This window comes from Lentzea kentuckyensis (assembly GCF_002150765.1).
In the GTDB taxonomy this organism is placed as follows: domain Bacteria; phylum Actinomycetota; class Actinomycetes; order Mycobacteriales; family Pseudonocardiaceae; genus Lentzea; species Lentzea kentuckyensis.
This window is the reverse complement of record NZ_MUYM01000043.1, coordinates 1-57,671: the sequence shown is the minus strand read 5'-3', so window position 1 is coordinate 57,671 and position 57,671 is coordinate 1. Positions and strand designations below refer to the sequence as shown.

At 68.4% G+C, this 57,671-nt stretch carries 41 protein-coding genes (1 of these 41 running past the window's edge); 28 read left to right on the top strand and 13 right to left on the bottom strand.

The features are described from left to right. The 3 genes in view from B0F77_RS21280 to B0F77_RS21270 are tightly spaced (at most 12 nt apart) and all read left to right on the top strand, a layout consistent with a single transcriptional unit that may run on beyond the window. Positions 1 to 729, top strand: partial view of a carbohydrate ABC transporter permease gene (locus B0F77_RS21280; RefSeq protein ID WP_086664702.1) — the 3' portion only. 84 nt of this gene lie to the left of the window's left edge; 729 of the gene's 813 nt are visible here — the last part of the coding sequence; its start codon lies beyond the left edge, outside the window; the stop codon is at positions 727 to 729. A gap of 3 nt (positions 730 to 732) precedes the next feature. After that, positions 733 to 1,725, top strand: a complete 993-nt coding sequence (locus B0F77_RS21275; protein ID WP_086664701.1) for an endo-1,4-beta-xylanase — start codon at positions 733 to 735, stop codon at positions 1,723 to 1,725. Between the two features lie 12 nt (positions 1,726 to 1,737). Next, a complete protein-coding gene (locus tag B0F77_RS21270) occupies positions 1,738 to 3,270 on the top strand; it encodes a glycoside hydrolase family 43 protein (protein WP_086664700.1) in 1,533 nt (510 codons plus the stop codon). Here the strand turns inward: B0F77_RS21270 and B0F77_RS21265 are convergent. Genes B0F77_RS21265 through B0F77_RS21250 form a run of 4 tightly spaced genes read right to left on the bottom strand, consistent with a single transcriptional unit; the run spans position 3,237 to position 10,393 of the window. After that, positions 3,237 to 7,334: a glycoside hydrolase family 38 N-terminal domain-containing protein gene (locus tag B0F77_RS21265; protein WP_086664699.1), complete on the bottom strand. Its 4,098-nt coding sequence runs from the start codon at positions 7,332 to 7,334 to the stop codon at positions 3,237 to 3,239. The two genes, B0F77_RS21270 and B0F77_RS21265, sit on opposite strands and share 34 nt — an antisense overlap. A gap of 4 nt (positions 7,335 to 7,338) precedes the next feature. Beyond that, positions 7,339 to 8,640: an ABC transporter substrate-binding protein gene (locus tag B0F77_RS21260; protein WP_086664698.1), complete on the bottom strand. Its 1,302-nt coding sequence runs from the start codon at positions 8,638 to 8,640 to the stop codon at positions 7,339 to 7,341. A 30-nt stretch (positions 8,641 to 8,670) separates the two neighbouring features. Beyond that, positions 8,671 to 9,501, bottom strand: a complete 831-nt coding sequence (locus B0F77_RS21255; protein ID WP_086664697.1) for a carbohydrate ABC transporter permease — start codon at positions 9,499 to 9,501, stop codon at positions 8,671 to 8,673. Continuing rightward, entirely contained in the window at positions 9,491 to 10,393 is a 903-nt protein-coding gene (locus B0F77_RS21250; RefSeq protein ID WP_086664696.1) for a carbohydrate ABC transporter permease, read from the bottom strand. Before B0F77_RS21250 ends, B0F77_RS21255 begins: the two co-directional genes overlap by 11 nt. Before the next feature lie 332 nt (positions 10,394 to 10,725). Between B0F77_RS21250 and B0F77_RS21245 the strand changes: the two genes are divergently transcribed. The 8 genes from B0F77_RS21245 (at position 10,726) to B0F77_RS21210 (ending at position 20,679) form a co-directional block, all read left to right on the top strand. Beyond that, positions 10,726 to 12,693, top strand: a complete 1,968-nt coding sequence (locus B0F77_RS21245) for a hypothetical protein (protein ID WP_086664695.1) — start codon at positions 10,726 to 10,728, stop codon at positions 12,691 to 12,693. A 115-nt stretch (positions 12,694 to 12,808) separates the two neighbouring features. Continuing rightward, complete coding sequence (locus tag B0F77_RS50580) at positions 12,809 to 14,695, top strand: phosphatase PAP2 family protein (RefSeq protein ID WP_086664694.1); 1,887 nt, start codon at positions 12,809 to 12,811, stop codon at positions 14,693 to 14,695. A gap of 232 nt (positions 14,696 to 14,927) precedes the next feature. Then, positions 14,928 to 15,851, top strand: a complete 924-nt coding sequence (locus B0F77_RS21235) for a carbohydrate ABC transporter permease (RefSeq protein ID WP_086664693.1) — start codon at positions 14,928 to 14,930, stop codon at positions 15,849 to 15,851. 19 nt (positions 15,852 to 15,870) lie between these two features. Further along, positions 15,871 to 16,698 carry a carbohydrate ABC transporter permease gene (locus B0F77_RS21230; RefSeq protein ID WP_245848498.1) on the top strand — a complete coding sequence of 276 codons (828 nt, stop codon included), beginning with the start codon at positions 15,871 to 15,873 and terminating at the stop codon, positions 16,696 to 16,698. A gap of 15 nt (positions 16,699 to 16,713) precedes the next feature. Then, positions 16,714 to 18,024, top strand: coding sequence for an ABC transporter substrate-binding protein (locus tag B0F77_RS21225; RefSeq protein WP_086664691.1), 1,311 nt, complete (start codon positions 16,714 to 16,716; stop codon positions 18,022 to 18,024). Next, positions 18,021 to 19,103 (top strand): Gfo/Idh/MocA family protein, encoded by a 1,083-nt coding sequence (locus tag B0F77_RS21220; protein WP_086664690.1) that lies wholly within the window; start codon positions 18,021 to 18,023, stop codon positions 19,101 to 19,103. Before B0F77_RS21225 ends, B0F77_RS21220 begins: the two co-directional genes overlap by 4 nt. Beyond that, complete coding sequence (locus tag B0F77_RS21215; RefSeq protein WP_086664689.1) at positions 19,085 to 19,972, top strand: DUF6807 domain-containing protein; 888 nt, start codon at positions 19,085 to 19,087, stop codon at positions 19,970 to 19,972. Before B0F77_RS21220 ends, B0F77_RS21215 begins: the two co-directional genes overlap by 19 nt. After that, the gene (locus B0F77_RS21210) at positions 19,966 to 20,679 is read left to right on the top strand and encodes a cupin domain-containing protein (protein WP_245848496.1); all 714 of its coding nucleotides are present in this window, start codon (positions 19,966 to 19,968) and stop codon (positions 20,677 to 20,679) included. The genes B0F77_RS21215 and B0F77_RS21210 overlap by 7 nt, the downstream gene beginning before the upstream one ends. Before the next feature lie 36 nt (positions 20,680 to 20,715). On the opposite strand, the gene B0F77_RS21205 is transcribed toward B0F77_RS21210, so the two are convergent. The 5 genes from B0F77_RS21205 to B0F77_RS21185 are packed head-to-tail and all read right to left on the bottom strand — an operon-like array spanning position 20,716 to position 25,065. Continuing rightward, the gene (locus B0F77_RS21205; RefSeq protein ID WP_086664688.1) at positions 20,716 to 21,015 is read right to left on the bottom strand and encodes an anti-sigma factor family protein; all 300 of its coding nucleotides are present in this window, start codon (positions 21,013 to 21,015) and stop codon (positions 20,716 to 20,718) included. Further along, entirely contained in the window at positions 21,015 to 21,503 is a 489-nt protein-coding gene (locus B0F77_RS21200) for a sigma-70 family RNA polymerase sigma factor (RefSeq protein ID WP_281252533.1), read from the bottom strand. The genes B0F77_RS21205 and B0F77_RS21200 overlap by 1 nt, the downstream gene beginning before the upstream one ends. 31 nt (positions 21,504 to 21,534) lie before the next feature. Next, on the bottom strand, positions 21,535 to 22,308 hold the full coding sequence (locus B0F77_RS21195) for an enoyl-CoA hydratase/isomerase family protein (RefSeq protein WP_086664687.1): 774 nt from the start codon (positions 22,306 to 22,308) through the stop codon (positions 21,535 to 21,537). Between the two features lie 10 nt (positions 22,309 to 22,318). Beyond that, positions 22,319 to 23,545, bottom strand: a complete 1,227-nt coding sequence (locus B0F77_RS21190; RefSeq protein WP_086664686.1) for a ferredoxin reductase domain-containing protein — start codon at positions 23,543 to 23,545, stop codon at positions 22,319 to 22,321. Next, positions 23,542 to 25,065, bottom strand: a complete 1,524-nt coding sequence (locus B0F77_RS21185) for an amino acid adenylation domain-containing protein (RefSeq protein ID WP_245848494.1) — start codon at positions 25,063 to 25,065, stop codon at positions 23,542 to 23,544. Before B0F77_RS21185 ends, B0F77_RS21190 begins: the two co-directional genes overlap by 4 nt. A 149-nt stretch (positions 25,066 to 25,214) precedes the next feature. Here B0F77_RS21185 and B0F77_RS21180 point away from each other — a divergent pair, with 149 nt between their 5' ends. After that, complete coding sequence (locus B0F77_RS21180; protein ID WP_086664778.1) at positions 25,215 to 25,991, top strand: glycoside hydrolase family 16 protein; 777 nt, start codon at positions 25,215 to 25,217, stop codon at positions 25,989 to 25,991. Here the strand turns inward: B0F77_RS21180 and B0F77_RS21175 are convergent. Then, the gene (locus B0F77_RS21175; RefSeq protein WP_086664684.1) at positions 25,967 to 26,497 is read right to left on the bottom strand and encodes a GNAT family N-acetyltransferase; all 531 of its coding nucleotides are present in this window, start codon (positions 26,495 to 26,497) and stop codon (positions 25,967 to 25,969) included. The two genes, B0F77_RS21180 and B0F77_RS21175, sit on opposite strands and share 25 nt — an antisense overlap. A 117-nt stretch (positions 26,498 to 26,614) precedes the next feature. Next, positions 26,615 to 30,280, bottom strand: a complete 3,666-nt coding sequence (locus tag B0F77_RS21170; RefSeq protein WP_245848492.1) for a glycoside hydrolase family 2 TIM barrel-domain containing protein — start codon at positions 30,278 to 30,280, stop codon at positions 26,615 to 26,617. Positions 30,281 to 30,489: 209 nt separating this feature from the next. Between B0F77_RS21170 and B0F77_RS21165 the strand changes: the two genes are divergently transcribed. From B0F77_RS21165 to B0F77_RS21155, 3 genes are all read left to right on the top strand, one after another. Continuing rightward, complete coding sequence (locus tag B0F77_RS21165) at positions 30,490 to 31,890, top strand: BNR repeat-containing protein (protein ID WP_086664683.1); 1,401 nt, start codon at positions 30,490 to 30,492, stop codon at positions 31,888 to 31,890. Positions 31,891 to 32,177: 287 nt separating this feature from the next. Beyond that, positions 32,178 to 32,771: a hypothetical protein gene (locus tag B0F77_RS21160; protein ID WP_086664682.1), complete on the top strand. Its 594-nt coding sequence runs from the start codon at positions 32,178 to 32,180 to the stop codon at positions 32,769 to 32,771. 77 nt (positions 32,772 to 32,848) lie between these two features. Beyond that, positions 32,849 to 33,547, top strand: coding sequence for a metallopeptidase domain-containing protein (locus B0F77_RS21155; RefSeq protein WP_245848490.1), 699 nt, complete (start codon positions 32,849 to 32,851; stop codon positions 33,545 to 33,547). Between the two features lie 3 nt (positions 33,548 to 33,550). On the opposite strand, the gene B0F77_RS21150 is transcribed toward B0F77_RS21155, so the two are convergent. Beyond that, complete coding sequence (locus B0F77_RS21150; protein ID WP_245848488.1) at positions 33,551 to 34,522, bottom strand: LacI family DNA-binding transcriptional regulator; 972 nt, start codon at positions 34,520 to 34,522, stop codon at positions 33,551 to 33,553. Between the two features lie 135 nt (positions 34,523 to 34,657). Here B0F77_RS21150 and B0F77_RS21145 point away from each other — a divergent pair, with 135 nt between their 5' ends. The 10 genes from B0F77_RS21145 (at position 34,658) to B0F77_RS21100 (ending at position 52,631) form a co-directional block, all read left to right on the top strand. Then, a complete protein-coding gene (locus tag B0F77_RS21145; protein ID WP_086664681.1) occupies positions 34,658 to 36,541 on the top strand; it encodes a glycoside hydrolase family 127 protein in 1,884 nt (627 codons plus the stop codon). Between the two features lie 31 nt (positions 36,542 to 36,572). Then, on the top strand, positions 36,573 to 37,808 hold the full coding sequence (locus B0F77_RS21140) for an ABC transporter substrate-binding protein (RefSeq protein ID WP_086664775.1): 1,236 nt from the start codon (positions 36,573 to 36,575) through the stop codon (positions 37,806 to 37,808). Positions 37,809 to 37,811: 3 nt separating this feature from the next. Further along, positions 37,812 to 38,633, top strand: coding sequence for a carbohydrate ABC transporter permease (locus tag B0F77_RS21135; RefSeq protein WP_211293909.1), 822 nt, complete (start codon positions 37,812 to 37,814; stop codon positions 38,631 to 38,633). Then, positions 38,630 to 39,415 (top strand): carbohydrate ABC transporter permease, encoded by a 786-nt coding sequence (locus B0F77_RS21130; protein ID WP_086664680.1) that lies wholly within the window; start codon positions 38,630 to 38,632, stop codon positions 39,413 to 39,415. The genes B0F77_RS21135 and B0F77_RS21130 overlap by 4 nt, the downstream gene beginning before the upstream one ends. Before the next feature lie 10 nt (positions 39,416 to 39,425). Beyond that, a complete protein-coding gene (locus B0F77_RS21125; RefSeq protein WP_086664679.1) occupies positions 39,426 to 40,247 on the top strand; it encodes a hypothetical protein in 822 nt (273 codons plus the stop codon). Further along, the gene (locus B0F77_RS21120) at positions 40,247 to 42,679 is read left to right on the top strand and encodes a glycoside hydrolase family 127 protein (protein WP_086664678.1); all 2,433 of its coding nucleotides are present in this window, start codon (positions 40,247 to 40,249) and stop codon (positions 42,677 to 42,679) included. The genes B0F77_RS21125 and B0F77_RS21120 overlap by 1 nt, the downstream gene beginning before the upstream one ends. 9 nt (positions 42,680 to 42,688) lie before the next feature. Continuing rightward, positions 42,689 to 44,110, top strand: a complete 1,422-nt coding sequence (locus B0F77_RS21115; protein WP_086664677.1) for a glycoside hydrolase family 43 protein — start codon at positions 42,689 to 42,691, stop codon at positions 44,108 to 44,110. Continuing rightward, a complete protein-coding gene (locus B0F77_RS21110; RefSeq protein WP_086664676.1) occupies positions 44,089 to 46,899 on the top strand; it encodes a discoidin domain-containing protein in 2,811 nt (936 codons plus the stop codon). The genes B0F77_RS21115 and B0F77_RS21110 overlap by 22 nt, the downstream gene beginning before the upstream one ends. Before the next feature lie 19 nt (positions 46,900 to 46,918). Further along, complete coding sequence (locus B0F77_RS21105) at positions 46,919 to 49,780, top strand: RICIN domain-containing protein (protein WP_086664675.1); 2,862 nt, start codon at positions 46,919 to 46,921, stop codon at positions 49,778 to 49,780. Positions 49,781 to 49,943: 163 nt separating this feature from the next. Further along, positions 49,944 to 52,631, top strand: a complete 2,688-nt coding sequence (locus B0F77_RS21100) for a cellulose binding domain-containing protein (RefSeq protein ID WP_086664674.1) — start codon at positions 49,944 to 49,946, stop codon at positions 52,629 to 52,631. Here B0F77_RS21100 and B0F77_RS21095 read toward each other — a convergent pair. Continuing rightward, on the bottom strand, positions 52,603 to 53,622 hold the full coding sequence (locus B0F77_RS21095) for a LacI family DNA-binding transcriptional regulator (RefSeq protein WP_086664673.1): 1,020 nt from the start codon (positions 53,620 to 53,622) through the stop codon (positions 52,603 to 52,605). The two genes, B0F77_RS21100 and B0F77_RS21095, sit on opposite strands and share 29 nt — an antisense overlap. Positions 53,623 to 53,790: 168 nt before the next feature. Between B0F77_RS21095 and B0F77_RS21090 the strand changes: the two genes are divergently transcribed. The 3 genes from B0F77_RS21090 (at position 53,791) to B0F77_RS21080 (ending at position 57,624) form a co-directional block, all read left to right on the top strand. Beyond that, on the top strand, positions 53,791 to 54,483 hold the full coding sequence (locus tag B0F77_RS21090) for a GH12 family glycosyl hydrolase domain-containing protein (protein ID WP_086664672.1): 693 nt from the start codon (positions 53,791 to 53,793) through the stop codon (positions 54,481 to 54,483). A 6-nt stretch (positions 54,484 to 54,489) separates the two neighbouring features. Then, a complete protein-coding gene (locus B0F77_RS21085) occupies positions 54,490 to 56,253 on the top strand; it encodes a rhamnogalacturonan lyase (RefSeq protein WP_086664671.1) in 1,764 nt (587 codons plus the stop codon). Between the two features lie 216 nt (positions 56,254 to 56,469). After that, entirely contained in the window at positions 56,470 to 57,624 is a 1,155-nt protein-coding gene (locus B0F77_RS21080) for a right-handed parallel beta-helix repeat-containing protein (RefSeq protein WP_086664670.1), read from the top strand. Positions 57,625 to 57,671 lie beyond the last annotated feature (47 nt).

Here is a 57,671-nt window from a genome sequence, read left to right as displayed (position 1 = left end):
GGCTTCCGGACGACGGCGCAGATCAACTCGTCGCCGGCCGGACTTCCCGGCCCGTTCGTGTGGGACAACTACGCCGGGGTGCTGGGCTCGCCGGTGTTCTGGCGGCTGCTCGGCAACAGCGCGTTCATCGCGGTGATCGCGACGGTGCTGGCGGTCGGACTCGGGTCGATGGCCGCGTTCGCGTTGTCCCGCTACGCCTTCAAGGGCCGCGAAGCGGTCTACACCTTGTTCACGCTGGGCCTGTTGTTCCCCATCGGCGTCGCCACGCTGCCGCTGTACCTGTGGCTGCGCCAGCTGGGGTTGCTGGAAAACCCGCTCGGGGTGGCGATTCCGGAAGCGGCGTTCTCGCTGCCGGTCACGATCGTGATCCTGCGCCCGTTCATGCGGGCGATCCCCGGCGAGCTCGAGGACGCGGCGCTGCTCGACGGCGCCGCCAAGCTCGGGTTCTTCTGGCGGATCCTGCTGCCGCTGTCCCGTCCCGCGCTGATCACGGTGTCCGTGCTCGCGTTCGTCACCAGTTGGAACTTCTTCCTGTTGCCGTTGCTCGTCTTCAACGACTCCACCAACTTCACGCTGCCGCTGGGCGTGGCGATGTTCCAGTCGGAGCACACCCAGGACACCGCGAAAGTGCTCGCCTTCACCGCGCTGTCCATGCTGCCGGCTCTCGCGTTCTTCGTACTCGCCGAACGACGAATGGTCGGCGGGCTCACCGGATCGGTGAAGGGTTGAGAGATGTTCGCACGATTAGCAGTGGCAACGGCGGCACTGTTGCTGGTGCCGGTGGTCCCGGCGTCAGCGGCGGGACCGTTGAAGGACATCACGAACAGGTACGTGGGCAGCGCGGTGGCTGCCCAAACCCTGAACAGTGAGGCGGACTACCGGTCCGTGCTGACGCGCGAGTTCGACAGCGTCACGCCGGAGAACGAGATGAAGTGGGCCGTCGTCGAACCGAACCGCGGCCAGTTCAACTGGTCCGGCGCGGACGCGATCGTCAACTACGCGCGGCAGAACGGCAAGACCGTGCGCGGGCACACGCTGGTGTGGCACAGCCAGTACCCGAACTGGTTGAACAACCTCGGGTCGAGCGAGCTGCGCAGCGTGGTCCAGCAGCACATCAACACCGAGATGGGGCGGTATCGCGGCCGGATCCGCGCATGGGACGTCGTCAACGAGATGTTCAACGACGACGGCTCGCGCCGGCAGTCGATCTTCCAGCAGCGCATGGGCGACAGCTACGTCGCCGACGCGTTCCGCTGGGCCCGCGCCGCCGACCCGTCGGCCAAGCTGTACATCAACGACTACAACACCGAGGGCGTCAACGCCAAGAGCAACGCGCTCTACAACCTCGTGCGCACGCTCAAGCAGCAGGGCGTGCCGATCGACGGCGTCGGCATCCAGACACACCTGTCGACGCAGTACGGGTTCCCGACGAGCATGCGGCAGAACATCGAACGGCTCGCCGCTCTCGGGCTCGACGTCGCGATCACCGAGGCCGACGTGCGCATCCCGCTGCCGGCCGACTCCACCAAGCTCAACACGCAGGCGAACTACTTCAAGCAGATCTGGGACGCCTGCCACGCGGTCTCGCGGTGCGTCGAGTTCACCACCTGGGGCTTCACCGACCGGCACTCGTGGGTGCCGGGCACGTTCCCCGGTGAGGGCGCGGCCTGCCTGTACGACACCAACCTGAGGCCGAAACCCGCGTACACCAGGATCAACCCGTAGCGGAGAGTCCACTTGGCACGGTTCTCGAACCCGATCCTGTCCGGCTCACACCCCGATCCGTCGGTGTGCCGGGCAGGATCGGACTACTACCTGATCACCTCCACCTTCGAGTACTTCCCGGGGCTGCCGGTCTTCCACAGCCGCGATCTGGTGCACTGGCGGCAGGTCGGGCACGTGCTGGACCGGCCGTCGCAGCTGCCGTTGCAGGGCGTGCGGGCCTCCGGCGGGTTGTACGCGCCGACGATCCGGCACCACGACGGCGTGTTCTACGTCGTGTGCACGTTGGTGCACGGCACGCGGGAGACCGGCAACTTCGTCGTGACGGCGAGCGATCCGGCCGGTCCCTGGTCGGAGCCGCACTGGCTGCCCGACGCCGACGGGTTCGACCCGTCGCTGTTCTTCGACTCCGACGGCCGCGCGTGGTGGACCGCGACCCGGGAGATCCGGGACGGCCGCACCGAGGTCTACCTGCGCGAGTTCGACCAGGAGACGCTGTCGCTGGCGGGCGAGGAGCACGTGCTGTTCCGCGGTGCGATGGCGGACTCGCGCTGGCTCGAAGCGCCTCATCTGTACAAAGTGGATGGACGATATGTGCTGGTGTGCGCGGAAGGGGGCACGGACTTCGAACATTCCGTGGTCGTGGCGTTCGCGGACGGCGTCACCGGTCCCTATGGCGGTTCGCAGCTGAACCCGGTGCTGACCCATCGCCACCTCGGCCGGTCGTACCCGATCGCGGCGACCGGTCACGCGGACCTGGTGTGCACGCAGCACGACGAGTGGTACGCGGTGCTGCTCGCGACACGTCCTTACGGTGGCTATCACTACAACCTCGGCCGGGAGACGTTCCTGGTCCCGGTGTCGTGGGAGAACGGCGGTCCGGTGTTCAGCCCTGGCACCGGTCGGGTCGAGGACTCGTATCCCGTCCCGGACCTGCCACCGCATCCGTGGCCGGAGGTGGCTGGCGACTTCTCGTCACCGGTGCTCGATCCGGCCTGGATGTTCCTGCGCACACCGGAATCGGACTTCTGGTCGTTGACCGAACGACCCGGCCACCTGCGCCTGCGCGTCCGGCCGGAGTCGCTCACCGATCTCGTCAACCCGAGCCTGGTGGTGCGGCGCCAGCAGCACCAGTCGTTCCACGCCTCCTGCGAACTGGACTTCGCGCCCGCCGGTCGTGGCGAGGCCGCCGGACTGGTGCTCCTGCAGAACGACGACCACCACGTCCGGCTGCTGCTCGGTACCGGCCGCGAGGTCACCCTCGTCCGCCGGTCCGCTGGCCAGGACGAGGTGCTCGCCAGGGCCCAGGCCGGCGAGGGTGTCGTGCGGCTCGGGGTGGAGGCCCGCGGGCAGGAACACCAGGCGCTGGTCGACGGGCAGCCGCTCGGTGCGCCGTTCGACGGCCGGTTCCTGAGCACGCCGGTGGCCGGTGGGTTCACCGGCGTGCACATCGGGCTCTACGCCACCAGCAACGGCGAGCCGAGTGACTCGTGGGCCGACTTCGCGAGCTTCACCTACCGCACGGACACGGCGACCGAGGGGGAGTAGTACAGCTTGCCGTGCGTGGCCACCCGCACGACCGCCCACCAGTGCGCGCCCCGGCGAGCCGTGGATGTCGCGGTGGCGGTCACCGGCACGGTGATCTTGCCTCCGGGCGGGATCGCGAACGGCTGGGTGCGCGGGCCGATGGTGATGTCGTGGTCCCAGGTGCCGAACGGGCTGATCACCGTGACCTCGCCGTGCACCTCGCTCTGCGTCCGGTTCTGCAGCGTCACCGGCAGCAGCGAGTGCTCACCGGGGCCGAGCAACAGCGCGCCCGCCCTGAGCAGGACCTCGACCAGGTCCCGGTCCGTGGTGGCGCCGGACACGACCTCGACGGTGTCCTCGAGCACCTGGCCGAGGTGGTCGCGGATGCGTGCGGAGTGCAGGTGCCGGCCCGGCCGGCCCTGCACGGTCGCGGTGAACTCGGCGAACTCGCCGGCGGCCAGGTCGTAGTCCCAGGACTGACCGCCGGTGAACTCCAGGCGCCCCTTGGCCGGGGTGCCGCTGCAGCTGACCGTGATCCGAGCCTGGGCGGACGCGCCGGGCGCCAGCCGGGTGAACGACGGGGTGACGTGCACGCTCACCGGCAGGTTTCCGACGGGAGCCGGACCGGAGTTGTGCCGCCAGTACCGCGTGTAGACCGGCTGGACCGCTTCGACGGATTCCGCGGGGGTGCTGGGGAGCGCGGTGGCGGGTACCAGTCGCAGCGTCGCCACGTCCGCCGCGGCCAGCTCCACCGATGTCTGTCCGGAGTGGACGGTCAGCGGTTCGAGGTCGCGTTGCTCCAGCAGATCCGTGCGGTGGGCCGCGGCCAGACCGCCGTACAACGAGACCGTCGCGGTCACCGGCGTCCCGGCCGACTCGTACAGCCGCACCGAGAGGTCCGTGCTGTGGTCGTCGGCGCAGGAGGCGAGCGGATTGCCGCGGGTCTTGGCCGCGGTCAGCAGCACGTTCGGCGGTGACACGGCCAGCAGGCCGAGTTCGGATGGCAGATCCCCCGCCGTGGACGGCACCTGGAGGGCGTGCACCGGGTGGTTGACGTCCTGGCCGGCCATGGCGAACCCGGCCTGCCGCCAGTCGCCAGCCCCGGAAAGCAGGCTCAGGTCGAACGTGTGGGACCAGTGCTGCCAGGCGAAGCTCGACCCGTCCGGCACCGTGCGGCGCTCGCCGTCGATCCACACCTCGGCCGGCCAGCCGCTGCACGACCGCATGAGCGACACGTGCAACGTGCCGTCCGGTGCCACGACGAACCCCGGCGTGCCGCGGTTGACCACGGCCACCGAGTGGTCGACGGCGGGATCGGTGGTGCTGCCGGGCACCTCGACGCAGCCGTCGGCGAGGTCGTCGATCAGGGCGTCCACGTCGGTCACGATCAGCACCGGCAGGTCACGTGGACCGCGCAGGTCGGCGTCCGGCACCCACTGCTCGGCCCGTGGCCGTACGGCGGGCACGAACACCCTGCCGTGGGCCTCCAGCGTCTCGCGGCTGCCGGGTGCGAAGGCCAGCACCGAGTTGGTGAAGTCGTTGTGCCCGACCACGATCCGCACGTCGGGCAGGTTGGAGTCGACGTCGAGCGAACCGTAGCGCGGACCGGACGGACGGGTGCAGGTGGCGGTGACACCCTTGGCGGCCAACGCGGCCAGCAGGGCTCGCCCGTCGTCGGCGACTACCTCGGCGACCCCGATGGCGTGCAGCACGCCGTCGGTGAGCCGCAGCCGGACGGTGGCGGAGAGGCCCGCCCAGGTGTGCGCCGGGCTGTCCAGCGTCCACAGGTGCTCGGCGGCGTCGACGTCGGGGAAGCCGAACGACCGGCCCACCGCGGCGAACCCGACCTCGGCCACCGGCAGCGTGCCGGGCAGGTCGAAGGCGAACCTGCTGCGCAGCAACCGGTCCTGGCCGATCGAACCGTCCACGAAGGACCGGACGTCGACCCGCGCCACGCCGTGCCACAGCGTCACCCGCTGGGTGATCCGCAGATCACCGAGGACCGTGCGACTGACCAGGCGTTCGCCGATCGGGCTTGTCTCGGCGTGCACCTCGGCTGCTTCCGCGCTCACCCCGGGGCCCTTGGGCAGCAGGTGCCACGGCCCCTCACCCCACACGGGATGGCCGGGATGTTCCTCCTGCACCACGAACTCCGCCGCGAGACCGCCGGGACGCACCAGCTCGCGGCCGGCCTGCCGGTCGTAGACGCTCGTCAGCGCGCCACCCCTGGCCGGATCGGCCTGGACGATGAACGTGTCGGAGGCGATCGCCACGCCGTCGCGCGGCATCCAGGTCGGCGGTACCGACGAGGCGTCGGTCACGCGGTACACCCGGTACCCGGTCGCGGGCACCTGCCGGGCCAGGAACGTCAGCGTCAGTTCGAGCGTGCCGTCCTGGTGCCGGACCACGGATTCGGTGACCGCGGTGACCTCCTGACCGTCGGCGTCGCGGACGCGAGCTCCCCGGAAACCGGGCAGGCGCAGCGTCACCGTGGCGAGGGCGTCCCGCGCGAAGGCCAGGGTGTTGACGACGATCACCGCCTCACCCGCGCCGGTCGTGTCGGCGCGGGAGGCCAGGTGCGAGATCGCGCCGGTCAGCACGGACCGGCCGAGCTCGTCCGCCTCCCGCCACCCGGTGAGCAGGTCGAGGTAGACCTGGTCGGACTCGGTACCGGTGATGGCGTCGTGGTGCGCGCCGTAGATCAGCTGGCGCCAGGCCTTGTCCAGCGCGAAAGCCGGGTAGCCGGCGCCCAGCAACGTCGTGACCGCCGCCATCCGTTCGCCGTCGAGCACCGCGACCTCGGCCGCGCGCTGCGCCTGCTTGGTGTCGATGTACGAGACGTCCTTGCCGGTGTAGACGGGGTTCATGTCCCTGGTCTGCGGGCTGAACGTCACCGAGCGCGCCGAGGCGTCCGCGCGCACGGCGGCGAAGAAGTCGCGCGGGAGGCCGACCACGAACCGCGGCCAGACGTACTTCTCGTTCCAGGCCCGGTGGATCTGAGTGCAGAACCGGGACGGCACGTTGTGGTCGTGTCCCACCGGCAGCAGCACGTTGCGGGTGGCCGCGACCTTGCGCAACGTGCTGAACTGCCGGTAGGCCTCGGCCATCGCCTCGTCCAAAGTGGACTTGCGTTCGATGTCCCAGCCGGCCACGTAGTGATCGGCCAGGTAGGCGGTGAGCACACCGCGACCGCTCGGTGAGATCCACTCGAACTCGGACGGGAACTGCATCCTGGTGATGTCACCGGTGTGCCGCTTGGCCCCGACGTGATGCCACGGCCCGCGCGCCCACACGCTGGAGTCGAGTCCCGCGTCGGCCATCAGCCCCGGATACGACGGGTCGTGCCCGAACACGTCGAGCATCCAGGCGGACCGCGGATCCGCACCCAGCACGTCCCGCTGGAAACCGACGCCGTAGACCGCGTTGCGGACGGTCGACTCGGGATGCGTCAGGTTCGTGTTGGCCTCGTTGTAGTTGCCGCCGACGATCTCGATCCTGCCCTCGCGCAGGAACCGGCGCAGGTCGTGCCGGTCGCGGGGGAACGCGTCCCAGTGCGGCTTGAGGTAGTCGACCTCGGCGAGCACGAACCGGTAGTCCTCGTCCTCCCTGGCGGCGTCGAGGTGCGCGCGGACCAGGTCGAACGCCGAGAGTTGGAACGGCATCCGCTTGGCCTGCGCGCCCGGCAGGTCGAGCCACGTCTCGGTGAAGCCCGCCTGGGTGTTCCACCACACCGGGTCGTAGTGGAAGTGCGAGACCATCCACATCGTCCAGCCGGTCTCCGCCACGGTCACCGTGACGTCCCAGGCCGCAGGCGGATCACCGCTCACCGGGGCGACGAGCACGGCCGCCGGATACGACGTGCCCGCCGTGACCGGCGCGGAGAAGACCACGCCGACCTCGACCTCGACGTCCTCCGGCCCCACCCGCACCGGTTGCGGTGTGCGGACGAGCGGACCGGAGATCCGCACCCACGCCGATTCGCGTCGCGGCACCGCGAGGGTGACGCGAACCAGTTGGCGTGGAGCGGAAACCGGCCCGACGAACAGATCCGTGCTTTCGACGACGACCCCGGTGTTGCTTGGCACGGTGTTACTTGGCCCCGTTCAGTGCGGCCTCGGCGTCGCGGAAGTACTGCGCGACGGCGTCGGGAATGGACATCTTGCCGAACGCGATCTGCTTGGCCGCCGCGTCGAGCGCGCTCTTCGCGTCGTTGTAGCCGGGCGGCGCGGTCGGTGCGGGCGGCAGCCCGTCCTTCGCCACCTGGTCGGCGGCGTACTGCGCGTAGGTCACGTCCCGCTTGTCGGCCGCACTCAGCGACGGCGTCAGGGTTTCCAGCGCCTTGCCCGACGGCGGGATGCCGCGCGACAGGGCCATCGCCTTGATCGCGTCGACGTCGCTGATGAAGAAGTCGATCAGCTTGGCCGCGCCCTCCGCGTTCTTGCTCTTGACCGGGACGGAGAGCAGCACACCACCGCTGATGGCCTGCCCGGTCTTGCCGTTGCTACCGCGCGGCACGATCACGATGTCGAGCTGGTGCTGGGTCAGCGGTGCCATCTGCGCGAGTCCCCAGCCCGTGGTCATCGCGATCTGCCCGGAGATCAACGGGTGGTTGCCGGTCGCCGAGTCGGTGTTGGAGAGCATCTCGGGCGGGCAGATGGCGCCGGACTTGCGCAGTCCGTCCCAGAAGGTGAACCACTCGGCCAGGTCGTCCTTCGTGAAGGCGAGCTTGCCCTCGGCGTTGTAGAGGTCCTTGCCGCGCTGCCGCAGCCACGGCTGCAGGGCACCGGAGTCGTCCTTGGACGCGTCCAGCGAGCCGTACTTGCCCTGTCCCATGGCCTTCGACAGCTCACCGGCGATCTTCGCGAAGTCGTCCCACGTCCAGGTGTCGGCGGGCACCGGGATCTTCGCCGTCTCGAAGACGGTCTTGTCGTAGAGGACGGGGGCGATACCGGAACCGGACGGGACGCCGTAGGGCTTGCCGCCCACCGCTCCCGCCGAGCGCACCGCGGGGTACAGGGTGTCCAGGTGGATCGTGTCGGGGATGTACGACGACAGGTCGGTCAGCACGCCCTTGGCCGCGTAGGTGCTGACGAGCGCGGTGTCCATCTGGAAGATGTCCGGCGGGTTGCCGCCCGCGAACTCGGTGTTGAGCTTGTTGAAGTACCCGTCGTAGCCCGAGTACTGGGCGTCCACCTTGATGCCGGTCTTCTCGGTGAAGATCTTCAACGCCGCCTGGTAGGCCTTGTTTCGCGCTTCACCGCCCCACCAGCGGAACGTCAGCGAGTTGCTCGCCGCGCCACCGCTGCTGGTCGGCGCGAAACCACAGCCGGCGACCGAGGCCGCGGCCAGGCCGCCGGCCAGGCCGAAGAGCCCTCTCCTGGAAATGGACATGCGTTGGTCCTTTCTTGGCGGTGAAAGGTGTTACTTGATGCCGGTGGTGGCGACACCGTCGACGATGCGGCGTTGCGAGGCGAGGAAGACGGCGATGGTGGGCACGAGGGTGACCACGGACATCGCGAGCATCCCGCCGTAGCTGGAGCCGCTGGCCCGGTCCACGAAGGCGTTGAGGCCCAGCGGCGCGGTGTAGCGGGAGTGGTCGGACAGGTAGACCAGCTGGCGCAGGAAGTCGTTGAACGTCCAGATGAACGTGAGGATCGTGGTGGTGATCAGCGCGGGCCTCATGAGCGGCAGGACGATGCTGAAGAACACCCGCACGTGCCCCGCGCCGTCCAGTGCCGCCGCCTCGTCCAGCTCGCGCGGGATGCCGCGGATGAACTGCACCATCAGGAAGATGAAGAAGGCGTCGTAGGCGAGCAGGTACGGGACCACCAGCGGCAGGAACGTGTTGATCCAGTTCAGCTGGTAGAAGATCGCGTACTGGGGGATCAGGGTCGCCTGGAACGGCAGCATCATCGTGCCGAGCATCACCGCGAACCAGAACTTCCGGAACGCGAAGTCCAGGCGGGCGAAGGCGTACGCCGCCACCGAGCAGGACGCCACGTTCGCGATCACGGTGGCGATCGACACCGTCAGCGAGTTGCCCAGGTAGACGGTGAACGACGTGCCGGTGGCCGTCCAGCCGTTCACGTAGTTGGCGATGGTGAAGGCGAGCGGCAGCGGGTTCATCGTGGTGAAGATCTGGTTCTCCGGCTTGAACGACGCGCCGACCAGCCACACCATCGGATAGATCATCGCCACCAGCACGAGCAGCAGCAGAGCGTGCGCCCGCCAGTGGTTGCCCTTAGTCCGCATAGTTCACCCACTTGCGGGCCGACCAGAAGTAGACGGCCGTGAAGAGGCCGATCACGGCGAACAACACCCACGCCATCGCGGAGGCGTAACCCATCTGCATGCTGCCGAATCCCTTGAGGTACAGGTAAAGCGTGTAGAGCAGGGTCGAGTCGATCGGACCGCCCAGGCCGCCGGAGATCACGTAGGCCGGCGTGAACGTCTGGAAGGCGTTGATGGTCTCCAGCACGAGGTTGAAGAACACCATGGGGGACAGCAGCGGCAGCGTGATCCGGAAGAACGTCGTGATCCTGCCCGCGCCGTCGATCGCCGCCGCCTCGTAGAGGTCCTGCGGCAACTGCTTGAGCCCGGCCAGGAAGATCAGCATCGGCGTGCCGAACTGCCAGGCCGACAACGCCACCAGCGTCCAGATCGCGTAGCGCGGGTCGCCGATCCAGTCGGAGCCCTGCACGCCGAAGATCTTCAGGAACTGGTTGAGCAGACCCTCGCGGGAGAAGATCTGCCGCCACATCACCGACACCGCGACGCTCGCGCCCAGCAGGGACGGCAGGTAGAACGTCGCCCGGTAGAAGCCGAGCGCCTTCAGGCCGCGGTTGAGCGCGACGGCGACCAGCAGCGCGGCGGCGAGCTTGAGCGGTACAGAAGTGACGACGTACAGCAGCGTGACCTTGATCGACTGCAGATACCGCTCATCGGAGAACAACCGGACGTAGTTCTCCGCACCGATCCACTGTGGAGCGGTGAGCAGGTTGAACTTCGTGAGCGACAGGTACAGCGAGTACACCATCGGGATCAGCGTGAAGGCGAACAGGCCGATCAGCCAGGGCGCCAGGAAGGCGTAGCCGGCGAGGTTGTGCTTGTGCCGCTTGCGTTTGCGGACGGGTGTACCTGACATGTCGCTCCTGGGACGTCATCGCTGGACCACGGGGTCTTGCCGATGCCACGCACGGCTTTGCCAGTGGTCCGTCCCAGGGAGCTGGAAAGCGCTTTCCGGGGACTGTAGGAACCGAGTACGGGCCTGTCAAGACGATCTATGGGAAACCTTGTTCCCTGCGGGATCGGCGGAAGTTGTGACTTGACGCCGACCGGGTCGGGAAGTTTACGTTTTAACCAACTAGGCGGGTCCCAGCCGCACCGCACACGTGAACGAAGGAGAGGGAACGCACTCCGGCCACGCACGCCCATCTCCGCCAACGAACTCGGGCGAGCGACCCGCGAGGAGTACCGATGACCGCCGCCGCGGTGTATTTGCCGAGCCAGCACGCGAGCGTGCACGACCTGCCGGACGACGACGAAGAGCTGCGCGCGGTGCTCGCGCGGGCGGTGTCCGCGGCGATCGGCCGGCAGCGCCCGGACGGCAACCTCGAGGACATCGCCGCGGACGATGACATCGGTGACATGTCGCTGGGTGTGGTGTCCCTGCTGTGCCTGGCCTGGCACCGCGGCGACCGGCGCGACCCCGAGCTGGCGGACGCCGTGCGACGCGGCCTGGACTTCGTGCTGGCCAAGAGGGTCTTCCGCACCGACAACCCCGGCGAGCCGTTCCTGCTCGTGCGCGACAGCGGTCTGCCGTACGCCCGTTACGTGATCGAGACCGGGGAACATCCGTTCGGCGACTGGCCGAGCACCGTCTGGGCACTGCTGCACGCGGTCAACGTGCTGGAGTTCGGCCGCGAGCTGATCACCGTGACCCAGTGGGCCGCTCTCGCGGACGTGGCGGCCGGCTTCTGGCGCTGGCTGACGGAAGCGAGCATGTTCAACCCCCAGCAGACGGCGAACCAGGCGATCGGTGCCGTGGTGGGCGGTTTGACGCTGGGGCGGTTGTTGTCCGAAAAGTCCATCGTGGACGTTGCGATGTTCCTGTACCACAGCGAGATCAGGACCAAGCGCGTCGTCGACCGCGAGCTCCGGCTGCCCGTCGAGCACGGCGCCGGGCACGACCAGAACTACCTGCCCATCTCCCTCACGTTCCTGGCAAGGGCTTACCAGGTGAGCGGCGAACAGTGTTTCCTCGACGACGGCGACGAGATCGCCAGGCACCTGGAGACGCGGCTGTCCGCCCGCGGGTTCGACTACGGCGGGCCCCGCTACAGCGAGCAGCACTGCGGCTGCGAGGGCATGCTCGGCCTGCGGTTCTTCAGCGGCCGCGTCCAGGCCGAGCTCGGACGCTACCTCGGCGACCGGCGGGTGGCCTACTACTGCGCGAGCACGCCCGGCCTGCCGAGCGGGCACTTCGCGTTCGCCACCGTGTGGTTCTTCCTCGACGAAAGCGAGTGGTACCGCGCGCCGGCCGGGGCCCCGGTGCACACCCGGTACTCGCTGCGGCACGACAAGGTCTCGGTGTCGCTGACCGGGCAGCTCACCCCGTACCTGATCGACGCCGGCGGGACCGCCGTGATCGAGTCGGTCGTCGACCACCAGCACGGCATCGGGCCGCTGGTGAGCTACGCCGACGGCCGCAGGACGCTGCTCACCCGGCCGCTCGGCCCGGTCCGGGTGCGGGACGTGATCGAAGGCAGGTTCGGCGCCAAACTGGTCACCAAGGCGGTCGTGAGCTGGGACCAGGTCATGCTCTCGGTCCAGCAGTTGTACGTCACCGACGGCGAACGCCTGCACCTGATCGCCGTGCTGGACCGCGCCGCACTGCCGGCGGACGCGGAGCTGAACTTCCTCGCGGGTCTGCCCTACGCGACCGCGGAGGGTTCCCGGCAACGTCGCATCCGGACGGTCAGCGAGCCCGGTGGCGACCCGTTCGACCTGGCCGACCCCTGGCGTTCGTTCAGCACTGGCGGGACGTTGCTCGCCGACGGGCTCGCGCTCAGCGCGGCAGGCGGGCTGCGGGTGGAGAACCCGCCGGACGGCCCGGCGTTCTTCAACAACCAGCGGACCGCCGGCATGACCCAGGAACAGCTGTCGTTCTGGCTCGGCGACGACCCGAGGGGCTATGGAAATCCGGACGCGGGCTGGCGGCGCGTGATCGCGACCAACCACGTGCTGGCTGATCCGATCGCCGACACGCCGTACGGCCGCGCCGTGTTCGCCCTGTGCTACGGGCCTGAACCGATCGAGCTGGAGGTGTCGGCGGAGGAGGTCGTGAACGGCGTGCACGTGCGCACCCCGTTCTTCACGGCGGTGGTCGGTCATTCCGCGGGTGATGTGGGCGGCGAGCCGGTGCTGCGCCTCGCCACACGGTGAACTGTTAACGCTCACATCACCTCGACTTCGAGTACGGTCACGTGCCGTTGCGTATTGTGCACCAAAATCCCCGTGCCGCCACACGTGTCCTTAACGGACCATTGGGAGCGTTAACATGACCACCGCCGCTGAGGGGTTCGACCGCAGAGCTCTCTTGCGTCGTTCGGCGATGTTGTCCGCCGGCCTGCTGATCGGCCCGGCCGCACTGGATCGGGCCCTGGAAGCGAGCGCCGCCGAGCTGCCGACCGGCGCGGCGCCCTTCGTCGACTCCTACCGCACGAACGTCCTGGCCAACCAGACGCCGGAGACCAACGCCGCCGTGCGCGCCCTGTCCGGGATGCAGGATCTCTGGCGTACCGGCAGCAGCTGGAACAACGGCGTCGTGCTCGACCGGAGCGTGCTCACGGCCAACGTCCGGCACGTCGCGCGGATCACCGCCGCACGCACCGCAGACCAGGCCAAGCGAGCGTTCATCGTGGACCGTCAGCATCAGAGTTACAGCGCGATCGGAGGCCTCGGCCCGCTGGCCGAGCTGTACAAGGCGGGCGCCAAGGCCGTCACCGGCATCACCACCGCGCCGGACGGCACGCCACCATCCACTGTGGACGACAAGCTGCCGCCGGACGCCCCGGCGGGATCGGCGCTCGGCGCGGGTTCGCCGGACTCCGCGCTGGGCCAGGTCGTGCTCCTGGTCAACACGCTGCGCGGGCAGTTCGCCTCCGGCAACCCGTCGAAGTACGCCTACCAGTACCCGCGGCCGTGGCGGATGACCCCGGACAGCACGGTGGACCCGACGGGGGAGACCGACGAGTTCGGGTACCCGGTGTACCGCTCCGACGTCGTGGTCGCCCCGCAGCTGCTGCGCCAGCGCAACCTCAGCCCGGCCGACGACGGGGGCTACCCGAGCGGGCACACCAACGCGCTGCACCTGGCCTGCCTGGCGCTGGCCTACGCGATCCCCGAACGCTTCCAGGAGTTGGTGACCAGGGCGTTCGACACGGCCGACATGCGGATCGTGGCGGGCATGCACTCCCCGGCGGACGTCATCGGCGGGCGGATCCTGGCGACCGCGCTCGCCGCCGCCACGCTCGCGGACCCGCAGAACGCGACGCTCAAGGCCGCCGCCAGGGCGCAGGCGAGCGAGTACTTCCGCCAGCACGCCGCCGGCGACCTGTTCGGCCACGCGCATTCGGCCGGCACCGACACCGACCCGTACGCCGACCGGGAGGCGAACGCCGCGCTCGTCACGCCGCTGCTGACCTACGGGCTGCCCAAGACCGGTCGTCGCGTCGCGATGACCGTGCCGAAGGGCGCGGAGGTGCTGCTGGAAACCCGTCAGCCGTACCTCACCGCGAACCAGCGGCGGGAAGTCCTGCGCACCACCGCACTCCCGTCCGGGCACGCGCTGCTCGACGGCCCCGAGCAGTGGGGCAGGCTCAACCTCTTCGCCGCGGCTGACGGCTTCGGCGCGTTCGACTCGGACGTGCGTGTCGAGATGGACGCCAACCGCGGCGGTTTCCACGCCGCGGACACCTGGCACAACGCGATCGGTGGTCGCGGTGGTCTGGTCAAGCGGGGCACCGGTGCCCTGACGCTGGCCGGTGCCAACAGCTACACCGGCGCGACCCGCGTCGAGGGCGGCACGCTCGTGGCCGGTTCGGCCGCCGCGCTCGGCAAGGGAGACGTCGAACTGCGGTCGGGCACTCTCCGGCTGGACACCGCGGTCCGGGTGCGCAGCTACCGGCAGGCTTCCGGATCGGTGCTGGCCGTGACGCTGCGCAAGGGTGGCTGCGCACCCCTGACCGCCGGTCGCCCGGTCACCTTGGCGAGCGGCAGCATGCTGGAGCTCACGCTGGAGGACGTGCCGGCGGGCGCCGTCGTCCCGGTGCTCGCCGCACCCGTGCTGGCCGGCCGGTTCGCCCGGATCACCGTCACCGGTGGGGAGCGCCGGGTGCAGGCCAACTACAGCCTGGCCGGCCTCTCGGTCCGCGTTCTGGACTGACGCTTCTACCGACGTCTGCAAGTGCCGCTCGCCGCGGTGCTTGCAGACGTTTGCTGTTTCGAAGGGGTGCGGGATTCCTCCCCGGCGGGATTCGTCTACACAGGACTGTTGTCGAACCGCTACACCACGTTCGACGATTCTGTTCGACGCCATTCGACTGCGTTGCTTGACGCTCGGGAAGGCCCGATGCAGACTCCGGAAAGCGTTTTCCAGCCGACGGGGTCAGGAGTTCATGAGCGCTCTAGACGAACTGCGTCAGCTGCGTCACGGCGGCGTGCAGGTGCGCAAGCGGGACAACAAGGCCGCCTTCTGGTTCCTTGCGCCCTGGTTCGCCGGACTGGTCTTCATCACGGTCGGTCCGGTGCTCGCGTCCTTCGGTCTCGGCTTCACGAAGTACAACCTGATCCAGCCGCCGAAGTTCATCGGTTTCGCCAACTTCGCGCGGATCTTCAGCGACGAGCGGTTGCACAACGCTCTGCGCGTCACCTTCACCTACGTGCTCGTGTCCGTACCGCTGCAGCTGGCGTGCGCACTCGGGGTGGCGCTGCTGCTCGACCGGGGCCTGCGCGGGCTCGCGTTCTACCGCTCGGCGTTCTACCTGCCGTCGCTGCTCGGGTCGAGTGTGGCGATCGCGGTGCTGTGGACCCAGGTCTTCGGCGCCGAAGGTCTGCTGAACCGCGTGCTGGGGTTCTTCGGCGTCGAGGGCAAGGGCTGGATCTCCGACCCGGACACCGCGCTGTCGACCCTGATCGTGCTGAACGTCTGGACGTTCGGCTCACCGATGATCATCTTCCTGGCTGGGCTGCGGCAGATCCCGGCGGTCTACTACGAGGCCGCCTCGATCGACGGCGCGAGCAGGTGGTCGCAGTTCTGGCGGATCACGTTGCCGCTGCTGTCGCCGATCCTGTTCTTCAACCTGGTGCTGCAGATCATCCACGCGTTCCAGTCGTTCACGCAGGCGTTCGTCGTCTCCGGCGGCACGGGAGGACCGTCGGACTCGACCATGTTCTACACGCTTTACCTGTACCAGCAGGGTTTCAGCCGGTTCGACATGGGTTACGCGTCCGCGCTGGCGTGGTTCCTGCTGCTGATCATCGCGGCGTTCACCGCGATCAACTTCTGGGCGGCGAAGTACTGGGTGTTCTATGACGACTAACCTCCGCCACACGCGATTCGTGAGCCGGCTTTCCACGCCGGTCAAGCACCTCGGCCTGGTCCTCTTCGGGTTCGTGATGCTCTACCCGGTGCTGTGGATGATCGTGAGCTCGTTGCGGCCAGGCGACGAGATCTTCCGCAGTCCCGGCCTGATCCTCGACAGCCTGCGGACCGAGAACTACGTCGAGGGCTGGAACGCCCTCACCCCGTCGTTCGGGACGTACCTGCTGAACTCGGCGATCCTGGTGCTGGGCTGCATCGTCGGCAACCTGGTGTCGTGCTCGATGGCGGCCTACGCCTTCGCCCGGCTGAACTTCAGCGGCAAGCGGTGGTGGTTCGGCATCATGCTCGGCACGATCATGCTGCCGATCCACGTGATCATCGTGCCGCAGTACGTGCTGTTCTCCCAGATCGGCTGGGTGAACACGTTCCTGCCGCTGATCGTGCCGAAGATCCTCGCCACGGACGCGTTCTTCGTGTTCCTGATGGTGCAGTTCATCCGCGGCCTGCCGCGCGAGCTGGACGAGGCGGCGCGCATCGACGGCTGCGGTCACCCGCGGATCTTCCTGCAGATCGTGCTGCCGCTGATGAAACCGGCGCTCGCCACCACGACGATCTTCACGTTCATCTGGACCTGGAACGACTTCTTCACCCAGCTGATCTACCTGACGGACCCGGACATGTACACGGTTCCGGTCGCCCTGCGCTCGTTCGTCGACTCGACGGTCGCCACGTCGTGGGGCTCTCAGTTCGCGATGAGCGTGGTGTCGCTCATCCCCATCTTCCTCGCCTTCCTCATCGGCCAGCGGTACCTCGTCAAGGGGATCGCCACGACCGGTGGCAAGTAGCCGAAAGGAACGGACATGGGTATTGGTCTCCGTCGCCGTACCGCGTTAACGGTCCTGGTCTCGCTCACAGCGTCGCTGCTCGCGGCGTGCGGGTCCGGCTCCGACGCCGGTGGCGAACTGACCGCGGAGCCGGTGACGCTGCGCTTCAGCTGGTGGGGCGCGGACGACCGGCACAAGCGGACCCAGAAGGTCATCGAGATGTTCCAGCAGAAGCACCCGAACATCACCATCAAGGGTGAGTTCAAGGAGTGGAACGGCTACTGGGACAGCCTCGCCACCACGATGGCGGCCAACGACGCGCCGGACATCATGCAGATGGACGAGCTGTACATCGCCTCCTACGCCGAGCGCGGCGCGTTGCTGGACCTCAACGAGTCCAAGAAGCACCTCGACACCTCGAACTTCGACCAGAAGGCGCTCGCCACCGGCGCCGTCGACGGCAAGCAGTACGGGCTGCCGGTCGGCCTCGGGATGTACTCGATCATGGTCAACACCGACCTGCTCGCGAAGTACAACATCCCGGTGCCCGACGACACGAAGTGGTCGTGGGACGACCTGAGGAAGATCGGCGAGCAGGTGTCCAAGGCCGGCGGTGGCCAGGTGTTCGGCGTGCAGTCGCCGGGGATCAACGACGCGGCGGGGCTGAGCATCCGGGCGCGCCAGCAGGGCAAGTCGATGTTCGACGCTCAGGGCAAGGTCGTCCTGCCGCAGGAGATCGCCCGGGACTACTGGCAGTACATCCTGGATCTGGCCAAGTCCGGGGTCGCGGCGTCGCCGTCGGTGACCATCGAGAAGGCCTCGGCCGGGCTGAACCAGTCGGCGACCGCGACCAACACCGCGGCGTTCGGCCTGTGGTGGAACACCCAGCTGACCGCGCTGACCGCCGCCAGCGGTGCCAAGCTGAAGCTGCTGCGGCTGCCGGGGGAGACGCAGGGCAAGTCGCCCGGCGCCTACTACAAGCCGTCGATGTTCTGGTCGGTGTCGGCGCGCTCCAAGCACCCGGCGGAGGCCGCCGCGTTCGTGAGCTTCCTGGCCAACGACGAGGAAGCGGCGAAGATCCTGCTGACCGAACGCGGCGTGCCCGCGAACCTGAAGATCCGCGAGGCGATCGCGGGCCAGCTCAAGGAAACCGACAAGGCGGCCAAGGAGTACCTCGACACCGTGCCGGTGAGCGACCCGCCAAGGATCACCCCGAACGGCGCCAGCACGCTCGACACGATCCTCAAGCGGCACACCGAGGACGTGCTGTTCGGCCGGACCACCCCGGACGCGGCGGCCGCGTCGTTCATCAAGGAAGTCCAGGCCGAAGTGGACGCGGCGAAGTGAGGCGCGCGGCCATCGTCGGTACGGGCGCGATCGCGACCTCCCACGCCGAGGCGTTGCGGTCGGCTGGGGATCGCATCGAGCTGGTCGCGGTGGTGGACGTGGACGCCGAGCGCGCCACCGCGTTCGCCGAGGAGTGGGGTGTGCCCCGCGTGCACCCCAGGCTGTCCACGTTGCTGGACGTGGAACAGCTCGACGTCGTGCACGTGTGCACGCCACCGCGTTCGCACGTGCCGTTGGCGCTCGAGTGCCTGGCCGCCAACGTGAACGTGCTCGTCGAGAAGCCGCCGGCGTTGTCGCTGAGCGAGATCGACACGCTGATCGCCGCCGAACGGAACTCGACCGGCCGGGTCGCCACGGTGTTCCAGCACCGCTTCGGCCCGGCCGCGGTCCGGTTGCGGCGGCTGGTCTCCGAGGGGGTGCTCGGCAGGTCGCTCGTGGCGAAGTCGGACACGCTCTGGTATCGCGGCGACGCCTACTTCGACGTGCCGTGGCGCGGGACGTGGGAGAGCGAGGGCGGCGGCCCGACGATGGGCCACGGCATCCACCAGTTCGACCTGTTGCTGTCCGTGCTGGGGCCGTGGCAGGAGATCCGCGCGGTCGCGGCGCGGCAGGCCAGGGACGTGCAGACCGAGGACGTGTCGATGGCGTTGGTGACGTTCGCCGACGGCACGGTCGCGTCGGTGGTCAACTCCCTGCTGTCGCCCCGGGAGACCTCGCAGCTGAGGTTCGACTTCGAGCGCGCCACGGTCGAGGTCGAGCACCTCTACGGCTACACCGACTCGGACTGGACGGTCACTCCCGCGCCTGGCCACGACGACGTCGTGGACCACTGGCGCGCGGAGCGGTCCGAGACGGCCAGCGGTCACGGGGGTCAGCTGGCGGCGTTCCTCGACGCGCTGGACAGTGGTGGGACGCCGCCGGTGACGCTGGCGGACACGCGCATCACCATGGAGTTCATCGCGGCCCTGTACGCCTCGGCGTTCACCGGCACCGCGGTGAAGGCCGGTCAGATCGGCCCGGACAGCCCGTTCTACGCGACGATGGAAGGAATCGGTGCCCCATGGGCGAACGCCCGGTGATCACTCGGCAGGACGACGAGGTGCTCGTCGTGTCGGTGGGCGACGTCGAGCTCTTCACCTACGTGCACCAGCCGTCGACCCCCGCGTTCGAGGGCCCGAAGCCCTACCTGCACCCCGTGCGGACGCTGGCCGGCGACGTGGTGACGGCGTTCCGGCCGCACGACCACCGCTGGCACAAGGGTGTGCAGATGACCGCGACCGACGTGTCGGGCGAGAACTTCTGGGGCGGCGTCACGTACGTCCGCGACCAGGGGTACGTGGCGCTGCCGAACGTCGGCACCATGCGGCACGAGGAGTTCACGGTCGCCTCCGACGAGCTTCGGGTGGACGAGTCGCTGTCCTGGTTCACCGAGGCCGGCGAGAACTGGGTGCGGGAGAACCGTTCCTTCACCGTGCGCGACGTCGAGGACGACGCCTGGACGCTGGAGTTCGCCACCGCTCTGACGAACCTGCGTGCGGAGCCGTTGATCTTCGGCAGCCCGACCACCAACGGCCGCGAGCTCGCGGGCTACACCGGTTTCTTCTGGCGCGGCCCGCGGTCGTTCACCGAAGGCACGGTCATCGCCGCCGACGGGGGATCCGGGCAGGAGATGATGGGCAAGGCCGCCCGCTGGCTCGCGTTCGTCGGCAACCACGACGAGGTGGACCGCTCGTCGACGATGTTGTTCATCGACCACCCGGACAACAAGAACACCCACTGGTTCGTCCGCAGCACGCCGTTCGCGGCGGTCAACCCGTCGTTCGCCTTCTTCGACACCGTGGAGGTGCCGCCCGGCGAGACGCTGGCCCTGCGCTACCGGCTCGTCGTGGCTTCCGGAGAGTGGGACCGCGAGCGCCTGGAGTCCTATGTGGAGGCTCACCCGTGGTGACGCCGTTTCCCGGCGGGGTGGGCATCTCCGGCCTGCGGGTGTACGACTGGCCGACGGTGGACGGGCTGTGCGGAGGCTCGCCGCACGTCCACCTCGCCTGCGCGGAGTGCTACTACGTGATCGGCGGTCAGGGCAGCGTGCAGACCCTGACCCCGCGCGGGTTCGCGTCGACCCCGTTGCGCGAGGGCACCGTCGCCTGGTTCACGCCAGGCACGATCCACCGCCTGGTCAACGACGGCGACCTGCGGATCATCGTCGTGATGCAGAACAGCGGCCTGCCAGAGGCGGGCGACGCGGTGTTCACGTTCCCGCCTTCAGTGCTCGCCGACCCGTCGGAGTACGCGGCGCGCGCTCAGGCCGGTGACGAGGAGTCCGCCCAGCGCCGTCGCGACCTGGCCCTGGAAGGGTTCCTGGAGCTGCGGCGCCGCGTCGGCGCCGGCGATTCCGCGGCGCTGGAGGACTTCTACCGTTCCGCCGTGAGCCTGAAGCAGGACGTCCTCGACGCGTGGGAGAAGCGCTGGCGGGAAGGCGCGCTGGCGTCCGCCGAACGCACCGGCGTGCACCTGGACCGGTTGCGGGACGGCGACATCGGGCACCTGGCCGAGGCCGACATCCACGTGATGCGTGCGGAAGGACCGCAGCGACTCGGCATGTGCGGCCGGCTGGACGTGCACGACCCGGCCGACGGGAGATCGCCGCACGACTGAGCGACTCACAACTGGGCGACTCACAACTGGGCGACCTCACGACGTGTCGTCCCGCGAGCGGAACCGGACGAACACCAGTACCGCGACGAGCACGGCGGCCAGCACGGTCGCCGTGACGAGCAGGCGTCGTCGCGGGGGCGACTCGGCGTCGGGCTCCAGCGACTTCTCCACCCACTCGGCGGGCACGCGGGACAGGAGACCCGCCGTGCCCGCCATCCGGCACACCTCGTGTTCGCACGGCGGGCAGGCGGCGAGGTGGCGTTCGTAGACCTGCTGGTCACCGGGGGACAGCGAGCCCAGCAGGTAGGCCACGTCCCACTCGCGGAACGGGCACATCACCGCCCGGTCACCCCGTTCTCCTCCAGCGCCAGCCGTAGTGCGCGCAGGCCGTAGTGCATCCTTGACCTCACTGTTCCCTGCGGCACGTCCAGCGCCGCGGCGAGTTCCGCGACGGATTCACCGCGGTAGTACGCCCGCACGATCACCACCCGGTGCTCGGGTTTGAGCTGGGACAGGGCGTCGGCGATCAGCCAGGCGTCCAGCGTCCGGTCGGTGTGGTCGGAGCGCTCGCGTTCGGGCAGGCGGGCCGAGCCGACCTCCCAGCGGGCGCGGGCGCTGCGGCACTCGTCGATCGCGAAGTTGCGTGCCACGGTGTAGAGCCACGCTTTCGACGCCGCGGAGCCCTGTTCGAGGATGCGGGGGTTGCGCCATGCCCGCAGCAGCGCCTCCTGGACGACGTCCTCGGCCAGTTGCTCGTCTCCGGTGAGGCGTACCGCGTAACGCCAGAGCGCCTCGGCGTGGCCGTCGTGCAGCGCGCGCAGCACGGTGCTGTGGTCGGCGTTGATGACGCACCCCCTAGGTCCGGAACGTGGGCGCCCGCTTGGACAGGAACGCGTCTGTGCCCTCTCGCATGTCGGTGGTCGTGAACGCTTCGCGGAACGCTTCGAGCTCCACCCGCAGTCCTTCGTCGACACTCAGGCCGTCCACCGCGTCGAGCACCGACTTGCAGGCCGAGACGGCGGCGGGGGAGTTCGCCGCGATGTCGGCGAGCACGAGCCGGGCGGCGGCGAACATCTCCTCGCGGTTGTCGAAGACCTCGTTCACCAGGCCGAGCCGATGCGCCTCCGCGGCGTCGACGCGGCGGCCGGAGTAGATGAGCTCGCGGGCTTTGGCGATGCCGACCCGCCGGAACAGCCGGACGCAGCCGCCGAAGCCGGGGATGAGGCCCAGCAACACCTCCGGCTGGCCGAACACGGCCTTGCGGGTGGCGTAGACGAAGTCGCACGCCATCGCCATCTCACAACCGCCGCCGAGCGCGTACCCGTCCACGCACGCGATCACCGGGACCGGGAGCTGTTCGAGCAGCCGGGTCACCTCCTGGCCCAGCGCGCCGAACTGCTCGCCCTCCTCCGGCGTCATCGCGGCCATCTCGCGGATGTCCGCGCCGGCGATGAACGCGGGTCCAACCGAGCCGGTGAGCAGGAGCGCGCGCGGGCCCGCGAAGGTCGCGAGGAGGTGGCGCAGTTCGGTGAGTGTCCGCTGGGACAACGCGTTGCGCGCCGGTGGTCGGTGCACGGTCACCGTCAGGACGTCGTCGTGCTCGTCGAGCAGCAGTGTCTGATAGTCCACGGTGGTCTCCTCACGAGTCCCAGATGGCGCCGTAGGCCGGGATTCCTCTGGCTTCCAGCTCTTCGACGACGTGCCAGGTGGTGGGTTTGTTGGAGATGCAGATGACCGCTTCCGCGTCGAACCGCTTGCACGCGTCGTACGCGAGCGCGACCAGATCGGGTTTGCCCTGGCTCTCGGTGTCCCAAACAACAGCGTCGGGCTGCACACCGAGGATCTCGTCGACCAGCGCGTCGCCGTAGGTGCGGCGGGGGTTGCGGGTCGACCACACCAACACCGACGGCGTATCGCCGGCCAGCAAGTGAGGTAGGCACGGACCGATGCCGCTACCCGTGGCGACCCACACCACCCTCGTGAAGAGCTTGTCGATGTTGCCGACACCCGCCGTCGGAATGCCCTTGACCCACACGTGACTCGGCTGGTCCGCGATGAACTTCCCGGTCCAGTCACCCGCGCGGGAGATCGTCAGCCGGAAGCCGGAGCGGCCCGGCGCCGGGACGTTCGCGAAGGAATGCCACTCCAGCAACGGATTGCGGCTCACCGTCGTCGACGAACCCGCGAACGGCGTGACACCGTGGTCGAACGACACGAGCGCGACGTGCGGCGACGGACTGACGATGTGCACGGGAACCCGCCGCAGCCTCAGCCACGGCAACGCCACACTGGCCACCACGAGGGCGAGGGGCCAGAGGAAGACGGGGTTGGACACCGCGGACAGCACGCCGAACAACACGAGTACGGCCCACCCGCCGAACCGGTGCGCGCGCTCGAACAGGTTGTGCCGCTTGGCCCGCAGCCGGGGGAGTGCGAGCACGACGAGCGTGCCGAGCAGGGCCATGATCGTCCAGGTCAGCGCCAGGACGAGTGGTGGTCCCGTCGTCGTGGCGGCCAGCACGAGGAACCACGCGGTGGCGCAGATCGCGGCGCCGACGTGCAGTCCGCCGAAGTGGTAGACCTTGCCGAGCGTCCAGCGGATCCGCAACGGCCATCGCGTCGGCGCGCTGGTGGCGAGCCAGAACAGCAGGTTGATCACGAGCTGCTGGCGGATGAGCGCGGCCAGCGTGAGGTTGGCGACGACCAGAGCGGTCAGCCGGTCGGCGTCCCACGAGCCGATGAAACAGAGGTTGACCAGCACGACGGCGGCGACGAGCCGGTTGTGGTGGGTGAACGGGCGGCGGCGCAGGATCGTGCGCCAGGACCGGTCGGCAGGGGGCAGCTGGACTGCGCGGACCGAGGTCATGCCACGGTTTCCTTCTGTCCGTCCAAACGCGACAGCAACGCGCGCCGGTCGACCTTGCCGCGATCCGTGGTCGGCAGCGTGTCGACCGGCACGATCACCGTGGGCACGCAGTAGTACGGCAACCGCTCCGCGACCGCCCGGCGGGCCTGCTCCGGCACCGCGCTGGCCGGGCTGATGAACCCGACGAGCCTGCCGTTGTGCAGCAGGGTCGTGGCTCGGCTGCAGTCGGCCGCGCGTTCCAGCGCCGACGTCACGGCGTCCAGTTCGACCCGAAACCCGCGCACCTTGACCTGGTCGTCGGTGCGGCCGTGGTGTTCCAGCAGACCCTCCGGTGTCCACCGGCCGAGGTCGCGGGTGCGGAACATCAGGTGGTCGCCGCCGAGGAACGGGTCCGGGAGGTAGCGTTCGGCCGTCAGCGCGGGGTCACCCAGATACCCCGCGGTCACGCACTCACCGCCCGCCCACATCTCGCCGACCTCGCCGATGCGGCACGGCCGCAGGTTCTCGTCGAGCACGTACACCGTGGTGTTCGGCACCGGCCGGCCGATCGTCAGCTGATCACCCGGCACGTACCGCTGCACCGTGTTGACGATGGTGACCTCGGTGGGGCCGCACGCGTTGTGGAAGGCGGCCTGGCTGGCCCACCTGTCGGCCAGCGACTGCGGGCACCTCTCGCCGGCCACCGCGATCGTCCGAACTCGGCGGCACACGGCGGGATCCAGCGACGCCAGCACGCTCGGCGTGGCGATGACGACGTCCACAGTGCTCGCCGTCCGCTCGATGTCTGCGCCGCGGATCACCAGCGTGCCGCCGTGTGCCAGCGTGCCGAGTATCTCCCACATCGCCATGTCGAACGCGATGTTCAGCAGTTGCGCCACCCTGGTGCCCGGCTCGACGCCGAGGCATCCGGGCGCGGTCAGCAGGACGTTGCACAGGTTGGCGTGCGAGACCTGCACGCCGTTGGGCCGTCCGGTGGTGCCGGAGGTGAAGATGACGGCCGCGATGTCCGAGGTCTCGGTGGTGGTGCGGCAGAACTCGGTGGCGTCGGGCACGCGGTCGATCGCGATGATCGTCCCCAGGCTGCGGGGCAGCGCCGCCTCGTGCTCGCTCGTGGTGAGCACGAAATTCATGCGCGCGGTGCGGACGATGTGTCGCAAGTGGACTTCCGGCGCGATGCGGACGTCCTGTGGCACATAAGCCGCGCCCGCCTTGAGGATGCCGAGAACTCCGACGACCATCGAGATCGACCGGGTGAGGAACAGACCGACCCGCTCACCCGGACGCACTCCCGCACGGGTCAGCAGTTCGGCCAGCAGTTCGGCTCTGCGGTTCAGCTCGGCATAGGAAATCGACTCGCCGAGGTGTTCCACGGCGACGAGGTCAGGATGCAGCGCGGCCTGTTTCTCGACCGCGTGGTGGATGTGGTGGAACGACGGGGTCCTGATCGGACCGGCGCCGAACGACTGGAACAACGCGCGGTCCGGCGGTGGCAGGTCGCGCAGTGCGGTATCGCGGAACACGGCATTCACTGCAGGGTGGCCTTTCGGAAGCGTTGCGCGGTCACCCGTTCTGAACGAGACACACCCTCACTTTGTTCACGTCGAACAGAACCTCTGTCGAATCGACGAACCTGTTGTACAACAACAAGTTCTTGCTTCACAGTGAAAAAATGAGAATTGCGGCGGCTGTACTTTTGCTCATCACCTTCATTCCTGGTCCCGCGCATGCGGCGACCTGGGAGGACGTGATCGGAACAGGTTCCTTCGGCGGCTACGGTGCGCTGGAGTCGGAGTGGAACTACCGTTATCCGTGGGGCTCGGACCACAACGGCTCGGCCCGGATGTACGCGAGCGCCGGCGACCACAATCACGTGTCGTTGTCCGGCGGCGTGCTGACCCTGAAAGCGACGCGGATTTCGTGGGACGAGGGCAACAGCGGGGCCGTCCCGCACCTGCCCATCCGCTACCACTCCGGCGCGATCCACGCCAAGGAGCACGTCGTGGTGAACAACCAGTTCCCCAGCTGGGAGGTCAAAGGCGACTTCCAGGCACCGTCGGCCCGCGGCACGTGGCCCGCGTTCTGGCTGACCGGGGTCAACAGCTGGCCACCCGAAAGCGACATCCTGGAGTTCAAGGGGGACAACCGGAACTGGTTCAACACCTTCCGGACGTCCAGTGACGTGTCGAGCTCGATCGTCGGCGTGTCCTCACCCGGCTCCTGGCACACCTACCGGGCCTGGATCACCAAGGTGAACAACACCGACGTCGACATCCACTACTACCTCGACGGCAAATGGATCGCCCAGCACAGTGCGAGGAACTTCGTCGGCAAACCGCTGTGGGTGATCATCAACCTGCAGATGGAGGGCTCGTCCGGCAGTCCCGGCCCGACTGCGGACACGGTCTACCGGGCGCGCAACGTCTACATCGGACGGACGCGCGCGTGAGCCCGGCTCGGCGTGGCGATCTCGAAGTGCACCACGCCCTCCTCGTCCCACACGACCTCGCCGAGGGCGTGCCAGAGGTCGAGCGCGCCGGGTGAGTGGCGGTACGCGTGCAGGTAGACCGAGTCGTAGCCGCCATCCGCCTGGGCGAACTCCAGCAGTTCGGTCACCAGCGCGCGGGCGAGACCACGCCGGCGGTGTTCCGGACCGACGTACACGCGGCGCAGCTGGGCGGTCCGCCCGGAGGGGTAGCGCGCCGCGAGCCACTCGGGAGTCCGGGGACCGCGGGAGTCCAGCGCCGCGGTCGCGGCGATCGCGCCCTGCTGGTCGACCGCGACCAGCAGGACGTGGCGTCGCGGGGTGAGGTAGTACCCGGTGAGGTCGATCACGTCCTCGTGCCACTCCGGTACGTACCCCGTGCCGAAGTCGCGGTAGAGCGCGTCGAGCATCACCGCCCGCGCTCCACCGAGGTCGTCCGGCCCGGCCGTCCTGATGCAATATTCGTGCACTTGCACATCATATGCAACAGGGTGGGGATTGGCTCGCGAGCTGGCCATGAACGGCGCTTTTGTGGACCACAGGTCCACAAAAGCGCCGTTCATGGCCAGTCTGCGGGCCTCCTCCGGTCAGGCACCCGCCGGTTTGCCTGACCAGGCCTCCTGCGACGTCAACGGCCGCATCGTGATGGTGTAGTCGTAGGTGCTGTCAGGCCGGACCTGGTTGCGTTGCCGCACCGGGTTCGGCGTGTCACCGACGCCGGTCACGGCGTGATCGGCGTGCAGCGTGACGTAGCCCTTGTTGCGCTGCAACATGAACGGGTACGCGGCGCGTTCGAGGTCGTCGTACTGCGTCACGCTGACGTCCTTGACGCCCGACACCAGCAGGCCCGACGTGCGGCCGTCGGTGAGCAGCGCCCACCGGGTGTCGGTGTGGTTGCCGTGGTCCTGCGGGCGGTGGTACTCGACGTACTGGTCGGCCACCGAGGTCGACTGCACCCCGATCGGCGTGCCGTCCTTGCGGTCGACATAGCTCTCCGCCTTGCGGCCGTACCAGGAGAACTCGTCGTAGCGGTCGGGCACGGACAACTGGACGCCGATGCGGGGCAGGTAGGGCAGCGTCCGCATCGACCCCTGCGGCGTCACCCGGTGGCCGAGCCGCAGCACGCCGGCCGAGTCCACCGAGTACACCATCGTCTGGTCGAACCACGCCCCGGTCACGCCGGGTGCCGCCACCTTGCTGTCCACGATGATCCGGGTGGTCTTGAGGCCGTCCTTCTCCACCCGCACGCCGTTCACGGTGGTCTCCAGGCGGTCGAGGCCCGCCTTGCGCCAGTCCTCACCCTCCGCGCGGCCCCACGTGTAGGTCTCGTTGCTGATCGGCGCACGCCACGCGTCGAGCTTCGGGCCGCTGGTGAGCAGTTCCCGTCCCCACGACTTGATGGACGTGAGGGCGCCGGACTTCTTGTCCACCGTGTAGGTCGCGCCGGCGGCCGTCGCGGTGACCTTGGCCGCGTCCTCCTGGGTGAACACGACGGCCCAGTCGAGCGGTGCCTTGTCGAGACCGGGAACGCGGCTGCCGCCCAGCGAGAACTGGTCGTGCGCGAGCGCGTGCCCATCAGACGTGACCGTTTCGACGGTCAGGAACCGTTCGCGGTCGGCGTTGTTGGCCGGCACCGGCAGCGGGATGGCAGCCGTCGAGGCGCTGGCGACCCGCAACGGTTGCGAGCCGTCCTTCACCACCCGCGACCCCTCGGTGACCCGCCACCGCAGGGTGAGGTCGTCGGTACCGGTGAACTGGCGTTCGTTGGTCACCGACAGCACGCCGGTGGAGTAGGCGAACCGGATCGGCTGGTGTGCCCACGCCATCTGCAGCGTCTCGGGCTGCGTGGTGCGGTCGGTGTTGATCAGACCGTCCACACCGGACAGCGTCGATCCGTACGCGAAGTGCGTGCCGCGTTCCCGCACGCTGTCGAAGTCCAGCGCCAGCACCGCGCCACCGGCCGGCGGCGAGGCGTTCAACTCGGCGGGGGACAGCGCCCGGTTGTAGATCCGCACGTCGTCGACGTCTCCGTGGGAGAGCCTGGTGACGGTCGACGGGTCGTTCCACGACATCTCGAAGTCGCGGCCGATGTTCACGTCCGCCGCCGAGTAGTCGATCGCGCCGGTGAACGGCAACGAGCCGACCTCCGCGCCGTCGATGTACAGCCGGATCGCGGTGCCGTCGTAGGTGCCGCTGACCCGGTGCCACCTGTCGTAGAAGTCGGCGGGCACCTTCGCCTGCACGGCGCGCCACGTGCCGCTGTGGATGAAGAACTCCAGCGTGGTCTCGTTCTTCATCTTGAGCGTCCACTGGTGGTCGCCCTTGGCGATGATCGGGAACTGCCCGGTCCACTTGCCGGGCTTGACCCACGCGTCCAGCGTCAGCGCCGTGCCGGTGATGTCGAGCTTGCGGTCGCGGTAGACCTCCACGAAGTCGTCGAGCCCGGACAACGACAGGGCCTTGCCGCGGTGGCCGTCGACGAGCTTCGGCGCGCCGGAGAGCAGCGCGGTGATGTTGTTGCCGGAACTGTCCGGCGCGACGCGGGTCTTCTGCCTGATGTTCTGCTCGGCCCAGTCCCAGATGAACCCGCCCTGGGTCTGCGGGTTGGCGCGGATGATGTCCCAGAACTCGCGGAAGTTGCCGAGGCTGTTGCCCATCGCGTGCGCGTACTCGCCGAAGATCAGCGGCTTGGTCGTGGTCTTCGCCTGTTCGGCGAACCGCTCCGGCGACGGGTAGCGCGGGCCCCACACGTCGGCGAACGGCGCGTCACCGTCGGGGTTGTTCGACTGGTGGTAGACCGGGCGGGACGGGTCGTTGGCCTTGACCCACTTCGCCATCTCGTAGTGGTGCGCGCCGAGTCCGGCCTCGTTTCCGGTGTCCCACATGAAGACGCTCGGGTGGTTCTTGTCCCGCTCGACCATGGCGATCATCCGGTCCATGAACGTGTCGCGCCACTCCGGCTGGTTGGCCTGACACCACCGGGAGCAGTTCTCGTGGTTGTGGGTCTCGATGTCGACCTCGTCGTCGATCCAGATGCCGTTGCGGTCGGCGAGGTCGTAGAAGTACGGGTCGCTCGGGTAGTGCGAGGTGCGGACGGCGTTGACGTTGAGCTGCTCCATCAGCGCCACGTCGCGTTCCTGCGCCTTGCGGGGCACGTGCCGGCCGTGGTCCGGGTCGGTCTCGGCGCGGTTGACGCCCTTGAACAGCACGCGTTTCCCGTTGACCAGCAACGTCCGGTCGCGGATCTCGATCTTGCGGAAACCGGTGGTGTCACTGGTGATGTGCGTGATCTTCCCGTCGGGCGCGGCGAGCGTCAGCACGACGGTGTAGAGGTTCGGCGTCTCGTCGGTCCACTTGGCCGGGTTGCGCACCGGCAACGTCAGACGTGCCGTGCTGCCCTCGGTTTCCTGGCTCGCCGACCCGACCTCCCTGCCTTTGGCGTCACGCAGGCTGGCGGTGACGCGGTGCTTTCCGGTGGTGCCGCCGGGCTTGTGGCCGAGCTCGACGTCGGCGGTGAGGGTCGCGTCGGTGTAGGTGGCGTCGAGATCGGTCTTGAGGGTGACGTCCTGGATGAACGTGGCGGGCGTCGAGTACAGCGACACCGAGCGGAAGATGCCCGAGTACCGCCACTGGTCGTAGTCCTCGAGGTAGGAACCGGCGCTCCAGCGGTGCACCTGCACGGCGATCTTGTTGCGGCCCGGTCGCAGCGCGGAGGAGATGTCGAACTCCGCCGGGGTGTAGCCACCCTGGTCGTAGCCGACGTACTTGCCGTTGACCCACACGAAGTAGCCCGACGTCACGCCTTCGAAGCGCAGGAACGTGGCGCGCTTGGTCCAGTTGGCCGGCACGTCGAAGTCGCGGACGTACGCGCCGGTCGGGTTCACGTCGCGGGGGACGCGGGGCGGGTCGTCCGGCTGCACCTCGGTGGCGATGTTGCGGAAGATCGGGTGGTCCAGGCCGTCGGTCTGCCACGTGTGCGGCACGGTCACCGTGCGCCAGCGCGAGGTGTCGTAGTCGTCGGCGTAGAACCGCGCCGGCACGTCGGCCGGCTTGTCCGCCATGGAGATCCGCCACTTGCCGTCCAGCGACTGCGTGAACGGCGTGCGCTCGGCGTGGCGCACGGCGGCGGCCACGTCGGCCTGCGGAAGCAGCAACGCGTGGTGCGGCTCCTGCCCCTCCTCGATCTTGCGCGGATCTTCCAGATAGGTGTGCACGTCAGGAGGGGGGTCGACGGCGGCGGCGATCGGTGTCATCGAACCCGCCGCAACCAACATCACTGTCGCAAGAACGATCGCGCGCCGCACGCTGAACCTCCATGTTCAGACAGAAATGAACACAAGTGAACAGTCGGTATTCGAACGCGACAAGGGGCCACGAGGTCCGCGTGGTTCACAGGTCGAACACTGTTATCGAACGGGTTGTCTCTTGCGTTCGATTTTGTTCGACAGCACGCTCCGGGGCCATGGCCAGGACGCTCCCTCATCTGCTGACCGCGGCTGTCGTCGCCGCTTCGCTCTCCGTGCCCGGGACCGCGCACGCGGCACCGGTCGTGAGCCTCGTCAGCGACACCCTGCTCGACCCGTCGGCGTTGTACTTCGTCTCGTACGACGGGTTGGTGAACAACAACTCGTTCCAGCAGGACGCGATCCTGACCTACCAGGGCCGTCAGTACGCCACCTGGTACACCGGCAGCCGCAACGCCGTGATCGCCCGCCGGAGTCTGGGCAGCACGGCGTGGGAGACCGTGGTGTTGCCGCACCAGCTCAGCGTCGACGACTCGCACAACGTGATCTCGCTGGGAGTCTCCCCGCAGGACAACACGATCCACGTCGCCCTGGACACCCACAACACCCGTCTGTTCTACCTGCGCTCCAAGGCCGGTCTCGCGATCGGCGGCCAGCCGTGGAACGCCGCGTCGTTCGGCGGGGTGCAGCGGACGCTCGGTGGCGTCGAGCTCGGTTCGATGACCTACCCGCAGTTCCTGGTGACACCAGAAGGAAGACTGCAGTTCAGCTACCGCACCGGTGGCTCCGGCAACGGCGTCAACGAGCTGGCCGAGTACGACGGCGGCACGTGGCGCAAGCTCGGCGGCTGGTCGTCGGCCACCGGCTCGTACACCGGTCCGAACGGCGTGGTCTCGAACACCCGCAACATGTACCTGCACGGCCTCAACTACGACCGAAGTGGACGGTTGCACGCCGCTTTCACCTGGCGTGAAGGCAATGCGGGTGTGCTCTGCAACTCGGGCGGACTGACCAACCACGACACCGGCTACGTCTACAGCGACGACCGCGGCCGAACCTGGCGCAACGGCGCGGGAACCGTCGTCGGCACGACCGGTGGCGCGCCGGTCAGCGTGACCTCGCCGGGCCTGGTGGCCGATCCGCTCGACCCGAACCACGGCCTGATGAACCAGGAGAGTCAGGCGGTGGACGCGAACGGCCGGCCGCACGTGGTGATCAGCTACGTGCCCGGCCGCTTCACCCAGTGCGTCTCGAACTACGCCCAGCAGCGCGCGCAGTACGGCCGCACGTTCCACGTCTTCCGCGGCGCGGACGGAAGGTGGACCAAGATGGAGGTCCCGATCCCGCCGAACCACACCCAGCGCACGAAGATCGTGCTCGACCGCGCCGACAACGCCTACCTGGTGATGCCGCGCGGCAAGATCGTGGCGGCGAGCAAGGCGAGCGGCTGGACGGACTGGACGACCGTGTTCGACCGCCCGTCCCTGCAGGCGTTCGGAGAGGTCAACGTCGACACGTCCCGCGTCGCGTCGCTGGGCATCCTTTCGGTGCAGTACCAGCAAACCTCCAGCGGCACCACGCCGTCGGCGATTCGCGTCGCCGACTTCCGGCTCGGCTGAGCAGGCGGCCAGAAGTTGTGTCCCTCACCCGCCCGCCGAACCCGCGCCCTGCCTTGATGGCGTCTGCAAGTACCGCCAACCCATGATCAACAAGCACTTCTCTACTACCAACAGGGCCGTTGTGGTCTGAGGGACGCGGCGGCGGTTCGGCGGGCGACGAGCGGGTTGGGTGTAGTTGGCGGCGATTCGATCAAGGGTTGGTGGTACTTGCAGACGCCATTCAGCACCAACGAGTCCAGGTTTCGGACATGGCTTCTGGTCAGTTGCCCAGCACTAGGAGGACCAACATGTCGTTGTCCCGACTCAGTGGCGCGCTCGTGGCCTGTGCGGCCGCTCTCGCGCTGATCACGCCGGCGGTCGCTGTGGCCGCCTCACCGGCTTCCACCGAGGTGACGCAGCAAGGCACGCTGTCCTGGAGGCTGGTCCGGGCCCAGAACCCGACGGCCGACCAGCAGCGCGCGTACGACCTGATCACCCGTGCGATGAACGCCGCGGTGGCGCGCTACAACAACCTGAGCGGTCTCACCAAGAGCATCACCGCGCATTACGACCCCTCGGTGCCGACGGCGAACGGCAACATCAACGGGACGATCCGGTTCGGCAGCACCGGTTCCATGAACGAACGCACGGCGCTGCACGAAATCGGCCACACCATCGGTGTCGGTACAAGTGGAAAATGGGGATCTCTCGGTTGTGGTGGCACCTTCAAGGGCGCGGCGACCACCGCGCTCGTGCGGCAGTACGACGGTTCCAGCGGCAAGATCAGCTGCGACAGCCAGCACTTCTGGCCGTACGGGCTGAACTACGACAGCGAGTTCTCGCAGACCAACGCCGACCGGCACGTCAAGATCGTCGAGGCGATGGTGCGCGACGGCCTGTGACCCCGAAATTGTTTTCGTGGAATCGTCGATCTCGCGAATGTTTGTCGAACCTTCATTCGAAGAGGAGATTTCTTTGAATGATTGATTTCGAAAAGTTTTCGCGCGGCCGCATTCGTGCGGTGCTGCTGACGATGATCTGCCTGCTCGCCACGACGACGCCGCTGGCGGCGGCGGACGCGGTGCAGGCACCACCCACGAAGACCGTGCGGGTCTACTGGTTGCGGCCCTACGACGTTGCCAACGACACGCGCTACCCGGACGGGATCGCCCGCGTCATGCAGGAGGCCCAGCGGTACTACAAGCAGGAACTGGGCAAGACGTTCCAGCTCAACACCCCAGTGGTCGAGGTGATCACCGGTGAGCACAACCGCAGTTGGTACGAGAACACGCCCAACGGCCCCGACCGGTACTGGTGGTCGGTGTTCAACATGCAGCAGGAACTCCTGCGCAGGCTGAGCCTCGGCGCACCGGACAACCGGTGGCTCAACGTCGGGGAGGTCAGCGCGGAAGGACCGGGCGCGGGCGGAGGTGGCGGCAACGGCTGGGTGATCCTCTCCGGACACGACGCGGACGGTGCGGCCGGTATCAACGGTCCGATGAACCGCTGGTACGGCGGCATGGTCCACGAACTGGGCCACGCCTTCGGTTTGCCTGACTCGTCGTTCACCGACGGCACACCGATGTCCGCGTCGTTCTACGACTACCCGAACACGCACTTCAACGAGCAACAGAAGAACGCGATCCGAAACGGACGGTACGGCGGTTTCCTGTCCTGACCGTCACGCGGTGGACTCGCGCACCACGAGCCGGCACGGCTGCCGGACGACACCGGCCGCGGGGTTGCCCTCGAGCGCCGCGAACAGGTGCGTCACGGCGGTCGTGCCGAGCTGCTGGAGGTTGAGATCGATCGTGGTGAGCGGCGGCTTGCAGTCCGCGGCGAAGATCTCCCAGTTGTCGTACCCGACGATCGCGACGTCGTCCGGGACGCGCCGGCCGAGGTCGGTGAGGGCCTGGGTGACGCCGCTCGCGATCTGGTCGTTGCCGCAGAAGATCGCGTCGACCTCGGGCGCGGTGGCGACCAGGACGCGGGCGGCGTGCCGGCCCCAGCGCTGCGACCACTCGCCGTGCAACGGCTGACCGCCCGCGAGCGACAGGCCCTGCTCGGCCAGCACGGCGTGCACCGCGGCCGCGCGATCGCGGGCGGCGCGGTAGTGCTGCGGGCCGGTGATGTGGCCGATGTGCTTGCGCTGCAACGCCATCAGGTGCTCGATCGCGAGCCGGGCCCCGCCAGAGTCGTCGGAGACGAGGCTGAGGTCGTCCGGGTTGCTCGATCTGCAGTAGACGTACACGGCCGGCACCGGGAGGTCCGCGGTGAGCGACGTGCGGACGTCGTTGCTGTCTCCCACCACGATGAACCCGTCGACCTGGCGGGCCAGCAGCGTGCGGATGTAGTGGTTGCGGCGGATCGCGTCGCCGCGGGTGTCGCACAGCAGCACCGACATCTCCTGGTTGGACAACGCGTTCTCGGCGCCGAGCAGGATCGGGATGGCGAAGCGGCCGTCGAACTCGTCGGTGAGCAGGCCGATCGCGCGGGTGCGGCCGGCCACCAGGGCCTGCGCCAGAACGTTGGGCTGGAACGACAGTTCGGCCGCCGCCCGCAACACGCGCGCGCGTGTGGCCGCGGCGACCTCGCCACGGTCGTTGATCGCTTTGGACGCGGTGGCGATGGACACGCCCGCCCGCTTCGCCACGTCCCCGAGGGTCACAGCCTCAGAACGCCGTCTGCCCATCGAAATCCTTTCGAAGCAGGTTCGACTGCGTGTTCGACGATTTCTGCTCCTGATGGCGCATTGTCGAAATCGTTTTCGGTCTCCAGAGTGCGTGGTGTGGCAACGAAGCGCAACACCCAGTCGATCCGCGGACCGGTGGTCCCGTCCCGCGGGCCTCTCCGTCCACTCGGGACGGACGAGGTGCGCGTCACCGGTGGCTTCTGGGCTCCCCGGCAGCGGGTGAACGGCGAGGCGACGCTCGGCCACGCGCTGGAGTGGATGGACGAGCTGGGCTGGACCGGCAACTTCACCACCGTCGGCAACGGTTCCGGGTCACGGGAGCGCAAGGGCCGGGAGTTCTCCGACTCCGAGGTCTACAAGATCGTCGAGGCGATGTCGTGGGAACACGGCAGATCCGCGGACCCGGCACTCGACGCGCGCATCGACACGCTCACGTCCCAGATCGCCGCCGCCCAGGCCGAGGACGGCTACCTCAGCACGTCGTTCGGCCGGGACTGGCAACGGCCCCGCTACGGCGATCTGGCGTGGGGACACGAGCTCTACTGCGTCGGGCACCTGCTGCAGGCGGCGGTCGCCAGGACGAGGAACGCGGGCGCCGGGCCGTTGCTGGACGTCGCCCGCCGCGCCGCCGACCACGTCTGCGCGACGTTCGGGCCGGACGGCACCGGTGTCTGCGGGCATCCGGAGATCGAGACCGCGCTGGTGGAACTCGCGCGGCTGACGGGGGAGCAGCGCTACCTCGACCAGGCCGCGTCGTTCGTCGAGCGGCGCGGCTACCGCACCCTGCCCGCGCACGAGTTCGGCTGGTCCTACTTCAACGACGACATCCCGGTGCGCAAGGCGACAGTCCTGCGGGGACACGCGGTGCGCTCGCTGTACCTGGCGGCCGGAGCCGTGGACGTGGCCGTCGAGACCGGCGACGACGACCTGCTGGGAGCGGTGGCCGAGCAGTTCGACCGTGCGTGGGCACGCCGCACGCACATCACCGGCGGCATGGGGTCGCGGCACCAGGACGAGGCGTTCGGCGACGACTTCGTGTTGCCCCCCGACCGCGCGTACGCCGAAACGTGTGCGGGCGTGGCCACCGTCATGCTCGCCCAGCGCCTGCTCCTGGCCACCGGAGACAACCGCTACGCCGGTGTCGTGGACCGGGTGCTGCACAACCTGATCGCGGGCGCGATCGGCGATGACGGCCGGAGTTTCTTCTACGCCAACACGTTGCACCAGCGCACGATCGTCCAGACGCAGACCGACGGTGAACGGCTCGACGTCGGCGGACTCAGGGCGCCGTGGCGTGAGGTGTCGTGCTGCCTGCCGAACATCGCCCGGTTGCTGGCCAGCCTCTCGTCGTACCTCGTCACCGCTGACGACACCGGCCTGCGGCTGCACCAATACGCGGACTGCGAGGTGGAGACCAGGCTCGCCGACGGCCGCCAGGTCGGCATCGAGGTGCGCACGTCGTACCCGGAAGGCGGAGACGTGGCCGTGCGGGTGGCCAGGAGCGGCGGTCCCTGGTCCATCACCCTGCGCGTCCCCGACTGGGCGACCGGGGCGGTGCTCGTCGTGGATCACGAGCGCCGCCCGGTCGCACCAGGAGACGTCGTCCTGACCCGCGACTGGGCGGCGGGCCAGGAGATCCGGCTGGAGCTGCCGACGCAGCCCCGGTTCACCTGGCCGGATCCGCGCATCGACGCGGTGCGCGGCTGTGTCGCGGTCGAACGCGGGCCGCTCGTGCTGTGCGCCGAGTCGTTGGGGGAGAACGACCTCGACGCGCTGCGGGTCTGCGTCGGGCACACCCCGGAGCAGGCGGGCGACGGCGCGGTGGTGCGGGCCCGGTTCGAGTCCCTGCTCGATTCCTCCTGGCCGTACGGGGAACCGTCGGCGAGACCCGGCACGTCCGTCCCGCTGCACCTGACGCCTTACCACCGCTGGGCCCGCCGAGGCCCGTCCACCATGCGGGTCTGGCTTCCCTGCGCCTGACCACAGTCTCAAAGGAGAGACAGTGAAAGCGATGCTCGCGGCAGTCACACTGCTGCTGGCCACCGCCGCGTGCGGTGCGGAGAAAACCGGTGCCGCCGACGACGGTGCGACCCTCACGCTGTGGACCCGTGCGGCGACCGAGTCGGTGTCGAAGGCCTATGCCGACGCCTACAACGCCTCGCATCGCAACAAGGTCGAGGTCAGCGCGTATCCCAACGAGGAGTACCCGGCGAAGCTGGCCTCGGCCGCGGGTGCCAAGTCGTTGCCGGACCTCTTCGCCGCGGACGTGGTGTTCGCCCCGCAGTACGCGGCCCAGGGTCTGTGGGCCGATGTCTCCGAGCAGTTCAAGTCCTTGCCGTTCAAGGACTCCGTAGCCCCCTCCCACGTCCGTGCGGGAACGTGGGAGGGCCACAACTTCGCCGTGCCGCACACCATCGACCTGTCGGTGATGCTCTACAACAAGGACCTCTACACGAAGGCCGGCCTCGACCCGGAGAAGCCGCCGCGCACGCTCGTGGAGTTCGCCGAGCACGCCCGCAAGATCGACAAGCTCGGCGAGGACGTGCACGGCACCTACTTCGGCGGCAACTGCGGCGGGTGCATCGAGTTCACGCTCTGGCCCTCGGTGTGGGCCGCCGGCGGTGAGGTGCTGGACGACGACGGGCGGAGCGGGAAGGTCGACTCACCCGAGATGGCCGAGGTCTTCGCCGTGTACCGCGATCTCTACGACCAGGGCGTCGCGTCGCCCGCGTCGAAGGGCGAGGCGGGGCCGACCTGGCTCGGCGCGTTGCAGGGCGGGAAGGTCGGCATCGCACCCGGCCCGTCGGTCTGGCTCGACGCCATCGAGGCCAAGGGCGTGAAGACGGGTCTCGCGCCGATTCCCGGTGTCAACGGCGGCGAGTCCACGTTCCTCGGCGGTGACGCGATCGGCATCGGTGCCACGAGCGCGAAAACGCAACAGGCGTGGGACTTCCTGGCGTGGACGATGTCCGAGGAGGCCCAGGTCGAGGTGATCGCGAAACGCAAGGGCGTGCCGTTCCGCACCGACCTCGCGTCGAACAAGTACTCGTCGGCGGATCCGCGGCTGGTCACGGCCAACGGGCTGGTGGCCAAGGGGAAGACGCCGTACGCGCGCAACTTCAACGCCACGTTCAACGACCCGCAGGGGCCGTGGCTGACCACCGTGCGCGGCGCGTTGTTCGGCAACGCCAGCTCGGCGCTCATGGCCGGCAACGAGGCGATCACCAAGTCGCTGCGGCAGGAGTGAACCGTGCGCAGGCGAGCGGTGACCGGAGCCCTGTACGCCACACCCGCCGCGGTGCTGGTGGGGCTGTTCTTCGTGGTTCCGCTGCTGCTCGTCGGCTGGATGTCGCTGAACCGCTGGCCGTTGCTCGGCAAACCGAGGTTCAACGCGCCGGCCAACTACACCGGTGTCGTGGACAACGCGCTGCTGACGTCCGCGGCCTGGTTCACCGTCCGGTACACCGTGCTCATCACGGTGGCGCTGTTCGTGGTCGCGTTCGGACTCGCGTTGCTGGTGCAGAACAGGCGGAAGGGCGTGGGGTTCTTCCGTACCGCGTTCTTCCTGCCGATGGCGGTCGGGTTCGCCAGCGCCTCGCTGTTGTTCCTCGGGTTGCTGAGCGAGGAGATCGGTCCGTTCCCCGGCTCCGGTGACAGCCCGGCGCTGGGATCGGCCGTGCTGCTGGTGCTGTGGCGGTTCGCCGGGTTCAACATGCTGATCCTGCTGACCGGGCTGCAGGCGATCCCGCTCGACGTCTACGAGGCCGCGCGGATCGACGGTGCCACCCGCTGGCAGACGTTCCGGAGCATCACCGTGCCGATGATGCGGCCGACGATCGCGTTGGTGCTGACGATGATGACCACCGGGTCGCTGCTCGCGTTCGACCAGTTCTGGATCCTCACCAGGGGAGGCCCGGACAACAGCACCACCTCCCTGGTGATGGTGATCTACCGGGAGGCGTTCATCCGTCTCGACCTCGGTTCGGCGGCCGGGATCTCGGTCGTGCTGCTGGTGCTGCTCGCGCTGTTCAGCTCGGTCCAGCTCGCCGTCCTGCGCAGGAGGTCGGCATGAGGGCCTACTGGTTCACCGGTACCGCACTCGCGATCCTGTTCCTGTTCCCGCTGCTCTGGAGCGGGTGGGCGTCGGTGCGCACGGACACCGGGTTCGGCGTCGAGAACTACGTCCGGCTCTTCACCTCCGACAACGGCATCCAGCCGGTGCACGTGCTCAACAGCGTGCTGGTGAGCGCGATGACGGTCGGTGGCACGCTGGTCGTGGCCACGTTCGCGGGCTACGCGTTCGGACGGTTCCGCTTTCCCGGCCGGGACGTGCTCTTCCTGCTCACGCTCGCGATCCTGATGGTGCCGTACGCGACGATCCTGATCGCGCTGTACGTGCTGCTGGGCTGGCTCGGGCTGGAGGACTCGCTGATCGGCCTCAGCCTGGTGCTGATCGTGTTCCAGCTGCCGTTCTCGGTCTTCATGATGCGCAACAGCTTCGAGGCCGTGCCGATCGAACTGGAGGAGTCCGCCCGCGTCGACGGGTGCACGAGCTTCGGCACGCTGGTGCGGATCATGCTGCCCGCCGTACGACCCGGTCTGGTCACCGTCGGACTGTTCGCGTTCCTCGCGTCGTGGAGCGAGTTCTTCGCCCCGCTGATCCTGCTCAACTCCACCGGCAAGTTCACCGCCATCCTTGCCGTGGTCAACATGCGCACCGCCAGTCACGGCTCGATCGACTACGCCGCCCTGGAAGCCGGCGTGGTGTTCATGGCCGTGCCCTGCCTGGTGCTGTTCGCGTTCATGCAACGCAGCTACGTCCGGGGATTCACCTCGGGCGCCCTCAAGGGTTGAGGAGATCGAAATGATCCGGTTGTGGAAAGGATTCGTGGCCGCTCTCTTCGCGGCGGTGATGGCGGTCGGCGTGGCGGCTCCGGCCAGAGCGGACACGTGGAACCCGCCGGCGAACCTGGTCACCCCGCTCAACCAGGTGTGGCAGCACGTGGAGAGCACCTACGGGGACCTCTACGGCTTCCGCAACTACGGCTGGGACCAGCTGTTCACCAACGGCGGCTACCTGAACTTCTGCGTGCGCTGGGACTCGCCCCAGCCGGTGACGGCGCAGCAACGCGACGCGGTGCACGCGCAGCTCGCCCGGCAGTACAAGAAGTGGATGGACGCGATGGCGGGGCACAACAACTTCCCGTACGCGTCCGTGCCCATCAAGGTCGTCGGCTGGGCGGTGCGTGACCGCAACCAGCTGCAGTGGACCGACAACTCGGTCGACATCTACGTCAACGACATCAGGGAGAACGCGCCGCAGTGCTCGGAAGGGTGCGGCAGGTTCTTCAACCGCAACGGCTCGTACCCGCGCTGCCCCGGTGGCGTCGCGCGGCACTACGACCAGTCGTTGTGGCTCACGGCCGGCTTCGGCGGCGGGGCCGGCGGTGACTGGGGTCAGCGGATCGGCAGCGAGTACTTCATGGGCAACCTGAACTCGTCGGACGTGCACATCTTCCTGCACGAAGTAGGACATACGTTCGGTCTGGACGACTTCTACGACTGGACACCGAGCGGTGTCGACCGGTTCATCATGAAGGCGGGCAGCTCCACGGTGATCACCGAGTTCGACAAGTGGATGTTGCGTGACTGGTGGCGGCACCTGAAGAACCGGTACGGGTTCTGATGAGCCTCCCCTCTCGACGCACTGTGTTGCGTGCGGGCGCGTTCGCCGTTGCGGCGGCGGCGTTGCCCGCACGCGCGCTCGCCGCGGCACGCACCGACATCGGGGTGTCCGCCGAGCTGTTCCCGCTGGGCGCGGTGACCCTGCTGCCAGGACCGTTCCGGGACAACACCACCCGCACCCACGCCTACCTCAAGTTCCTCGATCCCGACCGGCTGCTGCACACGTTCCGTCGAAACGTGTCGTTGCCGTCGGACGTCGTCCCTTGTGGAGGGTGGGAGTCGCCCACCACCGAACTGCGCGGCCATTCGACGGGGCACGTGCTGACCGCGCTGGCCCAGGCGTACGCCACCACGGGTGACACGGCGTTCGCCACCAAGGCGACCTACCTGGTCGACCAGCTGGCGGCGTGCCAGGACCGGGCCAGGGCCGCCGGGTTCAGCACCGGCTACCTCTCGGCGTTCCCGGAGAGCTTCATCGGCCGGGTCGAGGCGCGCGAACAGGTCTGGGCGCCCTACTACACCCTGCACAAGATCATGGCAGGCCTGCTCGACGTGCACCTGCTCACCGGCAACGCACGGGCGCTGACCGTGCTCACCCAGAAGGCGTCGTGGACGGCCTGGCGCAACGGCAGGCTGACCTACGACCAGCGGCAGAACATGCTCGACACCGAGTTCGGCGGCATGAACGAGGTGCTGGCCAACCTCTACCAGGTGACCGGCGACCCGGCGCACCTCACCACCGCGCAGTACTTCGACCACGCGGAGATCTTCGACCCGCTGGCGCAGAACCGCGACGCGTTGAACGGCTATCACGCCAACACCCAGATCCCCAAGGCGATCGGTGCGATCCGTGAGTACCACGCGACGGGCACCACCAGGTACCGCGACATCGCGAGCAACTTCTGGGAGATCGTCACCGGTGCGCACAGCTACGCGATCGGCGGCAACTCCAACGGCGAGTACTTCAAGGCACCCGGCCGGATCGCCTCCGAACTGTCGGACAACACCTGCGAGTCCTGCAACTCCTACAACATGCTGAAGCTCACCGCGCAGCTGTTCCGGGGCAATCCCTCCGACGCGCGGTACTTCGACTTCTACGAGAAGACGCTCTACAACCACCTGCTGGGCGCGCAGAACCCGAACTCGGACCACGGCCACCACAGTTACTACACGCCGTTGCGACCTGGCGGAATACGGACGTACAGCAATGACTACAACGACTTCACCTGCTGCCACGGCACCGGGATGGAGACCAACACCGGGCACACCGGCCGGATCTACGCGCATTCGGGCAGCACGCTGTTCGTCAACCTGTTCATCGCCTCGACGGTGAGCTGGCGCGGGTTCACCGTGCGGCAGGAGACCTCGTTCCCGGAGACGGGGGCCACCAGGTTCACGATCACGGGTTCCGGCGCGTTCGAGTTGCGCGTGCGTGTTCCCAGCTGGGCCACAGGTGCGCAGATCCGGGTCAACGGAACGCCGCAGGCTTCGGTCACGCCGGGTTCGTACGCCCGGATCAACCGGACCTGGGCGAGCGGTGACGTGGTGGACGTCGACCTGCCGATGACGTTGCAGCGGGAGTCCACTCCGGACAACCGCACGGTGCAGGCGGTCAAGCACGGTCCGATCGTGCTGGCGGGCGCGTACGGCACGAACAACCTCTCGTCGATGCCTTCCCTGCAGCCGTCGACGATCAAGCCCACGTCGACGCCGTTGCAGTACACCGCCACGGCGAGCACGGGCCAGGTGACGCTGCTGCCGTTCTACAAGGTCCACGGGCAGCGCTACACCGTCTACTGGACCGTCGCCGCGGAGACACCATCGTTCATCGCGCACTACCCGTTCGACGGCAACGCGAACGACGCCACCGGCAACGGCTTCACCGCCACTCTCGCCGGCGGTACGGCCTGGACGACCGGCCGCACCGGGCAAGCGGTCGACCTGCCGGGCAACGGCGCGCACGTCGTGCTGCCCGCGGGCCTGCTCGCGAGCGCGACCGCGTTCACGATCGCCACCTGGGTCCGCCTGGACGCGGTGGCGACCTGGTCGCGGGTGTTCGACTTCGGTTCCGGCACCGGGGCCTACGCCTTCCTCACCCCGCGCAGTTCGGCGGGCGGAGCGAGGTTCGCCGTCACCACGGGCGGCGCGGGCGCGGAGCAGCAGATCAACGCACCGACGGCGCTTCCGCAGGGAGTGTGGACGCACGTCGCGGTGACGCAGAACGGCGATCTCGGCGTTCTGTACGTCAACGGTCTCGAAGTCGCGCGCAACTCGGCGATGACGTCGCGGCCCGGCAACACCACGCAGAACTGGATCGGGCGCTCCCAGTACGAAGGCGACCCGTTCCTCGACGGCGCTGTGGACTCGTTCCGCGTCCACGGCCGCGCTCTCACCGCCGCTGAGGTCGCGAACCTCCACTCCACCGGCACGTAAGGAGGATCGATGCGCGCCATCCTGCTGCGTACGTCCTTTCTGGCCGCCGCGATCACACTGCTCGCGGGCGTTGTCGTCGCAACGCCCGCGAGCGCGGCGAATCCGATCATCACCTCGATCTACACCGCCGACCCGGCCCCGCTGGTCGTCGGCAACACGATGTACGTCTACGCCGGACGGGACGAAGCCGCGTCCGGCCAGTCGAACTTCCTCATGCGCGAGTGGCGCGTGCTGTCCACCACCGACGCCGCCACCTGGACCGACCACGGCGCCAAGGCGAACATCGGCACGTTCCGCTGGGCGGGCGCCGACGCGTGGGCCAGCGAGGTCGAACCGCGGGGCGGCAAGTACTACTGGTACACCTCGGTCAACGGCAACGGCGCCGGGTGGATGGACATCGGCGTCGCGGTCGGCGACAGCCCGCTCGGACCGTTCACCGACGCCAAGGGCGGGCCGCTGATCAGTGACAGCACGCCCAACTCGTCCGGGCTCAACATCGACCCGACGGTCTTCACCGACGACGACGGCCAGGCCTACCTCTACTGGGGCAGCTACTGGGGCGCGCGGGCGGCGAAGCTCAAGCCGAACATGATCGAACTGGACGGCCCGGTCGTGACCCCGCAGGGTCTGGACAACTTCTGGGAAGCGCCGTTCATGTTCAAGCGCAACGGCCTCTACTACATGATCTACGCGGCCAACGACACCAACGGCTGCGTCACGTCGTCCAGCTACGCCTGCCAGCGCTACGCCACCGCCACCAGCCCGATGGGGCCGTGGACGCACCGCGGCGTGGTGCTCGGCCAGGTCTCGTCGACCACCAACCACGCGGGCGTCGCCCAGTTCAACGGCCAGTGGTACATGGTCTACCACAACGCGAACGCCCCCGGCGGCGGTGACTTCCGCCGGTCCGTGGCCGTGGACCTGTTGCGCTTCAACGCCGACGGCACGATGCAGCGCGTCACGCAGACCGCCACCGGTCCGCCGCCGAACCCCAGCACTCCACCGACCGGCAACATCGCGTTGAGCGCCACCGCGACCACGTCCTACGTGTCGCCGTGGGAGAACCTGTCCGCGGTCAACAACGGTGCCGCACCGGCAAGTTCGGCGGACCGGTCGAACCTGGTCTACGGCAACTGGCCCGAGCAGGGCACGCAGTGGCTCGAGTACACCTGGCCGTCCGCCAGATCGATCAACCGCACCGCCGTCTACTGGTTCGACGACGACCAGGGCATCGACCTGCCCGCGTCGTGCCGCGTGCAGTACTGGACCGGCAGCGCCTACGCCGACCTGCCCGGTTCGTGCGGGACGGCCGCGAACACCTTCAACACCCTCTCGTTCCCCACCGTGTCCACGACCCGGTTGCGGTTGAACATCACCGCGAAGACCGGCCTTTCGACGGGAGTCCTGGAATGGCAAGCATTCGCCGCCTGACGGCACCCGCGCTGGCCGTGGTGCTGATCGCGGGCGGGATGGCACCCGCCGCCTCGGCCGCGCAGCCCATCGGCTATCCGGCGTTCAACGGACCGTCGATCCCCGCGCCGCCGGTCGGGTACGACACCGGCAGCACCATGCGCGCGATCTACGACGCGGAAAGCTCCGGCACCGACTTCTGGATGGACCGCCTGCTGGCCCGTCCCGGCAACGACCCCGCCGGCAACTTCCTGATGACCCGCGGGCGCGGGTTGTTCATGTACACCCACAACCCCGCCGTGATCGGGTTCGGCGGCAGGTCCGCGTACTGGGACGACCTCAGCGGCCAGAACGCCTACTCGGTCGCCGTGTCGCCCGGCAACTTCACCGAGCAGGTGAACAACCGCGTGCAGAAACCCAGCCACTACCGGGGTGTCTTCACCAGCGGCTCGATCCGGGTGGAGATGACGAAGTTCATCACGCACAACAACGTGGCCGTGACGAACCTGGCGATCGTGAACACCGGCGGCTCGTCCGCGACGCTGCAGCTGCGCGCCACGTCTCCTTATGCGACTTCCGCGAGCGGCAACGAGCTGACCGGCAGCAGGCAGGTGAAGAACAACCTCACCACGATCCGGCCGCGCCTGTCGGGCGACGGGTTCGGGGTGAACAACGGCGGCCTGGACCGCTCGATCACCGTCGGTGCCGGGCAGACCGTCACCACCAAGGTGGCCATGGGCTTCCTGACGACCGAGATCCCGGAGTCGTCGACCGAGTACCAGTCCTATCGCGGGTACTCGCCGGAGACGGCGTTCGCCACCCACGTGCGCGCGTACAACCGTTGGTGGGCGGACAACATCCCGTACATCGACGTGCCCGACGCGGCGATCAAGAAGAACATCTACTACCGCTGGTGGCTGATGCGGTTCAACCACCTCGACGTCGACATCCCCGGTCAGGACTACCAGTTCCCGATCTCGGTCGAGGGCGCCACCGGCTACAACAACGCGATCGTGCTGACGCAGCCGATGCACATCGACGACCTGAAGTACCTGCGTGATCCCGTCTACTCCTCCGGACCGTGGCTGTCCGCCGGGCAGACGTCCAAGGGCGGCCGGTTCATGGACAACCCCGGCGACCCGGAGAACTGGTCGAACTCCTACACCCAGTACATCTCCGAGGCCGCGTGGCGCGCCTACCAGGTCCACGGCGGCCAGCCCGCGATCGCGGCACTGCTCGCGCGGTACGCGGAAGGTGACGCCAAGGGCCAGCTGTCGTTCTACGACACCAACAACAACGGTGTGATCGAGTACGACTGGGGTGCCCTCACCGGCAACGACGCCGACGCGGTGTCGTTCCACTGGCGGGAGGGCAGGATGGACCGCGCGGAGACGGCGTACGTGTGGAGCGGAGCCGTTGCCGCACAACAGGCCTACGCGCTGGCCGGCAACTCGGCCAAGGCCGCCGAGATGCAGGCGCTGGCCGACCGGATCCGGTCCGGCGTGATCAACACCCTGTGGAACCCGTCCCGGCAGCTGCTGGAGCACAAGCACGTCGCCACGAACGAGCACGTGCCGTGGAAGGAAATCAACAACTACTACCCGTTCTCGGTCGGCCTGATGCCGAACACCGACCAGTACAAGCAGTCGCTGCGGCTGTTCGCGGACCCGGCCGAGTACCCGGTGTTCCCGTTCTACACGGCCAACCAGCGGGACAAGGCGGCGGCCGCGGCAGCGGGCCACCCCGGTTCGAACAACTTCTCCACCATCAACTCGACCGTGCAGTTCCGGCTGTACTCCTCGGTGCTGCGCAACTACCAGAACCAGTGGATGAGCCCGGAGGACTACAAGAAGCTGCTGTACTGGAACACCTGGGCGCAGTACATCGGCGGCAACACGCAATGGCCGGACGCCAACGAGTTCTGGGCGGACTGGAACGGCAGCTCGATCCAGTACCGGTCGTGGATCCACCACAACATCCTCGGCAGCAGCAACTGGACCGTCGTCGAGGACGTCGCGGGGCTGCGGCCGCGCACCGACGGGCTGATCGAGCTGTCGCCGATCAACATCGGCTGGTCGCACTTCGCGGTCAACAACCTGCGGCACCGCAACACCGACCTGAGCGTGGTGTGGGACGACCCGTCCGACGGCGTGACCCGGTACAACGGTGTTCCGCAGGGTTATTCGGTGTACCTCAACGGCAGCCGCGCGTTCACGGTGGACCGGCTCACCCGCGTGCTCTACGACCCGGCGACCGGTCAGGTGACGCTGCCTTCCGGCGGTTCGGTGACCTACCAGACCTCGGTTCCCGCTGCGCGCGCTCCTCGTGACGTCGTGCAGAACAGCCCGCGCATGGTCGACGTGTTCGCCAAGGCGGGCGTGGACCTGACGTCGACCCGGCCGAACCTGGCGTCCGGTCCCTCGGCCTCCTACACCGCGTCCGGCACGTCGGTCGGTGCGGCAGTCGACGGGTTCCCGATCAACGAACCGATCTGGGGCACCTCCGGCTCACCGAACGCGACCGACTGGTTCGAGTTGAACTTCGGCCAGCAACGTTCGGTCAGCGAGGCACGGCTGTACTTCCGCGACGACCGCGCGGGCAACCGTTATCGGGCGCCGGCGTCGTACCAGGTCCAGTACTGGAACGGCAGCGGATGGGCCGACGTGGGCGGACAGGTGAAGACACCGGCCACGCCTCGTGCCAACTACAACCTCGCCCAGTTCACCCCGGTCAGCACGCAACGACTACGGGTGCAGATGACTCACGCCAGCGGTTTCAGGACCGGACTGACGGAGATGAAGATCTACTGAACAACCTCAAAGGACGTCAATGACAATCGCACGTCGTTTGACAGCGCTTGCGCTGTGTTTGGCCGCGGGCACGGGTTTCGCCACCGTGCCCGCGGTCGCGTTCGCGGAACCGTTGCCGCAGAACGCGGTCACGGTGCGCATCGACCCGTCGTACCAGCAGCCGGAGTTCGAGGGCTGGGGGACGAGCCTGGTGTGGTTCGCCAACATCACCGGCGGCTACCCCGAGCCGATCCGCCGCAAGCTCGTCGACCTGTTGTTCGGTGAGGACGGACTGCGCCTGAACATCGCGCGGTACAACATCGGCGGTGGCAACGCGCCGGACGTCCGCAGGGACTACATGAAGACCGGCGCGACGATGGAGGGCTTCTGGAAGGCTCCTCCCGGCACCACGCGCACCGACACCGACTGGTGGCGCGCGGACAACCCGGAGCACTGGAACTTCGCCGCGGACGCCAACCAGCGCTGGTGGATCGACCAGATCAAGCGCCAGGTGACGAGGTGGGAGGCGTTCAGCAACTCGCCGCCGTGGTTCCAGACCGTCAGCGGATACGTCTCCGGCGGGTTCGACGCGAACACCGACCAGATCCGCCGCGACCGCGTCGGCGACTTCGCCACCTACCTGGCGCGGGTGACCCAGGAACTGGAACGGGCGCACGGCATCAGGTTCGACACGCTCGCCCCGTTGAACGAGCCCAACACGAACTACTGGGGCACCCAGATCGGCCCGAACGGCCAGCCGACCGGTGGACGCCAGGAGGGCGCGCACGCCGGACCCGAGCTCCAGCAGGAGGTCCTGCTCGCGACGCGGCGGGCACTCGACGCGCTGCGATCGCGGGTCAAAGTGTCCGCAATGGACGAAACGAACCCCGGCACGTTCGTGCGCAACTGGAACGGGTACGGCCCGGCGCGGGACGTGATCGACCAGCTGAACGTGCACACCTACGGCACGGGCCAGCGCACCAGCGTCCGTGACATCGCCAAGGGCGCGAACGAGAAGCTCTGGATGAGCGAGGTCGAGGGCACCTGGGGCAACGGCACCACCGACTACACGGGCATGGAACCCGGTCTGGGCATGGCGACCCGGATGCTGGAGGACATCCGCGAGCTCGAACCGTCGGCCTGGGTGTTCTGGCAGCCGATCGAGGACTCGATCCCGCAGCAGGCCGCCGGCAAGAACTGGGGCAGCATCCACATCCCGTTCAACTGCACGGCGGCGGACACGCTGGAGTCGTGCCCGATCAAGACCAACTCCAAGTTCAACACCATCCGCAACTTCACCCACTTCGTCCGGCCGGGGGACCGGTTCGTCAAGACCGACGACCCGTCGAGCGTCGCCGCGGTGAAGCGCTTCGGCCTGGACGCGACGGTCGTGCACGTCAACAGCGGCAGCACCGACCGCTCGGTGACCCTCGACCTGTCGCGGTTCGGCCTCGTGTCGCCGCTGGCCAAGGTGACCCCGGTGGTCACGAACGCGGCCGGCGCCCTCGTGCGCGGCAAGCCCGTGCGGGTGACCGGAAAGTCGGCGACGCTCGCGGTCCCGGCGAAGTCCGTCACCACGTTCCTGGTCGACGGCGTGGCCGGGGTGTCCGGTGACGCCGCGCTGGTCCAGCCCGATCACGTGTACCGGATCGCCGCGAACGGCAAGTCGGTGCAGCCGTCCGACGACTGGTCGAAGGCGGTGCTGGGCACCTCCGACGCCACCAGCGCGCGTCAGCTGTGGTCGGTGCGGAAACTCGGGCTGGGCAACGGGAACCGGGAGCGCTACGAGATCGTCAACGCCGTGACCGGAACCCGGCTGGCCGCCGCGGGGGACGCCGTGGTGCTGCAGTCGGCCAGGGGCACCGAGGCCCAGTGGATCATGTCCACGACCGGTGACGGCAGCTGGACGTTCGTCAACGCCGCCACCGGCACGCTGCTCGACGGGACCGGCGAGACGGTGTCGGCCAGGACACCGACCTCGGGTGCGAGCCAACGCTGGACCCCGGTCGACGAGACCGTGCTGCGCACCCAGGACGCCGCCGTGTTCACGGTGCCCAAGCTGCGGCCGGTGCTGCCGCAGACCGTGACGCCGGTGTACCCGGACGGCGCCCGAGGCTCACTGCCGGTGGTGTGGAACCTGCCGCCGGACTGGTCGTGGCAGCAGCCCGGCACGGTTCGCGTGCACGGCACGGCGACGGACGTGCTCGGGCGCAAGCTGCCCGCGCTCGCCGTGGTCACCGTCGACACGATCGCCTCGACGCTGCCCGCCCGCGCGAAGACCTACGTCGGCGGACGGCCCGACCTGCCCGCCACCGTCACCGGCATCGGCAAACGCGGCGGCAAGGCGGAACTCCCCGTCACGTGGGACTCCGCCGTGTTCGACCACGTCGGCACGGTGACGGTGACCGGACGCGCCCAGGTCGTCGACGGCACCACGGTGGCCGCGACGGCGGTCGTCCAGGTGACCGAGCCCGTCGAGGTGAACGCGGCGCTGGACGCGGCCGTCACGGCGACCTACACCGAGTCCGGCTATGCCGCGGAACGGCTGCGCAACGGCGTCACGGACGAGAAGGCGTGGTCGAACTGGCGGTCCGGCACCAAGAACCCGGCCGACACGATCACGTTCACGTTGCCGAAGATCCGTGATCTGACGCGGGTCGCCGTGCATTCCTACCGCGACGGCGAAGGCGGCATCGCCAAGAGCCTCAAGGTGCAGGTGCGCACGGCGGACGGTGCGTGGGTCGACGCGAGCGGCGAGGTCGAGGTGACCGCGCTGCGGACGGAGGTCGTGCTGAACCCGTCACCTCCGGCGACCGCGGTGCGGGTCGTCCTCACCGCGCGCCCGTCCGGGTACCTGACTCTCGCCGAGATCGAAATCCTGGCCAAGTCCCCTGCTGCCTGACGACACGCGGGGACCCTTCGTGCAGTCAGGGTGAACGAAAGCTCCCCGCGTGCACTTCCGCCTGGGGATTCGGGGTCGAATCGATTCGAAATAGTCAGTGCTGATTGAAATAAATGGTGCGCCGCCGGACACTTCGCGGAAATAGCCGAGAAGGGAATTCTCGATGCGGAGAGCTCTCGCAGGCGCACTCGCGGCGGTGACCATGTCCGCGCTCGTCGTGGTGGCACACACGACGGGCGCGGGCCACACCGCGGCCGCGGCTGAGACTTACTCGTGGGGCAACGTCGACATCGCGGGTGGCGGGTTCGTGCCCGGCATCGTGTTCAACCAACGCGAACCGAACCTGGTCTACGCGCGCACGGACATCGGTGGCGCGTATCGGTTGAATCCCCAGACGAACAGATGGATCCCGTTGCTCGACCACGTCGGCCTCGACAACTGGGGACTGAACGGCGTCGCGAGCCTCGCGACCGACGCCGTCGACCCGAACCGCGTGTACGTCGCCGCCGGCATGTACACGAACAGCTGGGATCCCAACAACGGCGCGATCCTGCGTTCGTCCGACCGGGGCACCACCTGGCAGACCACGCCGCTGCCGTTCAAGGTCGGCGGCAACATGCCCGGCCGCGGCATGGGGGAGCGGCTCGCGATCGACCCCAACCGCAACAGCGTGCTGTACTTCGGCGCGCCGAGCGGTAACGGCCTGTGGCGCAGCACGGACTTCGGTGCCACGTGGAGCAAGGTCACGGCGTTCCCCAACGCCGGCAACTACGCCCAGGACCCCAGTGACCCCAACGGTTATCTCAGCGACAACCAGGGCGTGCTGTGGGTGACCTTCGATCCGCGCACCGGGAGCGCCTCGACGGCGACGCAGACGATCTACGTGGGCGTGGCCGACAAGCAGAACAACGTCTACCGCAGCACGAACGGCGGCACGACGTGGGAACGCGTGGCGGGACAGCCCACCGGTTTCCTGCCCCACAAGGGAGTTCTGCAGGGCGACACGCTCTACCTCGCCACCAGCGACACCGGCGGTCCGTACGACGGTGCCAAGGGTGACGTCTGGAAGCTGAACACCGCGACCGGCGCGTGGACGCAGATCAGTCCCGTGCCGTCGAGCAGCGCCGACAACACGTTCGGCTACAGCGGTCTGACCGTCGACCGCAAGAAGCCCGGCACGCTCATGGTCGCCACCCAGATCGCGTGGTGGCCGGACGTGACCTTCTTCCGCAGCACCGACTACGGCGCCACGTGGACGCGGATCTGGGACTGGACGAGCTACCCGAACCGCAGCTTCCGCTACAAGATGGACATCAGCGCGTCGCCGTGGCTCGACCTCGGCGCGAACCCCGCGCCGCCGGAGGTCTCGCCGAAGCTCGGCTGGATGACCGAGTCGCTGGAGATCGACCCGTTCAACTCCGACCGGATGATGTACGGCACCGGTGCCACGCTCTACGGCACCACCGACCTCACCGCGTGGGATCGCGGCACCCAGCTCACCATCAGGCCGATGGCCGCCGGGCTCGAGGAGACCGCGGTGATCGACCTGATCAGCCCGCCGTCCGGACCGCCGTTGATCAGCGCACTCGGTGACATCGGCGGCTTCCGGCACGACCGGCTGGACGCGGTGCCGGCCAGAACTTTCAACCAGCCGTACTTCACCACCACGCGCAGCCTGGACTTCGCCGAGCTCAGCCCCGCGACGATCGTGCGGGTCGGTGACTTCGACAAGACCAGCAGGCCCAACGACAACCGGGTCGGGTTCTCGACCGACGGCGGCGCGAACTGGTTCCAGGGCCAGGAACCGGGCGGGGTCACCGGTGGCGGCACGGTCGCGGCGGCGGCCGACGGCAGCAGGTTCGTCTGGAGTCCGGCGGGCACCGGCGTGCACCACGCGACCGGGTTCGGCAACTCGTGGACGGCGTCGACCGGCATCCCGGCGGGCGCGGTCGTGCGGTCGGACCGGGTGAACCCGATGAAGTTCTACGGCTTCGCCGCGGGGAAGTTCTACGTGAGCACCAACGGCGGTGCCTCGTTCACCGTGACGGCCGCGACCGGGCTGCCCCAGTCGGCGCAGTTCAAAGCCGTGGCGGGCAAGGAAGGCGACATCTGGCTCGCGGGCCAGGGCGGGTTGTGGCGGTCCACGGACTCCGGCGCGAGCTTCGCGAAGGTCTCCGGCGTGACGAGCTCGCTCAACATCGGGTTCGGCAAGGCCGCACCGGGACGCGCGTACCCGGCGCTGTACCTGATCGGCGAAACCGGTGGTGTCAAAGGCGTCTTCCGGTCCGACGACACGGGCGCGAGCTGGGTGCGGATCAACGACGACCGGCACCAGTACGGCAACATCCAGGACGCGATCACCGGCGACCCGCGGGTGTACGGCCGCGTCTACCTCGGCACGAACGGCCGCGGTGTCGTGCTCGGGGAGATGACCGGAACTCCGCCCATCACAACGACCACGACGACGACAACCACGACGACGACGACGACCACCACCACCACCACCACGACCACGGGCCCGCCGCCGGGCACCGGCTGTGCGGTGAAGTACACGGTGTCGACCCAGTGGCAGAACGGGTTCCAGGGGGCCGTCGACATCACCAACACCGGCACGACCACCGTCGACGGCTGGACGCTGAAGTGGACCTTCGCGAACGGCCAGGTGATCAGCCAGCTGTGGAACGGCAAGCTCACCCAGACCGGTGCCGCGGTGGCCGTCGCGGACCAGGGCTACAACAAGGAGATCAAGCCGAACACCACCGTCGGCTTCGGGTTCACCGCCTCCTGGGCGGGGACGAACGCGAAACCGGTGGCGTTCACGCTCAACGATCGGCCATGCGCGGTGCCGTGATCGTGCTGCCCCGATCCGTGAGGTGCGGGTCGAGCAGTCGTACCTCGGACGACTGCTCGCCCGCCAGGCGGCGCATCAGCATCCGCACCGCGATGGCGCCGACCTCCTCCGCCGGTACCGCGATCGACGTGAGCGGCACCGGCTGGGAGGCGGCGATGACGTCCGGGCACAGCGCGATCACCGACAGGTCCTCCGGCACCCGGCGATCCCGGCGCCGCAGCTCCAGCACGACGTCCGCGAGCACCGCCTCGTTGTGCACCACCAGCCCGGTGATCCCGGCTTCCGGCCGCAGCAGCTTGTCCAGACAGGAGCTCAACGACGCGTAGGTAGGCGCACATGGATGCACGTGGACCGTCACGCCGCGTTGTTGCGCGCACTTGGCGAACCCCGACAGGAACCGCGTCGCGTAGCCGGTCCTGCGTTCGTAGACGGCCGGGGGAGAGCCGATGAAGCCGACCTTGCGGTGCCCGAGGTCGGCCAGGTGCGCCACCGTCCGCGCGCCGCTCGCGCTGAAGTCGAGGTCGACGCAGTTGAGCCCGGCGGAGTCGGCGGGCACGCCCACCAGCACGACCGGCACCTCCAGCTCGCGCAGGGCCGGGATGCGCGGGTCGTGCGCCTCCACGTCCATCACGATCACCGCGTCCGCCCGCGCGGACGCGATCACCCGGTGCACCTCGTCGGCACCGGACTCCTTCGTGAGCAACAGGACGTCGTAGTCGTGCTCGCGGGCCGTGGTGACGATCGACGACACGAACTGCATGATCACCGGCAGGTTGAGGTCCGTCCGGAGTGGAACGACGAGCGCGAGGACGTTCGTGCGGCTGCTGGCCAGCGCCCTGGCTCCCGCGTTCGGGTGGAAGCCCAGTTCCCGGATGCTGCGGCGCACGCGCTGCGACGTCGCCGTCGAGATCGGACGCTTGCCGCTGAGCACGTACGACACGGTGCTGACGGACACGCCGGCGTGCTTGGCGACGTCCTTGATGGTGATCAACCGGCCTCCAGTGCGCGCGTCGTTGTCGCCGCAACTTTAGCGCCTGGGCCTGACCGTCCCGGCGTTTCGACGTCGAACGCAGGTCGAAAAAAACGCCGGCCGCGCATCGATTCATTCGACGCTAATGTTTCGGTCGTTGAAACGTTTCGATTCTGGAGGTAAAGCTCCATGAACAAGTTCACCCGCGTGCTGATGGCGGTTCTCGCCGCGGCACTGGCGTTTTCACTGGGCGCGCCGACCGCGTCCGCGGCCGCCTGGTCCTCCTCGGACCGGTGGGGCACCTGGAACAACGGCGGCTACGTCGTCCGCAACAACATCTGGGGCAACGGCGCCGGTCCGCAGTCGATCTGGGCCAACTCCTACAGCAATTGGGGCGTGTGGGCGAACCACCCCAACACCGGCGGGGTGAAGTCCTACCCGCACGCGGGCAAGGCGCTGAACAAGAGGCTCAGCGCGATCGGCTCGCTCACGAGCAATTTCAACGTCAGCGTGCCCGGCTCGGGCGCCTACACGACCACATATGACATCTGGGCCAACAACAACGCCTACGAGGTCATGATCTGGATGAACAAGACCGGCCCGGTCGGCGCGATCGGCTCGCGTCAGGGCACGTTCTCCGTCGGCGGGCACACCTGGGACGTCTACCGCGGTTCCAACGGCGCCAACGCGGTGTTCTCGTTCCTGCGCACGTCCAACACGTCGTCCGGCTCGGTCGACCTCAAGGCCGTCATGAACTGGATCCGCACCCGCGGCTGGTGGGGTGACGTGACGGTCGGCGAGGTCCAGTTCGGCTACGAGATCACGTCGTCGAGCGGTGGCCTGAACTTCACGACCAACAGCTACTCGGTCTCGGGCGGGTGACCGGCGATGAGGCGGACCACGCTGCCGGTGCTGCTCGCGGCGATCCTCGTGGCGGGCACCGTTCCGGCGCTCGCGGACGAACCGGCGGTCGCCACCGATCGCGGACTCGTCAGCATCCGGTCGGTCCACGGCGGCGGCAACTTCGTGTCGTGGCGGCTGCTCGGCTCCGACGCCGCTGATGTGGCGTTCGACGTCTACCGCGACGGTGTGAAGGTCAACCGCACGCCGGTGACGACGGCGACGAGCTATCTCGACGCGGGCGCGCCCGCGACCGCGTCCTACTCGGTGCGGCGGCTGGGCGGAGGCGTGGAACCGGCGGCGGTCACGCGTTCCGTCGGCACGCTGGCGACGAGCCAGGACGTGCCACTGCAGATCCCGGCGTCCGGCTACGTGGCGAACGACGCGTCGGTCGCCGACCTGGACGGCGACGGCCAGTACGAGTTCGTCCTCAAGTGGGATCCCGCTGACGCCAAGGACAACTCGCAGGCGGGCCGCACGGGCAACGTGTACCTGGACGCCTACAAGCTCAACGGCACCCGGTTGTGGCGCATCGACCTCGGCCGCAACATCCGCGCGGGCGCGCACTACACCCAGTTCCAGGTCTTCGACTACGACGGCGACGGCAGAGCCGAGGTCGCCGTGAAGACCGCGGACGGCACGCGGTCCGGCACCGGGCAGGTGATCGGCAACGCGAACGCCGACCACCGCAACAGCGACGGCTACGTCCTGACCGGGCCGGAGTTCCTCTCGGTGTTCCGCGGCACCGACGGCGCGGTGCTCGACACGGAGAACTACGTGCCACCGCGCGGCAACGTCTCGTCGTGGGGTGACAACTACGGCAACCGGGTCGACCGGTTCCTCGCCGGAACGGCCTATTTGGACGGTGCGCGGCCGAGCATCGTCATGGCGCGCGGGTACTACACCCGCAGCGTGATCTCGGCGTGGGACTTCCGCGGCGGACAGCTCACGCAGCGCTGGACGTTCGACTCGGCGACCCAGTCGAACCGCTCGGCCTGGGAGGGCAAGGGAAACCACCAGCTCTCGATCGCCGACGTGGACGGCGACGGTCGCGACGAGATCATCTACGGCTCGATGGCGATCGACGACAACGGCCGGGGCCTGTGGCAGAACGGCACCCACCACGGCGACACCCTGCACGTCGGCGACTTCATCCCGTCCAGGCCGGGCCTCGAGGTCTTCAAGCCGTCGGAGCACACGAACGAGGTCACGCACTGGATGGGCGACGCCCGGACCGGCCAGATCATCTGGAGCGCGCCGTCGTGCGGCTGTGACAACGGCCGTGCGGTCGCCGCGGACATCTGGGCCGGCAACCCCGGTGCGGAGGCGTGGTCGGCCTCGGTGGGCGGGCTGCGGTCCGCCACCACGGGCGCCCAGGTCGCCGCGCGGAAACCAGGTTCGACCAACTTCGTGATCTGGTGGGACGGCGACGCGCAGCGCGAGTTGCTGAACGGCACCACGATCGACAAGTACGGCCCCAACGGTGACACGCGGCTGCTCACCGGTTCGGGCGTGGCCTCCAACAACGGCACCAAGTCCACGCCGGCGTTGCAGGCGGACATCCTCGGCGACTGGCGCGAGGAGGTCGTCTGGCGGACCTCGGACAGCCGGGCGTTGCGGATCTACTCGACCACCGAGCCGACGACGATCCGGCGGCCCTCGCTGATGGAGGACCGGCAGTACCGGGAGGCGGTGGCCTGGCAGAACACCGCCTACAACCAGCCGCCGCACCCGAGCTTCGCCTCGCCCTGACGGCTTCCCCGGACAACTGAACACCGAATCCGCGGACGGATCGCCCGTCCGCGGATTCAGCCTGCCCGCGCTTTTGTGGCTGATTTATATCCGTGAATTGCACGCTTTTCACCGTTGTGAATCTTCGTTGATTTCATTGCTATTCGGAAAGTTGGTGCGTTAGCTTGCGTGGGAGCGTTCCCAGATCCCTGCAATTCGCACCTGGGGAGAACCCTGATGAAATCGAAGTACATTGGCGCGGCATTGGTCGCGTGCCTGGCGTCGCCGTTACCCGCGTCCGCCGCCGACACCGTGCTGTACGTGTCACCCAGCGGTAAGGACGGTGCCGCCGGCACGATCTCGGCCCCGACCACGCTGACCTCGGCGATCACCCGCATCGCCGCGGGCGGCACCATCTACCTGCGCGGCGGCACCTACAGCCAGGCCATGACCGTGACGATTCCGCCGAGCAACAACGGCACGGCGAGCGCCCGCAAGAAGCTGACCGCCTACCAGTCCGAGAAGCCGGTGCTGAACTTCTCGGCGCAGACCGAGGACCCGGCGAACCGCGGCCTGGCGGTCAACGGCTCGTACTGGCACGTCTACGGCATCACCGTGGAACGGGCCGGCGACAACGGCATCTTCGTCGGCGGCAGCAACAACATCATCGAGCGCACGATCACCCGGTTCAACCGCGACACCGGCCTGCAGCTCTCCCGGATCGCGTCCACCACCCCGAAGAACCAGTGGCCGGCCAACAACCTGATCCTCAGCGCCGAGTCGCACGACAACCGCGACTCCGACGGTGAGGACGCCGACGGGTTCGCCGCGAAGCTGACCGTCGGCTCCGGCAACATCTTCCGGTACGCGGTGTCGCACAACAACATCGACGACGGCTGGGACCTCTACACCAAGTCCGACACCGGCGCGATCGGCCCGGTCACCATCGAGGACTCGCTGGCCTACAAGAACGGCACGCTGAGCAACGGCGGCCAGGCGGGCAACGGCGACCGCAACGGGTTCAAGCTCGGCGGCGAGGACATCGCCGTGCCGCACGTCGTCCGCCGCACCATCGCGTTCGACAACGGCAAGCACGGCTTCACCTACAACCGCAACCCCGGCGCGATGGCCGTGTCGAACAACCTCAGCATCGACAACGACGAGCGCAACTTCTCGTTCGACGCGGGCAGCACGGTGTACCGCGGCAACACCTCGTGCCGCAGCAGCACGGGCTCCAACGACAAGACCATCGGCAACGCCGACAGCTCCAACCAGTTCTGGACGGGCACCAACGGCTCGCGTTGCTCGGGTTACACCGGCGCTCTCGGCTGGTCGTTCGCCTCGGACGGCAAGCTGCGCGTGACCCTCGGCGGCAAGCCCGTCACCCTGTAACCGCGCTGCTCGCTTGCCCGCGCCTTGCCATGGGGGGCACATTCATG

Bases quoted from the DNA above. Each gene is read 5' to 3' on its own strand.
- B0F77_RS21155 (WP_245848490.1), top strand. From the start codon at position 32,849: ATGATTGATTTCGAAAAGTTTTCGCGCGGCCGCATTCGTGCGGTGCTG.
- B0F77_RS21245 (WP_086664695.1), top strand. From the start codon at position 10,726: ATGACCGCCGCCGCGGTGTATTTGCCGAGCCAGCACGCGAGCGTGCAC.
- B0F77_RS21235 (WP_086664693.1), top strand. From the start codon at position 14,928: ATGAGCGCTCTAGACGAACTGCGTCAGCTGCGTCACGGCGGCGTGCAG.
- B0F77_RS21170 (WP_245848492.1), bottom strand. From the start codon at position 30,280: ATGACACCGATCGCCGCCGCCGTCGACCCCCCTCCTGACGTGCACACC.
- B0F77_RS21260 (WP_086664698.1), bottom strand. From the start codon at position 8,640: ATGTCCATTTCCAGGAGAGGGCTCTTCGGCCTGGCCGGCGGCCTGGCC.
- B0F77_RS21165 (WP_086664683.1), top strand. From the start codon at position 30,490: ATGGCCAGGACGCTCCCTCATCTGCTGACCGCGGCTGTCGTCGCCGCT.
- B0F77_RS50580 (WP_086664694.1), top strand. From the start codon at position 12,809: ATGACCACCGCCGCTGAGGGGTTCGACCGCAGAGCTCTCTTGCGTCGT.
- B0F77_RS21140 (WP_086664775.1), top strand. From the start codon at position 36,573: ATGCTCGCGGCAGTCACACTGCTGCTGGCCACCGCCGCGTGCGGTGCG.
- B0F77_RS21110 (WP_086664676.1), top strand. From the start codon at position 44,089: ATGGCAAGCATTCGCCGCCTGACGGCACCCGCGCTGGCCGTGGTGCTG.
- B0F77_RS21250 (WP_086664696.1), bottom strand. From the start codon at position 10,393: ATGTCAGGTACACCCGTCCGCAAACGCAAGCGGCACAAGCACAACCTC.
- B0F77_RS21190 (WP_086664686.1), bottom strand. From the start codon at position 23,545: ATGACCTCGGTCCGCGCAGTCCAGCTGCCCCCTGCCGACCGGTCCTGG.
- B0F77_RS21180 (WP_086664778.1), top strand. From the start codon at position 25,215: ATGAGAATTGCGGCGGCTGTACTTTTGCTCATCACCTTCATTCCTGGT.
- B0F77_RS21080 (WP_086664670.1), top strand. From the start codon at position 56,470: ATGAAATCGAAGTACATTGGCGCGGCATTGGTCGCGTGCCTGGCGTCG.
- B0F77_RS21255 (WP_086664697.1), bottom strand. From the start codon at position 9,501: ATGCGGACTAAGGGCAACCACTGGCGGGCGCACGCTCTGCTGCTGCTC.
- B0F77_RS21120 (WP_086664678.1), top strand. From the start codon at position 40,247: ATGAGCCTCCCCTCTCGACGCACTGTGTTGCGTGCGGGCGCGTTCGCC.
- B0F77_RS21115 (WP_086664677.1), top strand. From the start codon at position 42,689: ATGCGCGCCATCCTGCTGCGTACGTCCTTTCTGGCCGCCGCGATCACA.
- B0F77_RS21085 (WP_086664671.1), top strand. From the start codon at position 54,490: ATGAGGCGGACCACGCTGCCGGTGCTGCTCGCGGCGATCCTCGTGGCG.
- B0F77_RS21130 (WP_086664680.1), top strand. From the start codon at position 38,630: ATGAGGGCCTACTGGTTCACCGGTACCGCACTCGCGATCCTGTTCCTG.
- B0F77_RS21105 (WP_086664675.1), top strand. From the start codon at position 46,919: ATGACAATCGCACGTCGTTTGACAGCGCTTGCGCTGTGTTTGGCCGCG.
- B0F77_RS21090 (WP_086664672.1), top strand. From the start codon at position 53,791: ATGAACAAGTTCACCCGCGTGCTGATGGCGGTTCTCGCCGCGGCACTG.
- B0F77_RS21100 (WP_086664674.1), top strand. From the start codon at position 49,944: ATGCGGAGAGCTCTCGCAGGCGCACTCGCGGCGGTGACCATGTCCGCG.
- B0F77_RS21205 (WP_086664688.1), bottom strand. From the start codon at position 21,015: ATGTGCCCGTTCCGCGAGTGGGACGTGGCCTACCTGCTGGGCTCGCTG.
- B0F77_RS21225 (WP_086664691.1), top strand. From the start codon at position 16,714: ATGGGTATTGGTCTCCGTCGCCGTACCGCGTTAACGGTCCTGGTCTCG.
- B0F77_RS21160 (WP_086664682.1), top strand. From the start codon at position 32,178: ATGTCGTTGTCCCGACTCAGTGGCGCGCTCGTGGCCTGTGCGGCCGCT.
- B0F77_RS21215 (WP_086664689.1), top strand. From the start codon at position 19,085: ATGGGCGAACGCCCGGTGATCACTCGGCAGGACGACGAGGTGCTCGTC.
- B0F77_RS21125 (WP_086664679.1), top strand. From the start codon at position 39,426: ATGATCCGGTTGTGGAAAGGATTCGTGGCCGCTCTCTTCGCGGCGGTG.
- B0F77_RS21275 (WP_086664701.1), top strand. From the start codon at position 733: ATGTTCGCACGATTAGCAGTGGCAACGGCGGCACTGTTGCTGGTGCCG.